Here is a 57,671-nt window from a genome sequence, read left to right as displayed (position 1 = left end):
GCTTTCCCCTGACGCTTTATCGGCGGTAAATGATGAGGCCTTGCGGCGCGCGGGACTATCCGCCTCCAAGGTTGCATATCTCCGCGACCTGTCCGGCAAAGTGCTGGCGGGCGAAATTGTGTTAGAGCGCCTGCACGAAATGAGCGACGACGCAGTCATCCAGGCGCTGACTTCAATTAAAGGCATCGGCAAGTGGACGGCCGAGATGTACCTCATCTTCGGCCTCGGCCGCGAGGACGTCGTATCCGTGGGAGATGCCGGACTGCAGCGGGCCGCCAAGTGGCTCTATGGCCTGGAGGAGCGGGTGGACCGCAAGTATCTGCAGCAGGTCATGGGCTTATGGAGTCCATACGGTTCTGTCGCCTCCCTCTATTTGTGGGAAGCAATCAATATGGGACATGTAGACTCCGGCCAAACGCCTAGCGAGCTTCTCTCCAAATAAAAAATGAATATTTCACTCTAGGATGCTTTATAATTATGGGATATTCTCCCATAATAGATAATATATGAACGTTGCTTATTTAAAACGCCGCAACTTGTTTATATATATATTTGAATAATTTCTAGAGTGGAGTTGAAGCTTTTGTTCGGAATTGGAGAAGTGAGCCGCGGGGCTAGGCTGTATTTAGTCGGCTTAATGGCCTTCGTCGGCATTGTTTCCTGTGTCGTGGTTTTGGCCTATAATGATTATTTTTTTCTTGGTGACCCACTAAAGCCTAACAATGATGACGTCAAATATATTCAGACCTCACGCCTTCTGCTAAATGAAGGCGTGCTTGCCTATAATACGGGAGACAAGCCGTCGGCCTTCATCATGCCCGGACTTCCGCTTATTCTAGCGGGACTCATGGCCCTGTTCGGTCAAGAGGACGGCGGGGTCATCGCTTACCGTCTGTATCAATGCGTCCTGCAAGTGCTGTCGATCTATTTGATCTTCTGGCTGGGCAAGCGCATCTTCAACACGCGCGCTGCCCTCGTTGCCTGTACGATCAGCGCGCTTTATTTGCCGGATTATTTCTCCTCCGGCGTCATTTTATCCGAAACGACCTTCAGAACGATCATTCTGCTCCTGGTATGCATCACGATTATCGCCCTGGAAAAAAATACGGCACGCTATTACCTCCTGCTCGGAGCGCTGACCGCAGCTGCCGCTTATTTCAAGCCCCATGCCTCCCTCTACCCTGCCGTGTTCCTTGTACTCTGGTGGAGGCATAGGCTTCCGTGGCGCCTAATGCTGAAATATACTCTGCTCATGGCCGGGGTGTATTTCTTCCTGCTCACTCCCTGGTGGATCCGGAACTGGCTGACGTTCCATGAATTTATTTTATTCACCAACTCCGGAGGCAGCCCATTCCTGCTCGGGACCCGAATCAATAGCCAGCTGCCGCCGGCGGGGTTCTTCGAGGCGTACCCGCAATACGATCCGAAGACCTTGTTTCAGGGCGCTGACCGCCTGGCCATTCAAAAGGGAAAAGACATTATCAAATACGGGTTTCAGCATGAGCCTTTGAAATACCTCTACTGGTTTACGCTGGGTCGATGGGTTGAGCTGTATTTTCATCCTTTCTACTCCCGCCCGATTTGGCCTGTCACGAGACCGGTCATGAATGTCATTCAAATCATCCTGATGGTCGTCAACATGCTCGGCATTTGCTGGGCTCTGCTTAAGCATCGCTGGGACAAGCTGCTCCCGCTCGTTCTGGCCCTCGGTTATTTCACCGTCATTTATATCCCGTTCGTCGCCTTTAACCGTTACGGCTATCCGAACATGATTCTGTTAATACTATTCGGGTCATATTTCGTAGAACAGCTTCTCGGGTACTTCAGCAAGCTTTATCACAATGGCTTAAGAAAAAGGAGGACGGTGACGCCATGAAGACTCTCATCATCATCCCGGCATATAATGAGGAAGGCAGCATAGCCGCCGTGATCGCGGATATCCGCCGGCATGTGCCGGAAGCAGATATTGTCGTCGTCAACGACGGCTCCACGGACCGGACGGAAGAAATCGCCAAGGCCAGCGGAGCCAGCGTCTTGACGATGCCTTACAACGTAGGGATTGGCGGCGGCATGCAGACGGGATATATATATGCCAGGATGCAGGGCTATGATGTGGCGGTGCAGATGGATGCCGACGGCCAGCACCCGGCGAAGGAGCTGCCTAAATTGATCGAGCAGGCGTCCAGATACGATCTCGTGATCGGCTCCAGATACGTGAAATCCACGTCATACCGCTCGCCGCATATGCGCCGCATCGGCATCATCTTTTTCTCCAAACTGGTCACGCTCATTACGAGGCAGCGGTTCACGGATACGACCAGCGGCTTCCGCGCAGCCGGGCGCAAAGTCATCGACTTGTATGCCAGCTATTATCCGATCGATTACCCGGAGGTGGAATCCCTCGTCTACCTCAAGCGCCATGGCTGCAAAATTACGGAGGTATCTACGGAAATGCAGCGGAGACAAGCAGGACGATCTTCCATCACTCCCGCAAGGTCTGTCTACTATATGATCAAAGTGACTCTCTCTGTCATTATGAGCGCAATGCGATATAATAGAACGGCGGTGATCAAATAGATGTTCATCAACATTCTATCCGTGTCGATAGCGATTGTTTTTCTCGTCATCGTTTTGGAACTCGTGCGAAGACAAAGGCTGAGAGAACAATATTCCCTGCTATGGATATTGTTCAGCATCGTGCTGCTCATCGTTTCATTCAATGTATCCTTGATGGAGTGGATTGCGGGCCAGCTTGGCGTAAAATACGCTCCGGCCGTTCTTTTCCTTTTCGGCCTTCTGTTCTGCTTTTCGCTCATACTTCATCTTACGATCGTCATTACCAAGCTGACGAGCCAGGTGCTCCGTCTGACTCAAGAAGTGGCGATCCTTAAAGCCCGGGAGGCTCTTTATGGAAAAAACAATTAGCTATGTGATGCTCTTCGGAAACATTCTGCTGCTAGTCACGGGGCAGGTACTCTTCAAAACCGGGCTGACGCGGTCAGGCGGGCTCGTATGGAACAAGCTGCTCCTGTCCCCGATGATTCTCGGCGGCATTGCACTTTACGGGCTTGCCACAATTTTGTGGTTTGCCGTCCTGACCCGCTTGCCGCTAAGTGTAGCTTATCCGATGCAAGCCTTCGCCTATGTTCTTGCACTTATTCCTGCTTACTACCTGTTTGGCGAATCCATCTCGGCTACCAAGCTGGCAGGTGTTGCCGTCATCCTGTTCGGCGTATACTTGCTGGCAAAATAACTACATATCCGCAAGCAAAAAAAGACGCCAAATGGCGTCTTTTTCTTCATCTATTCTAAAGTGGCAAGTGCTTTTATCTGCTCGCGGATATCGGCAATTGCCCTCATCAGTTCCTCCCGCTCTTCGGGAGAGTCCGACGCCTCACGCGCCATCAGGACAGCCAGCTCCAGCTCTAGGCGCTCCCGTTCATTCTCGGCCCACTGCCCGGCGGAATCCCGCCGGTTGATCCGATCCTTAGATTCATATTCCTCCACCGTGCCCGGGAACCATTCCGGCTCCTTCCTCTCATCCAGCATCAGCAGCCTGTTGCATACCTTGCGAGCCAAATATCTGTCATGCGTTACGATCATAAGCGCTCCCGGATATGCACACAGTGCTTCCTCAACGACTTCCCTCGTGTCGATGTCCAAATAGTTCGTTGGTTCATCGAGAATCAGGAGATTGGACTGTCCAAAAAACAGCTTTAGAAACGCTACCCGGCATTTCTCGCCCATGCTCAGATCTTCTATTTTCTTATATACCTCATCCCTCGAAAATAAAAAGCAGCCCAGAATCGTTCTTGCATGCGATTCGGTCATATCCGGCAGCACCAGCAGGCTGTCCAGAATGCTCATGCCTTCATCCAGGTTATGCAGCTCCTGCGCAAAATAGCCAACCTGAGCCTGCGGATGCAGAGCAACCGCTCCTGAAGACGGGGCGAGCTGGCCCGTTATCAGCTTCAGCAGCGTAGATTTGCCTGTTCCGTTAGGCCCCAGCACGCCGACCCGCTCCCCGCGTTCCACCTGCAGATTGAAGTGGCGGAACAGCAGGCTCTCATCGTAGCCGAAACCAACGTCGTTCATGCGCAGCAAGGTCGACGCCGCAAACGCACCCTCCTGCAAGTTCATGCGGAGCTTTTTCGCCTCACGGGGCTTCTCTACCCGATCCCGCTCCAGACGCTCCAGCTCCTTCTGCTTCGCATGATACCGCGAAATATTCTTCTTCGCCTTCGCCTTGTAGAAGCTCGCAGTGATGGCTACATCCAAATTATCCGCGCGGGCGGCCCGGTGAGCCTGATGAAACCATTCCTGGTAGCGACGGATCGATTGCTCTAGAGCCTGCTTTGCCTGCTCCTGCTTCTTGTACATCGTCATTTGGGTGCGCCGCTCGATTTCCTTCTGCTGCCGGTAATCGCTGTAGCCACCGGCATAGCGCCGGCATCCGTCTGGCTGCAGTTCCAGAACGGACGTAGCCGTCCGGTCCATGAATGTCCGGTCATGCGATACGTACAGGATCGTCCCTTCATAGGTTCTCACCCACTCTTCCAGGTCGTTCAGCGACTGGGTATCGAGATGGTTCGTCGGCTCATCCAGCAGGATGAACTTCGGCTCGCGAACCATCAGGGCAGCGAGCTGTGCTCTCGTCTTTTGCCCGCCGCTCAACCGGTCAAACGGCAAATTCCACAGCTCCGGCGTTAAGTTCATTTGCCCCAGGCGCTTCTCCGCTTTGACCTCCCAATCATAGCCGCCGAGCTGCATATACCGCTCATAAATCAAGCCGTATCGCTCCACGCTTGCCTCCGAGGCCTGACCCGATCCCATTTCGCCCTGCAATTGCTCCAACTCTTTCTTCACCTCATAAATTTCTCCGGATCTGGACTGCACGTATTCCAGCAGCGTTAATGGTGAATCGAGGTCAACTTGCTGGTCCATCCAGCCCCACTCTTCGAGCGGCAGTACCCTGTGAATACGCCCCTCCTCGAAGCTGATCTTGCCCAGCAGGCTCTGCAGCAAAGTCGTCTTCCCGGAGCCGTTGCGGCCGAACAGTGCCACCCGCTCTCCGCTGCCCACTTCAAACGAGACGTCAGTAAACAAAGCCTCCCCGTTCCATTCCTTCTTCAAGCCCTTAACCGTTAAAACCATCGTCATTTCACATCATCCCCCGTTTCGCGAATTTAAAGCGCAAATAACCGTGGCCAGCGGCACACGGTCGGATACGGTGAAATAGGGGTACGACCGTAAGCGGAAATAAAGCTTAAATACCCCATAGGGGCACGGGCTCAGTTTTCCACATGATCGTATCTGTCTTTTTGAGTACAAAAAAAGAAGACCCTAAGTCGACACACGTATCCCTGACCGGCTCCCGATACCTCGAGAGCGCCGCTTGCCTGCTGACAAGTTGTCTTATGGGAACGTGTTCTTACTCCATCGTCTAAGGGTCCTCCTGAATAGTTAAAATAATGGGTTTCTTCTTACTCTTTTATTATTACCATGAATTCCAATCGAGAGCAAGCTGCCTTTCCGGATTTTCCGGATTTACCCGACTTCGAGATCAAAGCCGCCTTTGGAAAATTGGCTGTTATACAGATCAGCGTAGAATCCGCCTTGCGCCAGCAGCTCTTCGTGGCTGCCCTGCTCGATGACCGATCCGTGATTCATCACCAGAATCAAGTCCGCATCCTTGATCGTCGACAAACGGTGCGCAATGACAAAGCTCGTGCGCCCCTTCATAAGCTCATTCATCGCTTTCTGGATATAAATCTCCGTCCGTGTATCCACGCTGCTCGTCGCTTCATCCAGGATAAGTATCGCCGGATCGGCGAGAACGGCCCGTGCGATCGTCAAGAGCTGTTTTTGACCTTGCGAGATGTTGGAGGCCTCTTCGTTCAGAATCGTATCATACCCGTCCGGCAACGTGCGGATGAAGTGGTCGGCATGCGCCGTCTTCGCCGCCTGGATAATCTCCTCCTCCGTCGCTCCTTCTCGCCCATAGGCGATATTGTCGCGAATCGTACCGTTGAACAGCCAGGTATCCTGAAGCACCATGCCGAATAGACTACGCAGGTTCCCCCGGCTCATCTCCGTAATATCGACCCCATCGACCGTTATCGAGCCGCCGTTCAATTCATAGAAACGCATCAGCAGATTAATCAGCGTCGTTTTCCCGGCGCCTGTAGGGCCGACGATAGCGATCGTCTGTCCTTTTGAGGCATGAATATTCATATCCTCGATGAGCACCGTTTGATCCTGATAACCGAAACGGACGTGATTGAAGGAGACCTCTCCCTTCGGTTCGTCAATTTGAACAGAGTGAATCGGATCTGGAACTTCCTCAACTTCGTCCAGCACCTCGAATACACGCTCTGAGGAAGCGACAGTGGATTGAATGATGTTGGCAATGTTAGCTGTTTGTGAGATCGGCTGGGTCAACTGTCTTGTATACTGGATGAATGCCTGAATGTCACCGATCTTGATCTTTCCCTTCAAGACCAGAATGCCGCCTACCACGGCAACAAGCACATAACCGATATTGCCAATAAAGCTCATGATCGGCATAATCACGCCGGAAATGAATTGCGCCTTCCAGCCCGCCTCATACAGCCGCTCGTTGATCTCATCGAATTGCTGGAGCGATTTCTGCTCGCGGCCGAATACTTTTACCACTTTGTGGCCGGTGTACATTTCCTCTACATGACCGTTCAGCATTCCAAGCTCCTTCTGCTGACGGACAAACTCGCGCTGGGAACGTTTGGCGATTGAAGTAATCGCCACGATGCTCAGCGGTATCGTCAATACCGCGATCAGCGTCATTAACGGGCTGATCGAGAGCATCATCACTATAACCCCGATAATAGTCAAAATCGACGATATCAGCTGTGTCATGCTCTGCTGCAGGGTGGAGCTGATATTGTCCATATCGTTCGTCACCCGGCTCAAAATTTCGCCATGCGTTCTTGCGTCATAATATTTAAGCGGCAGACGCGACAGCTTGTCGTTCACTTGCTTCCGTAAATTGTAGACCGTCTTCTGCGAGACATCCGCCATTAAATACTGCTGGAAGTAACTGAATAAAGCACTCAATAAGTACAATCCAAGCAAAGTAAGAATAATTCTCCCTATGGCATCGAAGTCGATGGCGGCCCCTGGAATCCCCTTCATTTTCCCCATGATTCCTTCGAACAGTATGGTCGTCGCATCCCCCATGACCCTCGGGCTAAGAATGGCGAACACCGTACTGAGGACCGCCATGAGAACCACGGACCCAATTTGCACCCGGAACGGACGCATATAAGTCATGAGGCGTCTAAGCGTGCCTTTGAAATCCTTCGCCTTCTCGGCCGGCATCCCCATTCCGGGCGGGCCGCCATGTCCCCGGCCTCCGCCGGGTCCGCCGAAACCGCCAGGTCTTTTTGCGCTTTGATTTTGGCTCTGGCTCATGCGATCTCCTCCTCTGAAAGCTGGGACAAGACGATTTCCCGGTACACATTGCATGTCTCCATCAATTCCTGATGCTTGCCGATCCCCGCGATTCGGCTCTCGTCCATTACGATGATCTGATCCGCATCCAGTACGGTACTTACCCGCTGGGCAACGATAATTACAGTAGATTCCTGAGTTTCCTGCTTCAGCGCGGCGCGCAGCTTGGAATCCGTCTTGAAATCAAGTGCCGAGAAGCTGTCGTCGAAAATATATATTTCCGCTTGGCGCACCAATGCCCGGGCAATGGAGAGACGCTGCTTCTGTCCGCCGGAGACGTTAGTACCGCCTTGCGCGATTGGGGAATTATACCCTTGCTCCATTTTGGAGATGAAGTCGGCAGCCTGGGCAATCTCCGCTGCATGCCGCACTTCCTCGTCGCTGGCATCCTCTTTGCCGTACCGGATATTGTCGCTGATCGTGCCTGTAAACAGAACGGCTTTCTGCGGAACGAAGCCGATTTTTGAACGCAGCTCGTGCTGGGACATGTCCCTGACATCGGTGCCGTTCACAAGCACGCGTCCTTCCTCCACGTCATAAAATCTCGGAACGAGATTGATTAGCGTGGATTTGCCGGAGCCTGTGCCACCGATGATCGCCGTCACCTCGCCAGGACGGGCCGCGAAGCTGATGTTCTGAATCGCCGGCTTCTCGGCGCCAGGATAGCTGAAGGACACGTTCTGAAACTCGACATGGCCTCTTTGCCCGTTCGCGGGAGCTGGAGCATCCGTATCCTTGATGACCGGAGCCATATCCAACACCTCATTGATCCGAACGGCCGAAGCCGACGCGCGCGGAATCATGACGAACATCATCGATACCATGACGAGCGAGAACATAATTTGCATCGCATACTGCAGGAAGGCCATCAGATCCCCGACCTGCATCATTTCCGCGTTAATACGAAGCCCGCCGAACCAAATGATCGCTACAGATGACAGATTCATCACCAGCATCATGACCGGCATCATGAAAGCCATAATTTTGTTCACTTTAATCGAGGTATCCGTCAAGTCATAGTTCGCTTGGTCAAACCGCATTTTCTCATGCTGGACGCGATTAAAGGAACGGATGACACGAATGCCGGTCAGGTTCTCCCGCATGACGAGATTCAATTTATCGATCTTCTTCTGGATCGCCTTGAACAGCGGAATTCCCTTTCTGGCAATTAGGAAAATAGCCAGCGCCAGCACGGGGAGAACCACCACAAAAATGAGCGACAGCGTCGCATCCTTGGAGACAGCCATAATGATGCCGCCAATGCAGAGCATCGGGGCCATCACCATCATTCGCAAAATCATGATCAGTACCTGCTGAACTTGCGTAATGTCATTCGTTGTACGTGTAATCAATGAAGCCGTCCCGAGCTTGTCGAATTCCTCCAGGGAGAAATTCTCGACATGATTAAATACCTTGGCCCGCAACAGCTTTCCGAATCCTGTCGCCGCCCGGGAAGCAAAATAACTGGCCACGATGGAGCAGAGCATTCCTCCAAGCGCTACCAGCAGCATAAAGGAGCCAACCTTCCATATATATGGTGTATCTCCGTTGACTACGCCAATATCCACGATATCCGCCATCAGCGTCGGCAGGTACAGCTCAGACAGCGATTGAAAAAACACCAGCACGAGCACGGCGAGAATCGGCAGCCGGAACGGCTTCAAAAACCGAAAAAGCTTAGTCATCGTCCATCATCTCCACTTTCCCTATATATATCGCGCTTCTCTTTCAAACCGGCCTCCAAATGCTCATAGACCTGTTCAAGCAGCGAGGCCAGCTGCTCCGTCTTGTCTTTGCCCAAATACTCATACAGCTCCTTGAATCTGCGGGCAACACTCTCCTTGGCCTGCTTCGTTACAGCCTTTCCCTCCTCCGTCAGCTTCACTCTGACAACGCGCCGGTCCTCCTGGTCGTTATACCTGATGACTAACCCCCCGCGCTCTAGATTCTTGATGAGCTGGGTAATGGTCGGCGAGGTAACCTCCATCAAGGAGCTTAGTGAAGAGACGGATGAGCCTCTCTCATCCTGAGTGCACCCATGCTGGATGCAGAACAGCATTTTGATCTCGCTATTGCTCCATCCGCCTATCGCCATCTTGTGCCAATCGGCACGGCGGAATCGGTGAACAGCCTCAATAAGTCGTTGGGCTACCGGATCGTCGCCCATAATCACGCGATCACCCCCTGTAAATTTGTTTATACTATTTAATAATTAGCATCCCTATTTATTAGTACACCTAATTATATTTCCGCCATTTTTCAAAGTCAAATATCCGGGAAGCAGCAAAGTATCCAGCTCGATACCGAGCCTACAAGCTTCCCGGGACACGAGAATGAGGCGGAAGGCAGAGAGTCGAGATGTGCAGCCGGGGTGAAGAGCCGGGGTATCGGGCGGGGCGGAAGAACGAGACGTGCGGCTGAGGCGGAAGGCTGGGGTGGAAGGCCAGACGTAAGGCTTAGGTGCAAGAACGGGGCGGGGTCGGGACATCAGATCGTGGTTCGAGGGGCGGGGCGGAAGAATGGGGCGGAGAGCCAGATGTACAACTGAGGCGTAAGAGCAGACGTAAGACCGGGACGTGCGACTGAGACCAAGAAAAGCTAACGAATCTCACAAGCGCTATTTGTTTAAAAATAGCCCTTGTCAAAATGTAACGAATCCGGAGAACGTTATTTCATTCTTTACTGCTCTAAACAGAAGATAAACGGCAAATAGAGTGGCTGAGATTCGTTAGAGTTAAAATAAGAGGCAGATATGCACAAATAACGTTGATGAGATTCGTTAGACTCCCTCGGGCTAACAGCCAGATGATACCAACCTCCTCCGAAGTGCATGGTGGGTTCGTCCGCACGGCGAGCACCTGGCCCCTTCACTACAGAATTTGCTTAAATAAGTTTCGCAGACAAAATTAGAAGCCAAAAATACAAAAAAACGGCAGCTTTGCCGTTTAGGTTAGATATCCGTAGAGCCCAGGGGGGATATCCCTATCTCTATTCAACATGCTTACGATGTCGACTCGACGAGGGGACAACCTTAACGGTATATTGCAATGCCCTGCCCGTTCACCCTCGCTCCCTGCGCGCGGTCTGCCCCCCCCCGATGTTCGCCTTTCCTCGCCATCAAATCAAAAAACGCCTATCGAGTAACGTAATCTCCAGGCTGCCATCCCCGGGCTGCTTCCACTTGAAAGCTTAAAATTTTATAAATACTCAAAAAAAACCCCGCCACAGGCGAGGCCTTAAACTGTATACTTCTGTTCTGTCCTAAAACGGCAGCTTAATTCCCTCCAACTCAGGGATCGCTCTGAATTCATAGCCTTGCCGCCTTGCTTCGTCGATAATGGCACCCAGCGCCTCCATGTTGTCCTTCGATACCGAGTGCAGCAATATAACAGCTCCTGGATGCAGCTGTCCCACCACTTTATTGTATGCATAGCTGCTTCCCTTCTGATCCTTCGTATCCCAGTCCTTGTAGGCTGCTGACCAAAATACGTTGGTGTAGCCAAGCTCCTTTGTCACCCGCAGCGTCCGTTCATTAAAGATACCCCGCGGAGGACGGAGATATCCCATATCGCTCTGCCCTGTCAAAACTACGATTTCCTTGTTCACCCGTTCAAGCTCTTCCTTGATCTGTGCATCGGAGATGGTCGTCATGTCCGGATGGCTCCATGAGTGGTTCCCGACAATATGTCCTTCGGCAGTCATCCGTTTCACGAGCGCAGGCTGATCTTTTACGAAATGCCCGGTTACAAAAAACATCGCCGGCACTTTCTTCGCTTTAAGCGTATCCAGAATCGGTGTCGTATAACCATTCTCATAGCCGTTATCGAACGTCAGGAATAAATCCTTGCGCGAGGTATCGCCCAGAAAAATTGCGCCATGCTTATCAACGATCGGCTTGAATCCCTCCTCATCGATGGAGGGAAGCTGACCGCCCACACTCCGCTTAAAGCCGAAATGATAAGGCCCGTCTGCCGCGGCCCAGGCCGAAGCTGCCGTCCCGACCGGTAAGATGCCCAGAAGACAGCAAACCGCCATCGCCGTCAACAACGCCATTCTCATCCTTGATTCTCTCCTTTTTTTCATCATAGTAGGTCATTGTATTTTCAGCTGTACGAGTAAAAAATATGCATCCCGCCACAACAAAGAAGGCTATCCCGCGCAGTCTCTTATACAGACTGGCTGAATAGCCATTCAAATATGTCCTTATTTTAAATCCTTAGCTTCGGTGATCCAGGGTAAGCACCTGCCCCTTAGAATGGCTCTCCATAGCCAGCTCGATAATCCGAATCACATCGCGGGCATCCTCGGCCAATACGGGCAACGGCTGCCCGGAGCTGATAGCATCAGCCAGCTTCCGGTAGAACGTTTCATAGCCTCCAAGCAGCGTCTCTACCGTACCGCTGACAGCCAGTCCGCCGATATCCGTGGTCAGCTTGCCGTAATTTGCCTCGTCATCCCTTCCCCAATTCTCGTCGCCAGGGCCTGATCCTTTCCGAAGCTGCGCTTCCTGCGGATCGAACCCGTGCTTGATGAAGCTGCCCCGATCCCCGTGCAGGATGAAGCGCGGGCCCTGTTCCCGCACCAATGATCCGGAGTGAAGGACGACTCGCAGGTTCGAATACCCGAGCACAAGGTGAAAATAATCATTAGTCTTGCCGCCTTTGCGTTCCTTGCGTAAATCTGCCCACACGGTATTCGGTTTCCCGAAAAGCGTCAAAGCCTGGTCAATCAGATGCGGACCGAGATCATAGAGGATACCCGAACCCGGTAAATCCTGTTCGCGCCAGCGTTCGGTCACTTCTGGCCGAAAACGGTCGAAGTGAGCTTCGTAGTACGAAATACTCCCCAGCACGCCCGAATCCAGCAGGCGGCGAATAGTCAGGAAATCATTATCCCAGCGCCGATTATGATAAACCGTAAGCAGCAGCCCCTTATCCCTGGCAAGCGCGATCAATCGGTCTGCTTCCGCAGCACTGTTCGTGAAAGGCTTCTCCACGACCACATGCTTGCCCGCTTCCAGCGCCTGGGCAGCATATCCATAGTGCGTCAAATTCGGGCTCGATACGACCACAAGCTGAATATCCGGATCGTTCAGCAGTGTCTCAACATCACTGTACACCTTAGCTTCGGGATAACTTTCTTTCACTTTAACCGGCTGCGAAGATACAACAGCGGCGAGCTTCATTCCCTCCGTCCGGTCAATCAGCGGAGCGTGAAATACGGAGCCCGATAAGCCGAAGCCAATAAGTCCTACCTGAATTACCATTCCTGTTCCTCCTCTGTCGCAAGTCCCCATTAGTAGTTTGTTCAATTAAATAATGCCCCTATTATACCATCGGACAACTCTACCAGCCCATAAATGCAAAATATCTTTGCCGTACAGCACCTTTCTTGAGTACTATTTTAAAGCACTTTTTGACAGCTCTGATTTAGCAAATGCGATCCACTCCCGGGTAGCGAAGGACATATAGCGGTCATCGCGCCAGATGATGCCGAGCTTCCACGGGATGACGGGTTTTACGAGGGGAATGATCTTAACCCGCTTATTATCGATCTCCCGGCAAATCGTCTCCGGAAGAAGCGTGATGCCAAGCCCCACAGCCACCATCTCGCTAATCAGGTCCCATTGGGAACTTTCATAAATAACATGCGGCTGGAAGCCAAATCTCGCGCACTCGCCAATTATCCGGTCATGCAGCGTGAAGTCCTCCCGAAACAAGACGAAGTCATCCTGGGCCAGCTCAGCCAGCTCAACTTCCTTTCGCTCCGCCAGCGGATGAGAAGGATGCACCACTAAATTCAGCTTCTCTTCCACGAATGGGAAGCTGCTTAATCCGTCCTGGGTCGTCGGCAGGACGACCACGCCGACCTCCAGCGTGCCAGCGGCCACTTCAAGCTCTACCTTCTTCGCCCCATTTTCATAGAGCTGGATCGTAATCTCCGGATATTTCTTATGAAACTGCCCGATCACCTTCGGAAAGAAGCTTGCGCCTACCATCGGAGGGAGCCCAATGCGAATATGACCCTTCTTCAAATTGCGAAGATCATCCAGCTCTGAGGTCAGGTTGTGAAATGAAGCGACGATTTGCTGGGCCTGTCCGGCAATGATCTGACCAGCATCCGTCAGTTCCACCCTTTTGCCTAGACGATCGAATAACACGACGCCAAGTTCGTCCTCCATCGCTTTGATCGCCTTGCTGATCGCCGGCTGCGTGACGTACAGCGCGTCCGCGGCTTTCGTGAAGCTGCCAAGCCGGGCGACCTCGATTAAATATTGAAGCTGCCGAATATCCATAGCTCTATGTAATCTCCTTCGCTTATCGATAACTTTTGGGAATAGTATATATTATTTATATTCATTTTACTCATGAAAGTAATTAATGTAACATTTTCATTACTAACTTAACGAAATGATGAAAGGAACCGGCTTCACATGGATAAATTACGAAATCTTGCCGTGAGCGTGCTGCAAATCATCCTTTTGTTTTTCATTTCGATGGCGATGAATGGGCTGGCTGAGCTGCTCCATTTGCCTATTCCGGGCTCCATCTTGGGCATTATCGTCATCTTTGCACTGCTCAAATCGAATATTATAAAGCTGTCCTGGATCGAACGAGGGGCCAATCTGCTTCTGGCCGAACTGCTCTTGTTCTTCATTCCTTCCGCGGTCGGCATTATGAAATATATTCCGCTGCTGGAGAGCGACGGGGTTCGCATTCTGGTTGTCGTCATTTCCAGCACGTTTATCGTCATGCTGAGCTCGGGGCTGATTGCCTCAAGAATTACCAAACGAGGGGAGGGCAAAGCATCATGATCACCGGTCTATTCTGGCTGGCCCTCACTCTTCTGATCTACGGGTTGTCCAAACGATTATATCAAGCCAAACCCAGCGTCTACCTGTCTCCATTGCTGGTGACACCGATTGTGCTCGTGATCGGCCTGATGTGGGCGCATATTCCTTATGAGTCTTACAACTCCGGCGGCAAATGGCTTAGCGATATGCTGCAGCCTGCGACGATCGCCTTTGCCATACCGCTGTACAAATACTATAACGTGCTTAAGAAGCATGCGGTGGTCATCATCATCAGCGTCCTGTCAGGCTCGATCGTCGCCATTATCTCCTCCGCTATGCTGGCTGAGTGGATGCGCCTAGATCATGAGCTGGTCAGCAGCCTTATTCCCCGCTCCATCACGGCTCCCATCGCGATGAGCGTGTCCCAGGCGATCGGCGGAGTCCCTAGTATGACAGCGATCTTCGCCGTCATTACCGGCCTGCTCGGCAGTATTATTGGGCCGTATGTATTGAAATGGTTCCGCATCGAAAATGAAGTCGCCCGCGGCGTACTGCTCGGTACCGGCGCCCATGGTACGGGGACCTCCAAAGCGTTCGAGCTTAGTTCCTTGACCGGAACAATATCCAGCATTTCTATGATTCTCGCCGCTTTGTTTACGCTGGGCGTGGCTCCTGCACTCATTACGCTTCTATTCTATGGATGATTACAGTTAACTTAACGGTTCCTCCAAAATTCACATATATTTGATTTAGGCTTTGCCAGATGGCGGAGCTTCTTTTTATTAAAACAATAAAAATCTCTTCTCAAGGAAACACGCCAAAAAAGGACCGAGAGACAAGCTCTCGGCCTACACTGTCAGCGCGATTCCAGCTAACTGAAACGGGCTATTTCTATTCTGCCCTATGAAGTTACGGAGCTGTAGCTAGGGCGCTGAATACGATCGGACCGATGACTCTAGCCGTGTTGGTAGCAGCAGCAATTTGTTCTACGGACAAAATGTAGTCATGCACCCCGGGCGCAACATTCGAATCTACTGCTGTTAAGGACGTGAGATTGACGTTTTCGAAATTCGTTTCAACAGCCTGTTCAGCATAGTAGATTACTTGGCCATCACGGAGAATACGGAACAATACGCGGGGAATTCCCGTCAAGCCCTGCAAACCGACTGTTGCCGTCAATTCAACAGTATTTACAGGCGTGTTGGCAGGAATAGAAACGCGTACTAATGCGATACCCTGGCCAGCCGGAGTTTGTGGTACATTAATCGAAGCTCCGTTGGTAATAGGGGTTGGCACATTCGTAACATGTTGAAGAAGTACTGCCATATTTCTATCAACTCCTTTCATGGATTACTTCATATTATGAAAGGCCGATAGAATGCGATCGGGCGACTATTCTAAGGATTTTGCTCATTTTTAAGAGAAAGCTAGACTAGAAACGTCACAGCTCCGGAACGCGCACCGGCTTGCCGCTCAGCGATGATTCAAGTGCTGCACAGGTAACCGCCTGAGTGCAGACAGCATCCGCATAATCCGAACGAATCCGCGAAGCATCTCCCGTTCGAATCGCATGGATAAATGCAGCCGTCTCGGCGGCATATGGATTGTCCATACTGGAATAGCTGGTAGACACGCCATTGTTTTTTACCTCCAGCTTCTCAGGTTCCCACGCGAGGATACCCTGCTCGGTATACAGGCTCAGGCCCACTTCACCAACCGCGCCCGGCAGCACGCAAGTATTCGAGATATTGGCTATTGCCCCGCTAGAGAGCTTTAACGTGACCGTGCCGACATCCGGAACCGTCACGCCATCATGCTGCCCCTTTACGATTCGATCCCCGTAGGCCGCATAGACCTCCTCCACCTCGCCAGCGGTATAGCGCAGCAGGTCGACTAAATGAGTCGTCTGTTCGATAAACTGTCCGCCCGAGCCTTCCTGTTTTCTCCACCAGCCTACACCGGGCATGCTGCCCATCCAGACGCCAAGAGCCATGCCGATCGTTTGTCCCTGAAGGAGCTCTTTGAGCTGCGCAATCGACTGCTTGTAACGGAAATGATAGCCGACCGATGTAATAACAGGATTCTGGCGAAGCTGTTTCAGAACGCTGCGGGGGCCGTCCAAATCGACGCCAAGCGGCTTTTCTACAAGAAAAGGAATCCCCCGGGCAATCAGTTCCGTCTCCATCCCCTCATGCGACATCGGCGGGATGCATAAGTACACGGCATCAAGCCGCTCGCTATCCAGCATGGCCGTTAAGCTGTCATAACCCTTCGCGCCGGAATAGCGGGAAGCAAGCGCATTCGCCTTCTCTGTGCTTGTCCCACAGGCTGCCGCTACACGAACTCCCTCGGTTTCCGCAAGAATATCCCCATGTACCTTACTGAACCAGCCTGTACCGACGATTCCGATATTCAAAGTCATCGCTAATCGCTCCTTTATCTGCTCTAGTTATATACGATATCCGGCTTATTGCCGCATTGAATTTAGCGTAACCGCTCCATCTATAAATCACAAGAATCAAATTTCATGTAGGATACAACGGCTTTTGGCACATCCTTGTCACAATTCCGGTAAACTTTTTCATTAAAACTATGTCATTTTTCATATAATAAAGTAATGAAGTGGTCAGCTAGTACCCCAAAGTTCATCTCAATATGGCATGAAGTTCATCTAAATAAAGTTTTGTTTAGAAATGGATTACATATTACAATTGACTCAGACAAATCGTGAAAGAAAGAACACGTTTAACTTAGTGTGAAAGGTGGGGTAGCCATGGCTATCATGCAACAGCAATCCAGCAGCAACCTTGACGAGGCTAGGCAATACGTCAACGAGGTGTATGAAACGGTCAAGAAGCGGAATCCCGGAGAAACGGAGTTCCATCAAGCAGTCAAAGAAATTTTGGACTCCCTTGTACCCGTCTTCGCAAAACATTCCAAGTATCGGAACAATGCGATTCTCGAAAGAATCGTCGAACCGGAACGGCTGATCACTTTCCGCGTGCCTTGGGTCGATGACAACGGAAAGGTGCAAGTGAACCGCGGCTTCCGCGTTCAATTCAACAGCGCCATCGGGCCTTACAAAGGCGGCATCCGCTTCCATCCTTCCGTAAATGCCAGCATCATCAAATTTCTGGGCTTCGAGCAAATCTTCAAAAACTCCCTGACAGGACAACCGATTGGCGGCGGTAAAGGCGGATCGGACTTCGATCCCAAAGGCAAATCCGATAACGAAATCATGCGCTTTACACAAAGCTTCATGACCGAATTGTCCAGATACGTCGGACCGGATACGGACGTACCTGCTGGCGATATCGGGGTAGGCGCCAGAGAGATCGGCTATATGTTCGGCCAGTACAAGCGTCTTGTCGGCGGCAACGAAGCTGGCGTATTGACCGGTAAAGGCTTGCTGTACGGCGGCAGCCTAGGAAGAACCGAAGCTACGGGATACGGCCTGGTCTACTTTACGAGAGAAATGCTGAAAACGAAAGGCGAGCGCCTGGAAGGCAAAACCGTCGTCGTCTCCGGCTCCGGAAACGTATCCACTTACGCCATTGAGAAAGCACAAGAGTTCGGCGCCAAAGTCGTTGCATGCAGCGACTCCAACGGTTACATTTATGATGAGAACGGCATCGATCTGGCTACGGTGAAACGCATTAAGGAAGTGGAAAGAAAACGGATCAAGGAATATATCAACGAGCACCCTTCCGCAATCTATGTCGAAGGCTGCGAGAACATCTGGAGCATTCCTTGCGATATTGCCCTGCCATGCGCGACGCAAAATGAAATTAATGAAGAATCCGCGAAATTGCTTGTGGCTAACGGCGTGAAGTACGTCGCTGAAGGTGCCAACATGCCTTCTACGCTGGAAGCGATCGAAGTGTATCTGAACAATGGAGTTTACTTCGGTCCAGCCAAAGCAGCCAATGCTGGCGGAGTTGCCGTATCGGCACTGGAAATGGCCCAAAACAGCGCAAGACTGGCCTGGTCGTTCGAGAAAGTGGACAAAAAGCTGAAGGATATCATGAAGAGCATTTACAGAAACAGCGCAAATGCAGCCGAGGAGTATGGACATTCCGGCAACCTTCTGGTAGGCTCGAACATTGCCGGCTTCCTGAAAGTCGCTGATACGATGATCGCTCACGGGGTCGTATAAGATTAAGGAACGACATTTAAGCCGGTACAAAAATATCGGAACAAAAATAAAAGGAGCTGTCCCTGAAGCAGATTGTTCTGCTGGGGCGGCTCCTTTTTTAAACCGTTATATCATTCAGCATCTATGATCCGAAGCTTGGTGCCATCTCCTTCAGGAAGTCATAGAACAGCTTCTCCGTAGGCGGCAGCTCCCGGTTCGCTGGAATGATTACTCCGACATCGCGCGTAACCAGCGGCTCAGTGATCGGCAAAGCCGTTATAGAATCAGGGAGATATTCGCCAAGCGCGATTTCCGGCAGCACCGTAAGACCGAGCCCCGCCGTGACAAGGCCCTTGATCGCATCCAAGTCGTCCCCTTCGAACGTCACCTTCGGTTTGAAGCCGAGATCGCCGCAGGCATTCACGACGATTTCCCGCAGCACAAAACCCTCAGGGAACAGCACGAACAAATCATCCTTCAGATCGCTGAGCTTGACCGAGGACCGACTTGCCAATTTATGCTTGGACGGAAGCAGCGCCTTGAACTTTTCCCGGAACAGCACTTCTACTTTGATTTGCGATTCATGCTTCGGCACAGGGCCCATGATGGCCAAGTTCATATCCCCCTTGATGACCGAATCGACCAACTCGCGGTATGAACCATGCTGCAGTTGAAAATGCACGGCAGGGTAGCGCTCCCGAAAGGCAGACACCACGCCGGGAATCATCTGGGACGCCAAGCTGCTGGGAAACCCGATCCGCACCGTTCCCCGCTCCGGATCCAGAAACTCGCTAATCTCCTGACGCGCGTTATCCAATACTTTGGTCAATTGTTCCATATGGGCAAGAAATAGCTTGCCAATGGGGGTCAGCTTCACCTTCCGCCCTTCATGAATGAACAAATCCACCCCAAGCTCGGACTCCAGTTTGAAAATTTGCCTGCTGACAGCGGACTGCGAGACATGAAGAGCATAAGAGGCTTCCGTCACATGCTCCAGCTTCGCAACCTCGATGAAATACAAAATTTGCCTCAATTCCATTCCGCCGTTTCACCTCCGGGTTCCCTATAAAGTAATGCCCTTATTATATAAGTTTAGCAGGCAGAACAAAAGCAGATGCATGGAGAAGCACTCCCCAATGCATTGAGATTATTCTATTTATTGAATAATTTACAATAATAAGGTAATATTGACCTACCTATTCTATTATCCACACTACTTTTCATAGCAGAATCCGGTGCCTAGTGAAATACAAACAACTACTCTCGATTTGCTTAGGAAAAGGAGGTGTCCCCTCGTTTTAATCCTGGTGTTACCATCATTCCCTTACCACCTTTCGCCTTACCCCATGATTCCGTTTCAGTATCAGACACGATGCTTGACCAATCCGATTCTATCCAATAGTAGGGAGGTTTATTAGGTGGCAAAAACATCTATTTTAAAGCGTTCTCCTCTGACCAAATTCCATCTCGTGCTATTATCCATTCTCATTGCAGGCTCAGCTTTTACGAGTTTAGTAGGAACAGGCCAAGCCCATGCCGCCGCCAGCGAAAGCTACCAGTGGCGTAAAGTGGTTACCGGCGGCGGCGGTGGCTTCGTACCGGGCATTATTTTCAATTCGACCGAGCGCAATCTGATTTACGCCCGAACGGATATCGGCGGCGCCTATCGCTGGAATCCGGCGGACAATAGCTGGATTCAGTTGCTGGACTGGGTAGGCATGGATGAATGGAGCAAGACCGGCGTCGATGCCTTGGCTACAGATCCCGTAGACCCGAACCGCCTGTACCTCGCCGTAGGCACCTATACGAACAGCTGGGATCCGAATAACGGCAGCATTCTGCGCTCGACGGACAAAGGCAACACCTGGCAAGTGTCGAATTTGCCTTTCAAGGTAGGCGGCAACATGCCCGGACGCTCAATGGGCGAACGGCTCGTCATTGACCCGAACAAGAATAACATTCTTTATTTCGGGGCCCGCAGCGGCAACGGATTATGGAAGAGCACCGATTACGGGGCGACCTGGAGCAAGGTAACGAATTTCCCCAACCCTGGCACCTATGTTGAGAATCCCAATTATGAATACCAGAGCGATATCGTCGGACTGGCTTGGATCACCTTCGATCCCTCCAGCGGAACGCCTGGACAAGCTACGAAGACGATCTATGTCGGCGTCGCTGATAAAAATGTAAGCGTATACCGAAGTACAGACGGCGGAGCGACTTGGTCTGCCGTGCCGGGTCAGCCTACCGGCTATCTCCCGCATCACGGCGTTTTGGCCTCCAATGGCCAGCTATACATTTCATACAGCGACGGCGCAGGACCTTACGATGGAACGAAGGGCGACGTCTGGAAATTCAATACGGCCACGGGCGCCTGGACCAACATCAGTCCGCTTCCATCCAGCAGCGAAGACAATTATTTCGGCTACGGCGGATTGGCCGTGGATGCCCAGCACCCGAACACCATTGTCGTCGCTACGCTGAATTCCTGGTGGCCGGACGCCATCTTGTTCCGCAGCACGGACGCCGGGGCCACGTGGAGCCGCATTTGGGATTGGGATGGATATCCGAACCGGACATTCCGGTATACCCAGGATATCTCCGGCGCCCCATGGCTCGACTTCGGGAATAACCCTTCCCCGCCGGAGGTTACGCCGAAGCTCGGCTGGATGATCGGCGATCTGGAGATTGACCCGTTCAATTCCGACCGGATGATGTACGGAACTGGGGCAACGATTTACGGCACTAACAACCTTACCGCTTGGGACAAAGGCGGGAAGGTCAACCTCAGCGTAATGGCCAAAGGCATTGAAGAGACCGCGGTCAGCGCTCTGATCAGCCCGCCGGCAGGCGCTCATCTGATTAGCGGCCTGTTCGATGTCACGGGCTTCAAGCATGATGACCTCACCCAGCCTCCAGCCAAAATGATGACCAACCCGAATAGCACGACAGGCATCGACTATGCCGAGCTTGATCCAAGCTTTATCGTGCGCGTAGGGGAGGCGGACAAATCGGCTAATCCGAATGCCAAATCCATCGGCTTCTCCCGGGATGGCGGATCAAACTGGTATGCCGGAAACGGCGAGCCTTCCGGAACGGCAGGCGGAGGCAAAGTCGCCCTTTCCGCCAATGGCAATGCGATTCTATGGAGCACTCCCGACGCAGGCGTCTTCTACTCCAGTAATGGAGGAAATTCCTGGGCGGCCAGCACTGGCGTGCCGAAGGGAGCGAAAATCGCTTCCGACCGCGTCAACTCCAATAAATTTTACGCTTGGTCGGCGGGGAACTTCTATATAAGCACCAACGGCGGAGCAGCATTCTCAAAGACGGCGGCGACAGGACTTCCTGCCGAGGGAGATCTGCACTTCAAAGCAGTGCCCGGCATAGAGGGCGATATCTGGCTCGCGGGAGGCAGCACGACGGGCGGCAAATACGGCCTGTGGCACTCCACCGACTCCGGCGCCTCCTTTACCAAGCTATCCAACGTTCAGGAGGCTAACGTAATCGGATTCGGCAAGGCTGCGCCGGGCAGCAGCTATATGGCCCTCTACACTAGCGCCAAAATTGACGGCGTACGCGGCATTTTCCGCTCTAATGATGCGGGGGCTACCTGGGTCAGAATCAATGATGACAAGCATCAATATGCTTCCACGAACTCGGCTATTACTGGAGATCCAAGAGTCTATGGCCGTGTATATATTGGTACAAACGGGCTCGGAATCGTCTACGGGGATGCACTGACGAACCCGCCGGAGGAACCGGAGCAGCCGACGCCTGGCTCCACGATCTCGCCTACAACAGCCACCTTCGACAAGAATACCAATAATCAGGCCAATGTGACGGTAACCATGACGCTTAACGGGAATACACTAACCGCTATTCGCAACGGGTCTACGGCATTGACCCAAGGCAGCCACTATACGGTTTCCGGCTCCACCGTCACGATTCTTACAAGCTATTTGGCGTCGCAGCCCCTTGGCCAGCTGAATTTGACGTTTCAGTTCAGCGCTGGAGCAGCTTCGGTTCTGAACATCACGGTTAAAGACTCGACTGTCACGGCTCCTGCCGGTAATATTAAGGTGCAAATGTACAATGGATCGGTAGCGAACGTGACGAACACGCTTAATCCGCGGATTAAGCTGACGAATACCGGCAGCCAGGCCATCAATCTCTCCGACGTCAAGCTGCGTTACTACTACACCATCGATGGAGAGAAGCCGCAGACTCTGTTCTGCGACTGGACGCAGGTAGGCAGTTCCAACGTGACGGGCACCTTCGTCAAGCTGCCGACTGCCGCAAGCGGAGCGGATTACTATGCGGAGATCGGCTTTACGAGCGGAGCGGGCAGTTTGGCGGCTGGCCAAAGCATCGACCTGCAAATTCGCATCTCCAAAAACGACTGGAGCAATTATTCGCAAAGCGACGATTACTCCTTCGATTCTGCTTCGACTTCTTATCAGGATGCCCCGCGAGTCACCGGCTACGTAGCGGGTAGCCTGCAGTGGGGAACTACACCGTAAACCGGCTGGCGAGATTGAGCTGACTTGTGCCGTGATCCGCGCGGGCCTTTTGCTGAACACGTATGAGCGGCGTGCGGTGCAGAAGGCAACCTTACTGAAATGCCCCTATGTTAGGCTGAGTCCTAGCATAGGGGCACTGTCATTCTAGCGAGGTTCTTTCTAGTTGATATTTTTCTACCGTTCAGGATTGATGCAAAAATACATCTTTTGGAGAAAATCATGCCCTTACATGCGTATATTTCTGCAAAAGCGGCTCGGCCCTTTAAATAGAAATCTACCCCAATACCTTTTTATTTCGTAACACTTTATTTGATTAATTTACAGTGCTATATAAAATTCAGAGAGATTCCTTAATTGCAACGCCCAACTTGAAAGTGGAGTGAGACATTCTTTTTAAACTACCATCCCAACTCCCCCACATATCACCGAATAAATCACTCACAAATTGCGAGTTTCACTTTCCAGAAGCTCAACTAACCATTCATGGACCAATTAAAAGCGGAATGTATTTTATACAGTTAGTTAAGCTCTTTGATCAAAAATACATGCGCTAAATGTAAAACATGCAGTTAGTTTGCCCGAATGAAGCTAATTCGTCAAAATAGCTTAAAACTAAATGTAGGTTTTGCAGTTAGTTCCCTCTAAAACGGCCAGAACCGATGAACTAACTGTATGAAATACATCTAGTTACCTAGTTACCTAGTTACCTAATTGGCCTAGTTACCTTGTCCTGACCATCTAGTAGTTTAATTTACTTGGAGATACAGACCCCGGTTCAATTAAGGGGCCTTGTAGAAAGTGCAGCATCGTGCCAACAATATTCGCTTAAAATTAACATTGTGAGAAAACTCCTGCACTTTCGCATCAATTTGTCTCATTTGGCACCTAAAAGGAGAAAAATCCTGCATCTCTGCAGGATTCATCATCAGCGGCAACAGGAGTGTCAATTAAGAGGTGTAGTAAAGTAAAGTAAAGTAAAGTAAAGTAAACTAAGCTATATCCTCCGGGCGGTCCAGCGCATAAAGGCTGCGATATCGCGGCTCCCGCGCCAGCAGCTCCTCATGCGTGCCGCGCATCAGGATCTCGCCGTGCTCCATAAAGACGATCTCGTCCATCATCTCCGCGCCGACCAAATGATGCGTGACCCACACGAGCGTCTTGCCTGCTGTCGACCGGAAGATTGTCGCCAGCAGCTCGCGCTCTGTACGCGGGTCAAGCCCCACGGTCGGCTCGTCAAGGACCAGCACCGGCGCATCCTGCAGCAGGATGCGCGCGAGCGCCACGCGCTGCCGCTCTCCGCCGGAGAAGCGCTGCCCGGTCTCGCGCATCGGCGTGTCCAAGCCCGCCGGCAGCGTGGCGATCAGCGCGTCAAGCTGCGCTTGCTGCACCGCCAGGCGCAGCTCCTCCTCCGCGGCGCTTTGGCGCCCAAGCCGGATATTGTTCGCTACTGTCGTATCGAACAAATGCGGGCTTTGGTTCAAGACGGAGATGACCTTGGAGATGTCATCTCCAAAATGCGCCGCCGGAACGCCGTTGATCTGCACGCTGCCCTCCACCGGCGCGATAGCGCCCTGGATGAGCTTCAGCAGCGTAGATTTGCCCGCTCCGCTGCGGCCGATTACCATAACCCGCTTGCCTTGCGGAAGATCAAGCGATACATCACGAACAGAGTACGCGATGCCCTCAGCAGAAGCTTGCCCCTCCTTCTGATCACGCTCATTCTGCATGATCCGCCCAGCATCATAGGCAAAGGAGACGCCCTGCAGTTCCAAATGCACGTCTCGGGTCCGGGAAGCCTCAAGCACAGCAGCCACCCTCTGCTCGCGCAAAGCCGATTCCGCTTGAGTCCCATCCATAGCGGCGTCCATAGACTTTGCCAATGCAGGCTCCGAAATCCGGTTCAATCGGCGCAGCGATTCCTGATACTGCGGCGTACGCTCGATCGCTTCGGACAGAGGCAGGAACGCATCAGCCAACGGAAACGCGACGAGCACAAATGCCGCAATCAGCACGGGGTCAATCTGCCCAGCCGCCGCTTGGCCGCCCGACCAATAAATCATCGATACGACGGCAATCCCGACAACGAGCTGCCCGATCAGGCTTCTCCATCTCGCCCAGGCGCGCAGCTTGCGCTCCTTGCTCGCTACGGCATCCTCGTCATGCTCATAAGATTCGAGGAACTCCGCAGGCCGGCCGCTGATCACCCAGTCGCCGATACCCATGACCGCATCCGTCAGCTTCTGATATAATCCCCCCCGCTCCCGCTTCACCTCCGCATTCGTGCGTCTGGTCAACATCAGCGAAATATACGGCAGCACGGCAACGAGGATAAAAATATACCCCGCCACCAGCAAGGCGAACAGCCAGTCGAACTGCCCCAAAGCGATGACGGCGATCCCATAGATGATCACAGCAATAAGACTCGGGAAGACCGTACGGATATACACGTTCTGCAGTTGTTCGATGTCGTCAGCCAGCACGCCGAGAATATCCCCTGTGCGGTAGCGGGAGCGGATAAACAGCGCTTGAGGCTCTAATATGTTGTACAAGCGGACCCGCATTTTGGATAAAATCCGCAGTACCGCATCATGTCCGACCAGCCGCTCCACGTAATGAATGACCGCCCGGCCGATCCCGAACGCCCGAATGCCCACGATCGGCACGTATACGAGCAGAATGTTGTACGGCTGCAGAGACGATTTGGAAATCAGAAAACCGGAAGTAAACATAAGCATGCTGGCCGCTAGAATCGTCAGAGTACCGAGGATCAAATACAAGGCGAAGCGCCCGCTGTAGGCACGGAAATACGGAGTAATCCATTGCTCTAGCCCGGCAGAGCTCTTTTCACGATTCCAGTCCATGGCGTCCTCTCTCATGCTCACAATATCCCCTCCCGGTGTGATGTTAACAAGCGATAATATGCGCCCTTTCTTGCGACCAGTTCGTCATGGGTGCCTATCTCAGCGATCCGGCCCTGCTCCATAACGATAATGCGGTCCATGTCCCGCATCCAGTGCAGGCGGTGGGTCGCCAGCAGCACAAGCTTGCCCTCAAACAAAGGCAGCATCGTCGCCTTCAATTCATATTCCGTCTCGATGTCCAAATGTGCTGTCGGCTCATCCAGCAGTAAGATCGGCCGCTCGCTGAGCAAAGCGCGGGCCAGCGCCACGCGCTGCTCCTGACCCCCGCTCAAGGGCCGCCCTCCCCCGCCGATAGGCTCATCATATCCGGCGGGCAGCGAAGCCGCCAATATGCCAAGCCCTGCAGCGGCAGCCGCCTGCTCAATCTCCGCACGGGATGCCCCGGGAGAATAGAAGGCAATGTTCTCCGCCAGCGTGCCGCTGAATATATAAGGATTTTGCGGAATGTACGTAATCTGCTTCCGCCACTCCGAGCTGGCAAGATCCCCAAGCTTCACGCCGTCCAGCTCGATCTCGCCTTCCGTTGGGCGCAGGAAGCCTCCAAGCACATCGATCAGCGTCGATTTGCCGGCCCCGCTCTCGCCGATGATCCCGATTTTGCCCATACCGCTCAGCTCAATCCCGGCGTGATCCAGCGAAGGCAGTGAAGGCTGACCCTCCTCCTCTTCATGCCGCACCGTCAGCGAGGACAGCTTCATAATGCTGTCCTCCCGCCACTCCAGCGACGCCCCTTCGGGGAGCTGCGCCAAGGCAGCCTTCTCCGTATTCCCTTCAGCGATGATCGCATTCATCGCTTCGCCAGCTTCCTTGCCATCCAGGGTCGCATGATAATCCGCTCCGACCATTCGGACAGGCAGGAAGTACTCCGGCGCCAGAATCAGGATCGTCAGTCCCGTCAGAAGCGTCATGTTCCCGTCGATCAGGCGCAGGCCAAGGCTGACTGCCACAGATGCGACCGACAGCATCGTGAAGAAGTCCAGGGCGAATGAGGACAGGAACGCTACACGCAGCGTCCGCATCGTCGCGGAGCGATAGGAATCGCTCACTCTCTCGATTGACTTGCTGTGCCACTTGCTGTGCCCGAGGAATTTCAAAGTCTCCAACCCGCGCAGCGAATCCACGAAATGATTCGACAAGGTACGGTACGATTTCCACTGGCGATCCATCTGCTTGCGCGCAGCCAATCCCACGAGAATCAAAAAGGCGATGAGAATCGGCAAAGTGATGATCAAAATGACGGCCGCCGTAATGTCGAGCGTAAATACGTACAGCAGAATAAGCGCCGGCGTCATCCCGGTAGCCAGCATCCGGGGCAGGAACAGCTCCAGATAGTTGCGGAACTTCGTCACCCCATCCAGGACGAGCGTAACCAGGTTGCCGGTGCCCTCTCTTTTAGCAAAACGGGGGCCCAGCTCGAACAGCTTCTCCATCACTTGCTTGCGCAGCTCCTTGCCCGTCCGCTCCGCGAAGCGGTAAGCCATCCGCTGCTGCAGCAGCGCGGAAATTTGCCGGACGATAAAAGCAAGCAGGAACAAGACGGCCCCGCCGAATTGCTCCTGCAGCTTAGCGCCGGCAAACAGGGCGGAGATAACCTCCGCCAGCCATTTGGCCTGCAATATGATAGCGATGCTCTGAATGAGGGTCAAGACACCGATTCCGGCAAGAACCGGCTTGATCCCTTTGAACTTCATTAAATCGCGTCCCATTAGTACTCTAAATGCTCCTTCTCGTTTATGCGTTTATGAAAGACGAAGTAACTCCAAATTTGGTAGCCAAGTACGAATGGCAGCAAAGTCAGCGCAACGATCGTCATGATCTTTAATGAATATGGACCGGACGCCGCGTTGTGAATCGTCAGCGAGTAAGCTTCGCTGATCGAGCTGACCATGACGCGCGGGAACAAGCCGATAAACACGGAAGCGATGGACAGAGCGATCAACGTGCCCGTCATGCCAAAAGCCCAGCCGTCTCTCTTCTTGCTCATAAACCGTCCGGCTAATAGGAAGGCGCCTACGCCAATCACCGCGATCAGCGCCAGCGGCAAGGCACGAACCTCGAAGACATCCGTTTGGAAGTACGTCATCACTCCAAAGATGACGAGCACTGCCGCCAGTGGAATGAGCAGCTTATGCGCCAGCTTGCGGGCCCGTTCCTGCAAGCTGCCTGTCGTCCGCAAGGTCGTGAACATCAAACCGTGAACGAGACACAGCACGACGACGGTAATTCCGCCCATCAGCGTGTACAGATTAACCATATCGAATAATCCGGCTTTCATCTCCATGTCGCTGTCGATCGGCAGCCCTTTGATCAGGCCGGAGAAGACGACGCCGAGCAGAAACGGAGGCAGCAGGCTTCCCAGGAAAATCGCCAGATCCCAGGTGTTCTTCCAGCGCGTGTTCTCCACCTTGCCCCGGAATTCAAAGGCGACCCCGCGGCCGATCAAGGCCAGCAGCAATACGACAAGCGGTGTATAGTAGCCGCTGAACAGCGTGGCATACCAGTTCGGGAAGGCCGCGAACATTGCACCGCCTGCCGTCAGCAGCCAGACTTCGTTCGCATCCCAGAAGGGACCGATCGAGTTGATCATCACCCTTCTCTCCATATCATTTTTGGCCAGAAACCGAGTACTCATCCCTACCCCGAAGTCAAAACCCTCAAGGAAGAAGAAACCGATAAACAAAACTGCAACGAGGATGAACCAGAGCTCATTAAGAGATAGCATGGTATCCCTCCTTACCATATGGATCTGCCGATTGCTCATCATCGTTCACATTGTCGGCATAAGGGCCTTTCTTAATCACTTTGACGAATAAATAAACCATGACTGCAGCCAATACCGCATAAATAGCGGTGAACGAAATAAGTGAGAACAGAATCTGTCCTGAGGTGACGCTCGGCGATATACTGTCCTCTGTCCGCATATAGCCGAACACCGTCCACGGCTGACGCCCGATTTCCGTCATAATCCAGCCAGCTGAATTCGCAATAAACGGTAGGGAAATCGCCCACAGCATGATACGGTAATACCATTTATTCGGACGATCCAGCTTTTTGCGCCATGCCAGATACGCGCCATACATGCCGAGTACAATCATTAGCGATCCCGCAGCAACCATAATACGGAAGCTCCAGAAGGTGGTTCGTACGGGAGGAATATAATCCCCTGGTCCGTAGGTTTGCTCATATTCAGCCTGAAGCTCGTTCATCCCCTTAACTTCACCAGAGAACTCACTATAGGATAAGAAACTGAGCAGATAAGGAATTTTAATCTCAAATGTGTTTTCACCCGTCTTCGGATCGATATGTGCATAGACCGTCCACGGAGCCGGGTCACCACTTTTGCCCCACAGGCTTTCAGCGGCTGCCATTTTCATTGGCTGGGTTTTCACCAAATATTGTGCCTGCTGGTGACCATACAATGCTGTACCAAACGAGGCAATTAGGCCAAGTATGACTGCGATGGTAAACGACTTTTTAAAGAACTCCACATCTTGACGTTTCAACAGCTTGTAAGCACTAATCCCCGTAACGACGAATGCCCCAGTTGCAAATGCACCCAGCACCGTGTGCGGGAATTCCACCCACAGCTGACCGTTGCTGATCAGCGCGAAGAAGTCGTTCATTTCCGCCCGCCCGTTATTGATCTCAAAGCCGACGGGACGCTGCATAAACGAGTTTGCCGCCAAAATCCAAAAGGCTGATGCAACCGTGCCGAGGGATACGAGCCAAATGCTGAGCAAATGTACTTTTTTGGATAGACGATCCCATCCGAAAATCCACAACCCGATAAACGTCGATTCCATGAAAAAGGCGAATAGCGCTTCGACGGCCAGCGGAGCACCGAAGACGTCGCCTACAAAGCGCGAGTAGTCCGACCAGTTCATGCCGAACTGAAATTCCTGCAGAATCCCGGTTACGACCCCCACGGCGAAGTTGATGAGGAATAATTTGCCCCAGAACTTAGCCATGCGCTTGTAAATTTCTTTCCCCTTGGCCACATACATCGTTTCCATGATCGCGATGAGCAACACCAGACCTATGGACAACGGCACAAAGAAGAAGTGAAAGATTGTTGTTGCCGCAAATTGGATACGCGCAAGCATTACCGGATCCATAAAATACACCCTTCTTTCATCTTTGGTTTCACTATTGTGAATTCTATCACGGATTTATGAAAACAAACGGACAAAAAGTAATCGTTTTGTGACAAGAATCACATGATACTGTGTCCATTGTGTTAACGGAGCTGGGAAACCGCATCATGACAAGGTTTTTTCGATACATTTGCATTTGTGGAGATATTGTGAATGGGCGTTTTAGCAACGACAGCGATTAGTATCTTTTGCCTTTGACCGTAACTTTTCATCCCTATGAAGCGTCTAAACATGAGGTACCGAAAGCTGGAAGTGGCTGCGTACTCATTTATATCATTCGTTCAAATATTTAATAGAAGGAGTCATTATATCACGATGAAATTGAAGAGTATTTCCCTAGCTGCTGCGCTCCTCGTCTCACAGGGCGCATTGGCTGTACCTGCCGTCCTGGCGCAAGCGCCCATTTATGGTTCAGTCGTCCAGGAGGAGAACCTGCCAATTGATCAGGTACATACTTTAACGAATGCAGTAGCCACCGGATCTGCGGATTCGAACGGCGCATCGGGGCAAAGTCCAGCAGGCGCAACTGTGCCGGGCAATACCGAATCCGACAATGCAGAACCTGGCATGATTAACGGAGGATCAACCGAGCCGCAAGCTCCAGAAGCTCCTGGAACTCCACAGAAAACCGATGAAACGACAGGCAACCCAGCGCCGGATGCTTCCGTGCCGGGCAATCCGTCCGACACCTCCGCCGATAATTCGTCTGCTCCGCCAAGCGGAGGAGGCCAGCTTATTCTATATATGAACAGCACGCGCATGGAGCAGGACGGCCAGGAGTACACCTCGTCCCAGCCTATGACCGTGAAGGACGGCGTATCCTATGTCAGCATTCGTTCCCTGGTCGACCGGGTCGGCTATCAAATCGCCTATGACTCGAAGACGAAGGAGACGATTATCAAATACGGGGACGATGAGCTCCGCTTCAAGACCGACAGCAAGACCTACCGCGTGAACGGCAAAGCGATGACGATGAAGGGCGCAAGCTACCAGGACAAAGATGTGTTCATGGTGCCGCTCACCTCCATCACCCAAGCCCTCAACATTTCTTATAAAGTAGAAGGCAAAAAGGTCATTATGCAGCTGTCCACCAAACCCGTTGCTTCCTTCACTGTGCTGAACGACAAGATCATAGCCGGTGAAACGACGGTGCTCTATCAAACAAAGTCCTCCTCTCCTAAAGGCGTGCAAATCGTCGATGAGAGATGGGAAGGACGGCAAGACATCTTTACGTCGGCCGGCACTTACACGGTTTCCTATTCTGTCCAGGATGCCAATGGAGAGTGGAGCGACCCTTACATCCGGACGATCGTCGTTGCCAATCCGAATGTTCCCCCTGTAGCCCAGTTCAAGACGAACAAGGACGAATACAAGATGGGCGAGCCGATTACGATTACCGACCTGAGCTATGACGAAGACGGCGAGATCGTTGACCGGCAATGGATGAACAACTATCCGGCTTTCTTTACGCCGGGACCGGTCACCATCCAATTGATTGTCACGGACAATGACGGGGCCTCCATGAAAATTGAGCATACGATCAATATCACGACGGAGACGCTGTATACGAAGGATGAATTCTCCAAGCTCTTCACCCCGATCGGCAGCAACTTTACGATCAACGGTGGAGAAGCCCTCGGCTACGAACGGCTCTCTTACACTTATTCGACGGAGCCGTATACCCTGTTCAAGGATAATGGCCCTGAGCCTGTATACTCCGAAGGTGTGCTGTACCGGGACACGATTAGCGGCCTTACTCGGGTTATGACACACCATGTCAACAAAACCGAAGAGAAGGGCAAAGTCTATATTATCGCCAAAAATAACAACGAGGTTCCGGCCAAACTGGAAATCATCACCTCAGGCATGGCCGGCCCGGATATTTATGCGGAAATTACCGGAACGAAATCCGTTGCCCGTTATTTCGAAAATTACAAGAACGACAGCAAGAAGCAAACGATCACGCTGGCTCCCGGTGAGAGCAAAATCATCTTCGATGATATGACCAAGTTAGCGATGAAGCCTCAGGAGACGATCTCTTTCCTGGGCGATCTTTACAGCGACTCGCCAATCGAGTACACCAGCGTCTTCGTCAAAGACGGCCAAGACCCACTCGCAGTCGTTGACACGCTGCCGGTGCTCGATCCGATTCAATCGGTCATGCGCGGCACATTTACGGATTCCACGCGGATATTCGAGCATTACGAAACGATCGGCGGCAAGAACTACCGCCTGTCCCTAACGGATAATTCCGCCGATCCTTTCCAAATCGGGGCGGACACGGTGCTGGGCGTATCCAGCGTCAATGCGGGCAACTACGGTGTTATCTATAAAATCAAGCTGCGCGTAGCGCCCCGCACGCTGATCACGTTCAATCCGCGCGGAGGATTGTATATGGGAGCCGCTTTGATCAACGGCAACCTGGTCAGTTTCTCCCATACGGGCAAAGACAATGTTTCCAGTCAGACCAGCGTACTGCATCGTACCGGAGATTCCGAGGAAATCGTAGAAATTTGGACGACGCCGTCCTCAGGAAGCAACTTGCCATTTTCGATTCTGTTCATGCCTCTTCCTGAAATTAAGCACTGATAACTCATATCTATATAATAAAACAGCCACCCCTCGCAGCAGCATTGCTGCATATCGGGGTGGCTGTTCTATTTGACGATCAGTACATCCGAGTCATGCCGGGATGTAGTGCAGCTCGAACCAAACGATTGTTGCGCTACATGTCGACAGACATCTAGCTGCTGCGGCGGGTCCTGCCATCTATGACATGGCGGAAAGCTAGCCAGGGGTGCTTGAACAGCATCCGAGCCCCAGCATAGCGCATGACCCGCTTAATCTCCTCCCGTTCCTGCGGGGCGTAGCAATGGACCGGGCAGTTCGCGCAGGTCGTCTTCGCTTCGCCAAAGCGGCAATAAGTTAGCCGCTTCTGGCTGTATTTATACAAAGTAATGCATTCATCGCATAAGAGTTTCTTTCCCATATCCATTACCGTATGTCGCTTCTCCGCCTTCGGGTGCACACCCTGACAATAAATCAAAATCATATGGGCAGCGGTCTCCTTCTCACGGCGGATTCGCGGCCCGTCCTGCATTGCTGCTTTCGCTTCAGATGTCATGATTTAAGTCCAAGCCTCCTATTTAGCTGCCGATGACTTGAATACTCGGCTCCATGTAACTGCATTTAGTATGAGCAAAATAACCAAATAAATATAGACACCATAACTTACAGAAGCAGCTGCCACATGAATAAAAGCGATCACGGCGAGCAGCAGCATTAGCATGAACATACGTAGGCCTTCGCTTTGTTGAGCAGCCTCGAAGGGCTCGGAGAAAGGCAATGCCTTGGATAGGTAGGCAAAGGAAACGACTGAGAAGAGCATGATGGCAAAGCCAAACGCGATCAGATCCGGAATGATAGCCGGGCCGAACAATAACGCGAAAATGACGCTCTCTAGTACATAAATCGGCAGAACGAGCCGAATCAAGGCCGCTAGGACCGTTCCCCGGTGAATAGCTGACCGCTCGGCGATCGGAACAGTGTGATAAATCCAGGCCGCCTTATGCTTACCGGAATAACGCAGCATCATAATCACCGTCGGGACAAGCAGCGCGCAGGAATAAATGAACAGATACAGCTTCGTTCCAGGCAGCCCCTGAAGTCCAACGTCCCTTAGCTGCGCAAATATGAATATAAACGGAAAGATAAGCGAGAAGCCTAGAGAAGGATATACCTTCAGCTTGAATTCACGCTCATTGCCGATCATCGTCCAGGCAAAACGGAAAAAGGCTTTTTCCTGTGGGCCTACGGGAAGAATGCCTGCGACAAATTTTTTCCAGCCCCCTCCGCCTTTATTGCTTGTCTCCCCTGGATCGGCCAGCTTCTGGAGATTTCTCTCCAGCGAAGGCATCAGTTTGACATAAATGGCAATAGCCAGAACCGGTACGAGAATACCAAGCAGCGTAAAGAAAATAAACAGCGGATCACGATTTCCTTGCAGAAGCACCTCGAACGGAGCGCCAAACCAGACCGGCACGATCACAATCTGCCACCATTTCGGCTGGAACACTACATCAAGATTTACGATGTCAAATAATCGGATAAGCAGCTGATAGCCGATCGTGATCGCAATCGTAAGGCCAATTTGTACATAATTGATCATGTCTTTCAACTTCTCTCCGTCGAAGAAGCGCAGCACCACAACATATAGCATCGCGGTGAGTACGACGACGAGCAGATCCATAAGGATTAAAGCCAGCAGAAATACGATAAAGAACAACACACCATGCTTCACCAGGCCGACAACGAGCGGAATGATTCCGAGAGCCCCGGTCAGAAATACCATGTAGATGAACACATGAACGGTCTTGGCCATCGAAAGCGTCTTGCTGCTGATCGGCTTCGTGCCAAGAATATTCCGGTCCCGAATGTCGAGCAGCACGGAGGAGAAATCAGAAATCAGCGCAGTAAACGTCATAAACATAAAAATACCGAAAAGCAGGCTCATTTGAAAAATATAATTGTTGCCGAGCAGAATGAACGGCGTGCTGAACGCACCGAATATGCCATAAATCCACAAGGAGCCAAGGAAATTATTGCTGTCCTTCGCCGTCTGACCATCAGCGGATTTCTTCCCTTTCCTTTTGTTCATAAAGGAGGGGACTCTACGGGCGTCCATCATCAGCTTGACCTGCAAAATATGCCGCATGACGTCGTAATCCACGCCAGACTTCTCAAACAGGCCCCGAAAGCGATCCAAAACGAGCAATGATTTGTAATTTTTCATCCGCTACACCTCTTGGACGATGTTTACAAACTGTTCGGCGATGGCCCGATGGTCATTAAATCCGGTCAGTTGGTTGAATATTTGCTCCAGCGAGCCTTCCTGGCTTCGTTCCTTGAGATCTTCAAAGGTGCCATCGGCCACAATTCGCCCGCCATCGAGCAGGATGATTCGGCTGCTGATCTTCTCAACGACCTCCATAATATGCGAGGAGTAGAAAATCGTCTTGCCATTGGCAGCCAAGAGCGCCAGCAATTCCTTGACCACCATTACGCTGTTCGCATCCAGGCCGCTTAGCGGCTCGTCCAGAAACAGAATATCCGGGTTGTGCAGCAAGCTCGAAGTGAGCAGTACCTTCTGTTTCATCCCTTTGGAGTACGTCGCGATCCGCGTATCCAGCACATGGCCGAGACCAAGCTGCTCCAGCAGTCTCCGCCCTTTCCTCTCCGCATCGTCCGCCGTCATCCCGTACAGTTCCCCGATGAACGTTAAATATTCCCGGGCCGTCAGTGTGTCGTACATCTCGGCAATTTCAGGCACATAACCGATTCTGCGTTTATATTCCACATCCCCGTCCTTAGGGCTTTGACCCAGGACGAGTACTTCACCATCATAGCCTTCTACCAGGCCAAGCATGATTTTCACCGTTGTGCTCTTGCCTGCCCCGTTGGGTCCGATATATCCGATAATTTGTCCCGGGTAAACCTCCAGATCAATTCCGTTAAGTACATACCTGCCCTCGAATTTCATGCGCAAATCCCGAATCGAAATCAGAGGTTGCCTTGGTTCATTCATTCCCTCAGCCCCTTCTTCAGCAAATGTTCTTAATTCATATTATCCAGGATATGTATGCTTTTCTCAATCATACTCCGAAACAAAAGAGACTGACCCCATGCCACAGCATGGGGTCAGTCTCAATATATTAAGGCAGGAAGAAGGAATTAGGACTCTTTCGGCAGGAAGCCGCTAATATCTACGCCAAGCCCTTGTGCCACACGCATGCCGTATTCCGCATCCGCGCGGAAGAAATTGCAGACGGCACGAAGCTGAGTTTGCTCCGGGGTCTGGCTGAGGTCATTGACCAGATTCTGAATCAGATTGTTCTTCTCCTCGGCGGAGAAGCTGCGATACAATTCACCGGCTTGCGTGAAATCGTCCGTCCTGACGATGCGCTCGCGCCCCGCTTGCCCGGATAGCGGCATTACGCTGTCACGGTAAGCCGGCGCTTCCTTCGGACCATCGTCGAAGCTATTCGGCTCGTAGTTAATCGGTGACGGGTCCTGCTTCACGTTCATAAGGCCGTCTCTTTGATGATTCCGCACCGGAGCATAAGGGCAGTTGACCGGAATTTGCAAATAGTTTGCCCCCAGGCGGTAACGCTGAGTGTCCGGATAGGAGAACAATCTGCCCTGCAGCAGTTTATCTTCAGACGGCTCAATGCCGGAAACGAGTACGCTAGGCGAGAATGCAGACTGCTCCACCTCGGCGAAGAAGTTGTCCGGGTTCCGGTTCAGCGTCATCGTTCCAACCTTCACCAGCGGATAGCTGTCTTCCGGCCATACTTTCGTAGGGTCGAGCGGATCGAACCCCCAGCGGTCCAGGTCCTCTACTGGCATTAGCTGCACATGCAGCTCCCACTGCGGGAATGTGCCCTGCTGGATATTGTCGTACAAGTCACGGGTTGCATGGTTGAAATCCCGGCCTTGCACTTCGCCGACTTCGGCAGCGGAGAAGGTAGCGACGCCCTGCTTCGATTTCCACGTATATTTCACGTAAGTCACTTTACCTGCGGCATTCACCCATTTGAAGGCGTGCACGCCGAAGCCGTCCATTTGGCGATAGTTGGCCGGGGTCCCGTTATCCGAGAAGAGCCAGGTCATCATATGCGTAGATTCCGTAGATAGCGTCATGAAATCCCAATAGCGGGCGGGATCCTGAATGTTCGTATCCGGCGCAGGTTTTAGGGAATGAACCATATCCGGGAATTTGATCGCATCGCGAATGAAGAATACCGGCAAATGGTTGCCCACGAGATCATAGTTTCCTTCCTCAGTATAGAACTTCACCGCAAAGCCCCTTGGGTCGCGCGCCGTCTCCGGCGATCCCTGTCCGTGAATGACCGTCGAGAACCGAACGAATACCGGAGTCTCCCTGCCAGCTTCCTGCAGGAAGTGCGCCCGAGTATATGGGGTCATGCTGCTCTCTGTCACGAACACCCCATGCGCTCCAGCACCCCGGGCGTGAACGACGCGCTCCGGAATGCGCTCGCGGTCGAAATGCGCCAGCTTCTCGAGCAAATGGTAATCCTCCAGCAGCGTAGGCCCGTTCTGCCCCGCCGTTCTTGAGTTCTGGTTGTCTCCTACAGGAGCACCCTGGTTCGTTGTCATCCAATTCGTCATCTATATCATCCTTTCAATTTACTATTATATTTAGACTTAATCTAAGTTCTGTAATAGATATTACCATAATCCAGCGTGCGATTGCATGAAGGTTAAATGAGGGATTCATGAAGTTAGATGGCCGAAAATGAAGTTGAATATAAAAAAACCGTGCTTGAATTATAAAAGCATGGCTCTTTGCTCATTAATAAAGTATGAAACGAAAACAACTGTAGAACTTTAAAATTTCAAGAGGTGGGAGCCCATGCCTGAGTCCTTTATTAACGGATACAAAATGCATTACATTGATCGAGGAACGGGAACGGCCATCGTGTTCATCCATCCCCCGGTATTGACCAGCAAAAATTTCCAATGCCAAATTCAGCATTTGTCGAACCATTTCCGGACCATCGCTTTTGATATTAGAGGCCATGGCCAAAGCCAGCCCTCCGAAGACAACATCACTTATCCACTAATCGTCGAGGATATCAAGAAGTTACTGGATGAGCTGAAAATCGATAAGGCTTGTTTATGCGGCTACTCGACAGGCGGCTCGATTGTGCTCGAATTTCTGTTAACTTATCCTGCACGTGCATTAGGCGGAGTAGTGATCGGCGGTATGTCGGAAGTAAGCGACAGGAAGCTGAGGAACAAAATATTTCTCGCCGCTGCCATCTCCCGTGCCGGCGCGGCTGGTGTGCTCGCCTTATCCATCGCCTGGAGGCAAGCAAGAACAAAGCTGTCCCTAGCGCGGCTATTATATAAAGATGCCAGGAAAGGAAACGCCAAAAGCGCTGTCCAGTATTATCGATACAGCTTGGGTTATAATTGTACGGCACGATTGGGAAATATCAGCCACCCCATTCTGCTGATTTACGGGGAGAAGGACAAACCATTCTATCGGTACGCCCAGATGCTCCAACAACGATTACCGAACAATGAGCTCGTCTTTATTAAAAAAGTCAGCCATCAAATCCCTACAAAAGCAGCGGAAACATTAAACGGGTTAATCCGGCAATTCCTTGACCGCCTTGATCAATAACAATCAGAAAAACCTCGCCTTATGGCGAGGTTCTTCTGTTGGATTTATCAGATTGGGGTTCTTAAAATCCATTTTACGAGCGTTAGCCCTTTAAGCCCGTGGTCGAAATACCCTCCACGAAATATTTCTGAGCAAAGAAGAACAACAGAATGCAAGGCACGATGCTTACAACGGACATCGCCAGCACCTGGTTCCAGGACACGGCCGACGAAGCGTCCAGCGACAACCGGAGCCCCAGCGATACGGTGAACTTCTTCACGCTGCTGATGTAGATGATCGAGTTGAAGAAGTCATTCCACGTCCACATGAACTGGAATATGCCTACCGAGAATATCGCTGGCTTACACAGCGGCAGCAGCACCCGGGTCAGCACGGTAAATGAATTGCAGCCGTCGATGGTCGCTGCTTCGTCCAGATCCCGAGGCAGGCCGCGTAGAAACTGGATCATCATGTAGACGAAGAAGGCGCCTGTGGCGAATGCCGCCGGAATAATAAACGGCATATACGTATCAAGCCAGTTCATATTGTTAAACAAAATATATCGTGGAATCATGATCGAGGCGTTCGGGAGCATCAATGTCGCGATCATAATCGAGAACAGCAATGTTTTTAGCGGAAACTCAAATCTGGCAAACCCGTAGGCAACGACCACGCTGGAGATAATTGTGAATATGACCGTTGGCACAACCAGAATCAAAGTGTTGATAAAGAAATCCTGAAAGCCATACTGCCCCGTTCCCTGCCAGCCCAGAGCGTAGGAATCCCACACGTAGGTCGTCGGCAGCAGCTTGCTGGAGCCGAATATATCGGCATTTGTCTTGAACGAAGAGGCAAACAGCCAAATGAGCGGGTATACCATAATGAAGCCGAGGACAATCAGAAAACTATAATTAAACATGGTGTTTGTCTTGCTGGTTTCTCTCATGATTTATCCTCTCCCGTCCTCGTAATATACCCAGCTATTGGATGTTTTGAAGATAATGGCGGTAACCGTCATAATAATAATGAACAAAATCCAGGATAAAGCCGAGGCGTAGCCCATCTTGAAGAAGCTAAAGGCCTCTTCATAGAGCTTTAAAGCGTACAGGAAGGTCGATTTCATCGGCCCTCCATTCGTAATGACGAAGGCTCCGGTAAATTCCTGAAAGGCATTGACCATCTGCATAACCAGGTTGAACAATACGATCGGCGTTAGCAGCGGCACCGTGATTTTAAAGAACATACGAGCCTTAGACGCTCCATCTATGGAACCAGCCTCATACAAATCATTCGGGATCTGCTGAATCCCCGCCAGAAACAGTACCATCGATGAGCCGAATTGCCAAACCGTCAGCAGCCCCAGCGTATAAAGAGCCACATCCGGGCTTCCGAGCCAGTCGACCGGACCGATATGGAGATAGCCCAGCATATTGTTGATGACCCCTTCCTTCATAAAGAGGAAGCGCCACAGTACGGAAATCGCTACGCTCCCACCCAGAATGGAGGGCAAATAATAGACGGTTCTGAAGAGATTAATCCCTTTCAGCTTAGCGCTGAGCAGCATCGCAATGAAGAGAGCGAAGGCCAGCTTCACCGGCACCGCGAGCAGAACGTAAATCCCCGTAACCTTCAGTGACTGGTAAAAGTCAGGGTCGGCCGTAAATATCTTTTTATAGTTATCCAGACCGATAAATCTAGGCGTGCTGACCATGTTAAAATCCGTAAACGAATAATACAGGGATGACAGAAACGGATAAAACTGAAAGACAAGCAAGCCGATAATCCATGGCGCAATGTATAACAGTCCGATGTACTGATAGTTTTTCTTAGCTTTTACCTTTGATGCAGACATAGCGGACTCTCTCCCTTCCTACCCTTTAAAGCTCTATTTGTTTATTGTCTGGCTTTGACCTCGTCCAACTTGGAGCTCAAGCTGGCAATGAGCTCATCTGCGGCTTGCTCCGGCGTTGCTTTACCGTAGCTGACCTTTTGAATGACGTCCTCAAGTACCTTTTGTACTTCGGAGTTGTTTGCGATGCTGTTATCTACGATACCTGCATGGCTCAACCCGAGCTCGACTGCATTTGTGATGGCCGCATCGATCTTGCCTGCTGCAACGGCAGCCTCTTGTGAAGTCTTCACCGGCGGAACGGAACGCACATCGCCGAGAATCGCAGCAGCCTCCGGATCATTCATGAACCAGTTTAGGAACTTGACCGCTTCATCCTGATGCTTGCTCTTGTTGCTGACAGCGAATAGCTGTGAAGGTCTTACCAGCACGCCCGTATCCTTGGCATCCTTAGCGATGACCGGCAGGCCTGTCACGATTTCAACATCCCCAGGCAGTACGTTCTTGAGCGACAGCAGTGTGCTGCTCATCGAAGGAGCCATCGGAATCTCTTGATTGATCCACTTCGGATTCTGATCAATCTTTCCGAAGAAAAGGTCGCTTTCCCCAATCGGCTGGTAAACGCCTGCTTCCATCGCTCTATGGAGCCATTCGAAGCTGGCTACCGCATCTTCTTTGCTGAAGCCGACCGTGTAATCTTCATTGACCCATTGGCCGCCCGTACGCTGCTTCAGCATCGTGACGATATCCTGACGCAGAGCCGCATGGTCGGCAAGCAGGAGATATTTGGAGCTGTCTTCGGCATGCAGCTTCTTCCCTGCTTCATATATAGTTTCCCAATCCCACTGCGCATCCGTCGGAATGCCCAGCTTGTCCGCAAGCGTCTTGTTGATGATCATGCAGTAAGCATTGACGCCGGTCGGAACAGCCACCAATTTGCCTCCGTATACCCCGAAATTGCTGAGGAAATTCTGGTCGAAACCGGAAGCATCGAAATCAGAATGCTCCTTCAAATCGATAAAGAAATTGCCTTTGCTTGTCAGCTCCTGCAGCCATGGAAGGTCAAGCTGCATAATGTCCGCGGACGTTCCGCCCGCCAATTGGGTTTTGATCTTCTGCTCGTAGCCGTCGAAGCCCTGGTATTCCGCTTCGATCGTTACGTTTGGAGCAATTTGCTTATACGCCTCGATCGCTGCCAGCGTAGCCGCATGGCGATCCTCCCCGCCCCACCAGCTAAAGCGCAAGGTGACTTTTTCATCAGCGGGTGCTTGCTTACCCTCGGAAGTGCTCCCTTTATTTGCGGAATCGCTATCCCCCGAGGCACAGCCGCTTAGCATAGACAAAATGAGTGCAACAGCAATGAATAACGCCCCTACTTTATTTCTCTTCATCATGCATTCTCCTTTTGAGCAATTGATGTAAGCGCTTTTAATTATAGACCTCTCCCCCGGCCTTTTTAAGGTAGCTGATCTTAGAAAAAGGTATCATTAAATGCGTTCTTTTTCGACAAAGGTATCCTGTTGTTGTGAAATGTATCATTTTTACAGGTCATGAACCCCGCCTATTAAATCGCTTCCATCGAGAAGCACCCAATCTGCTATAATTCAATTGAAAGCGATAACAACACAACCTGCGTGCGTGAGGTGGAACATGTATAATCTGTTGATTGTTGACGATGAGGCTGAAACGCGTGAAGCCTTGTCGAGTTATTTTCCATGGGGTGAAGTCGGATTCGAGGTCGTCGGCCAAGTCAATAACGGACAAGAAGCGCTGCAGTTCATCTCGGAAGATGAGCGCATCGACGTCGTTCTTACTGATATCAAAATGCCGGTCATGTCCGGCGTTGAGTTGGCGGAGCAGTTGTACAGCAACCATCGGCACATCAAAATTGTCTTTATTAGCGGCTACCGGGACTTCGAGTACGCCCAGAAGGCGCTGCATTACCGCGTAAAAAACTATGTCCTCAAGCCCGCCAAATACCATGTGCTTACCGAAGTATTTCTCGAAATCAAGGCGGAGCTCGATGCTGAACAAGCAAAGCCGGAGGCCCAGCCGCCCGGGGAACAGCCCAAAAACGATGAAAGCCTGATCATTCATAAAATAAAGTCCTATGTCAAAGAAAACTATAGGGACGCTTCCTTAGAGGAGGTAGCGCGGCTCGTACATATGAACGCCAACTATCTCAGCTTTTTTTTCAAGCAAAAGACAGGGCAGAACTTCTCTGATTATTTAATCAGAACCAAAATGGAGGTCGCGGTTCATTTACTGCAGGACGTCAGCTACAAGACATATGAAATTAGCGAAATGGTCGGCTACAGCAATGCCAAAAACTTCACGCGTACCTTCAAAAGCTATTACGGCAAAACGCCAAGCGAGTATAGAAACGGCCCGGTCGCGCCATGAGGGAGAAGTATTTCATCAAGCATCTAGCAACCTTCCTCATACCGCTGCTAGTTCCTATCGTCATTTTCGGCGCCTTGTCAACAGTGACGTCGCAGCATGACATTAAGGCCGATATCAATCAGAACAGCAGCTTTCTGCTGCAGCAGTCGCAGACCCAGCTGGAGATGATTCTGAATGAGCTGGATACGCTATATTTGGCGCTCTACGATAATAAGGAGATTTTCAACGAGTTGTCCGCCGTGCTGATCAATCCGTACTATACTTACGAGAGCTCGACCTCCAACCGGATCATTTCCAGCTTCTTGAATGCTTTTACCAGCTCTAAGCCTTACATCCAGTCTTTCTATTTGTATGTCGACAACCCGAACCGGCGTTTTCTCTCTTCTGTCGATGGCCTGGTGACGCTGGATCATTACTACGACACGGCTTGGTACGAGCAGTTCATGGCCTATAGCGGACCGCCAACAAAGTGGACAACGCGGAGGAATATCCGCTTCTATGATTTTGAGACGAATCCTACAGCAATTGTGACCTTCTATAACGTACTGGTGCCGCAGAAGATCGGGATTATTCTAAACATCCGCCCGAAATACATCGAGAGCATTCTGGATGACATTACGACTTACGAGGGGCAGCAGCTGCTCGTGCTCGACGAGGAGAACAACGTGATCTTCTCCAACCACCACGGGGATATGTTTCAGGAGAAGGACATCGATTGGATCGCGGGTCAGTCCTCGGCGTTCTTCGATATGAAGACCTCGCAGGGACTGGTTAATATTACCAAAGTTGAGTCGGAGCGCTACAAATGGAAATATGTCTCGGCGATTCCCCATTCCGAGCTGTACAAGACGCCGACGCGCATTTTCAATTACACAGTGCTCTTTGTGGCGATTGCGGTCGTGTGCGGACTGATTCTTACTTATTATGTCGTTAGCCGCAACTACAAGCAGCTTAGAATGATCCGGATGCTGATCAAATCGGCCGAGGATCGCCATGTGCCTTTGAAGCCGCCGGGGAAAGTGAGGGACGAGTACTCTTATATTCTCCATAATATGATCACGCACTTTATTGAGCATCGGTATATCCGAACCCAGCTTCTGGAGAAAAAATACCGGCTGCAGTTCATGGAGCTGCTCGCGCTGCAGTCGCAGATCAACCCGCATTTCCTCTATAACACCCTGCACTCCGTGTATTGGGAGTCGGTCGCCTTGACGGGCAAGCCCAACAAGGCAAGCGAAATGATCGAGGATCTATCCGATATCCTCTCCTACTCCTTCAGCGAACCGACGAAATCGGTCACCTGGAAGGAGGAAATCGCCAATGCCATCAGCTATATCAATATTCAGAAGAAGCGATATAAGGATAAGTTCGATGTCATCTTCGAATATGAGGAGGAGATTACACAGCTGTTTACAATGAAGCTGCTCCTGCAGCCGCTTCTCGAGAACAGCATCTACCACGGCATCAAGGAGAAAGAAGGATCCGGATTGATCAAGGTGAAGTTTGTCCGTCAGGAAGAACAGCTGCGCATCGCTGTTATCGACAACGGCATCGGCATCGAGCCCGAAGCGCTGGCCGAAATCCGAAGCCGGCTCGATTCTGACGAAGAGCGGATGAAGCATGTCGGCATGTTTAATACGAACAAGAGGCTGAAGCTGATGTACAACCATATGTACAGCTTCCGGATTCGCAGCAAGCCGGGCCTCGGCACCATGGTTGAGATGATTTTGCCCGTGCAGAAAGTGCGGCATGATTGATCATGCCGCACTTTGAATTTAATTGGGGCGTCACTTTGCTTTTGACTTTGCATGTACTGTCTAGCGTATATGGGATCGTGTGCCCCCCAGATTACACTTTGTTCTGCTTGCGGTACTGCAGCGGGGAACGCTTGGCAATTTGCTTGAACACCCTGCCGAAATGAGCGATGCTGTCAAAGCCGGTCTGCTCGGCGATGGCGGTTATTTTATCCTCCGTCTCCTTCAGCAGCGTCTGGGCTTCCCGAATTCGCACGTAGTTCAAGTATTCGATGACCGTGAACCCCGTCGTTTGCTTGAAAATACGGCATAAATACGTCTCACTGATGTAAAAGTGCTCTGCGATGCCTTCCAGGGTCAACCTCTCGGCATAATGGGCATTTAAATATTCGAGAATGCGATAAACCCTGCGCTGCTTCTCGCTCGATTCGGGCAGAACGGGCTCCGTGGCCGCCTCTCGCATGCGGCCGATCAGAATGAGCAGTTGAAGCAGCAGCGCCTGCAAATACGGTGTATAGTCAGTGGCAGATTCCCTTTGCTCGCGCAGCATATCATGGAGGATATCGACGATTCGCCCTTGTTCATGTACGTCCGGCCGCAGCAGGAAGCTCTCTCCCTGAAACAGCGGCAGCCCCCGGATGCCCAGCTCCAACAGCGGCTCTAGGAATGAATCCTCAAAGTTGATCAATATCCGTTCATGCGTAGAGCGGCCCTTGCTCGTTGTCCGGTGCAGCTGGTTCTTGTTAATGAACAGCAAGTCGCCGACCTGCAGGGCGTATATCCGGTCATTAACATAGTAATATCGCTCCCCGGCCAGCAAATAATAGATTTCGTAACTTTCATGAAAATGGTCAGAATCCATATTGAAGGTTCCGGTTCGCTTGATCTGCTCGACATCAAAAAAAGGTACGGTAGTCATAGAACATCCCTCGCCGCAAAATGAAGATAATATATGCATAGTTTATAACGAAATGACTAAGAAAAGCTTAGATTTTTGCATTTCATATACTATAAGATAGATTCAAATCAATGTAAATGGAGTGATCACCTTGTCCAAGAAGAAATATGTCATCGTAGGTGTCGGAGGCCGGGCTGAATTTTTCTATAGTGAGCTGATTACTACGTATAAGGAAACCTCGGAGCTGGTGGCGATTTGCGATGTCAACCAAACGAGAATGAACTACACGAACAAGCTATTGAAGGACAAATACAACTACCATGAGGTGCCGACATACAAGGCAGAAAACTTCGACCAGATGATCGAAGAAACGAAGCCGGATTACGTGCTGGTATGCACGATCGACCGCACCCACCATAAATATATCATTCGCGCCATGGAGCTGGGCTGCGACGTCATTTCCGAGAAGCCGATGACCGTGGACGAGGAGAAATGCCAGGAAATATACGACGCCATCGAGCGGACAGGCCGTGATCTGCGCGTAACGTTCAACTATCGCTATGCTCCTCATAATACGAAAATCCGCGAAGTCATCATGGACGGTACGCTGGGCGAAATTCTGTCCGTCAATTTCGAATGGCTGCTGAACACCCAGCACGGGGCCGACTATTTCCGCAGATGGCATCGTGACAAACGGAACAGCGGCGGACTGCTCGTGCATAAATCTACGCACCATTTCGACCTAATGAACTTCTGGCTAGACTCCAAGCCGGATACCGTATTCGCGATGGGCGACCTGCGCTTCTACGGCAAGGAGAATGCCGAGAAACGCGGAGTCACCGAATTCTATCAACGAGCCTATGGCAGCAAAGCTGCTGAGAACGACCCTTTTGCCCTGCATCTCGACCAGAACGAGCATTTGAAGAGCTTGTACCTCGATGCCGAGCATGAGGACGGGTATCAGCGCGATCAAAGCGTGTTCGGGGATAATATCAGCATTGAAGATACGATGAGCGTCATGGTGAAATACAAGAACAAAACCGTCATGAACTACTCGCTGAACGCTTACCTGCCTTGGGAAGGCTTCATCATCGTGTTTAACGGCACGAAGGGGCGTATGGAGGTACGGGTTACCGAGCAATCCTATGTCAATTCAGGCGGCAAGAAAGAAAACGAAGGCGCACTGGAGGGCATGGACATCACGGTCTATCCTCACTTTGCCGAGCCTTACAAAGTTGAGGTAGAGCAGGCATCCGGCGGTCACGGCGGCGGCGACCCGGTCATGCTGCGCGACATCTTCGACAAGAAGCAGGAGGACCGTTTCAACCGTGCCGCCTCCCATATCGACGGCGCCATGTCCATCATGACAGGCATTGCCGCCAACCGCTCGATCCGCACCGGACAGCCGGTAAAAATCGACGAATTGTTCAAGATTTAGAAGGATGAAAAGGCCTTCGCTGCAGAGCACTGCGGCGAGGGCTTTTTGGTATTATTAGGTCACGTTTTTTTAATGCGAACTCCCTGTATGCTGGTGCTAGCCGAAATCACTATTAAATATAGAATCATCCGTCTTTCCCTCCAATAAATTAAACTACTAGAAGGTCAGGATAAGGTAATTAGGCAACTAGGTAACTAGGTAACTAGATGTATTTCCTGCAGTTAGTTCATCGGCCTTGGCTGTATTAGAGGAAACTAACTGTAAAACCTACATTTAGTTTTAAGTTATTTCGACGAATTAGCTCCATTCAGGCAAACTAACTGCATGTTTTGCATTTAGCGCATGTATTTTTGATAAAAGAGCTTAACTAGATGTATAAAATACATTTAGATTTTAAATGGCCTAGTAAAAGGATGGATGGCCGCAGCAACCAGTTTATTAAGCAAGGGGACGCAGCAGCACTGGTACTACGCATGTTAGGGTTGGTTGGCTGAATCTAGCTGTTACGCTCGAAAAAAACGATCAAAGAAAGGTTACTTGAGCTTCAGGAAGGCGACTAGCCTCGTCAAAAAGCAAAAACCCTCCAAACATCTGGAGGGTCCTGCATTATATTCTACTACCGCAAGCATTCAACTTCTGCTTAATTTATTTCCGTTTAATCCTACTCGCTACCTATTAGGTATCTATTCGGTATCCACTCGGTATCCACTCGCTATCTACTTGATGCCTTCTTGGACTTCTTTCGCCATCTCCGGTACAGAGATCAATCCGCCGCCGGATAGGTACCAATAGCTGGCATCAAGATAGATGATTTTGCCGTTTTTGTAGGCATTCGTCTTCTTCACCAAATCATTCTCGACCAGCTTGGAAGCCGGTTCTGCTTGCGTGCCTGCATCGCTGACCACAGAATCACGGTCGACTACGAACAGGTAATCCGGATTTTTCTCCGCTACAAATTCGAAAGAGATGCTCTGTCCGTGCGTAGACACTTCAAGCGTATCGTCTGCAGGCGCAATCCCGAATTCATCGTGAATAATTCCGAAGCGGGAGCCTGGGCCATAAGCACTCACTTTACCGCCGTTTGTCAAAATAACAAGTCCCTTGCCTTCACCTGCAGCAACTTGCTCGTTGATTGCCTTAACGGAATCCTCGATCGCTCCCCATTCCTGATCCACTTCGGCTTCTTTGCCGAAAATTTGTCCCAGAATATCCAGGTTCTCTTTCATGGATTCCAAATACTTCGCATTATCGACGCCCAAGTAAATCGTTGGGGCAATTTGGCTCAATTCATCATAAGCTTCTCCCGTACGCCCGGAAATAAAGATCACTCCCGGCTTCATCGCATTCAGCTTCTCGAAATCCGGCTCTTTCAAAGTACCCACGTTAGTATATTTGGAGTCCTCATATTTCTTCAGGTGAGGCGGCAAATTGGATTGCGGCACCCCTGTCACTTCTACACCCAGCTTATCGAGCGATTCCAGCGTACCGTAGTCAAACACGGCGATATTTCCGGGATTCTTCTTCAGCGTTGTCGTTCCAAGCTGATGCGTAATCGACAGCTCCTCGTTCTCAGCCGGAGCTTCCGCCGCAGGAGCCGATGCTTCAGGCGCATTGCCGGTATTTGCCGTGTTATTACCTTTATCCGCGCCACAAGCCGCCAGGACGAATACGAAAACCAAAGACACAACCAGTAAGGATAATTTCTTGTTCACTTCAAATTCACCTCATCATTATATTCGCGATGGTCGCCCATCTGTTATGTGAAATAGACGCAAATCTTATTGCCCCCGATCGTTTCGATCGGAATGTCCATGTCATATACTTCCCTAAGCACATCTTGATCCATGATTTCGTCGGTCGTCCCCTCTTTGACGATTCTTCCGTCCTTCAGAGCCACGATATAATCCGAATAACAGGATGCAAAGTTGATATCATGGATGACGAGCACCACCGTCTTGCCCAGCTCATCTACGAGCCTGCGCAGCACCTTCATAATCTGCACGGAATGCTTCATATCCAAATTATTGAGCGGTTCGTCCAGCAGAACATACTCGGTATTCTGGGCAATGACCATGGCAATAAACGCCCGCTGCTTCTGGCCGCCGCTGAGCTCATCCAGGTATTTGTCCTTCATCGGTTCAAGATCCATGTAAGCGATAGCCTCATCGACATACTTCAGGTCTTCCTTCGTTAGCTTCCCTTGCGAGTACGGGAATCGCCCGAAGCTGACCAAATCCTTGACCGTAAGCCGAATGTTGATATGGTTCGATTGCTTCAAAATCGAGATTTTCTTCGCCAGCTCGTTGCTTTTCCAGCTGCCGATTTCCTGGCCGTCAATGACAACTTCGCCCTCATCCTTCGTAATTAATCGGCTAATCATCGACATAAGCGTGCTCTTGCCCGCTCCGTTCGGACCGATAAACGAGGTGATTTTCCCTGGGGCGATGTCGACGGATACGTTGTCGACTACCTTTTTGCCGCCGTATTTCTTTGATACTCCCCTGACCTTTACCACGATTTGTTCTCCTTCAGCAGTAGATAGATAAAGTAGACCCCACCGATAAAATTGATGATGACGCTAAGTGAGGTGGAGAAAGTAAACACTCTTTCCACAACCAGTTGCCCGCCGACTAGGGCGATGATGCTGATTAGCGATGCCCCTGCAATCAACTGCTTGTGGCGGTACGTGTTCAGAAATTGATACGCCACGTTGGCCACGAGCAGCCCAAGGAAGGTAATCGGTCCGACCAGCGCCGTCGAGATGGAGATGAGAATCGCCACCACGATTAGCATTCGCTTCACGACATAATCATAGCTGACTCCCAAGTTGACGGCATGATCCCTACCCAAAGCCAGAACGTCCAGATATTTATTGAACCTGGCAAAATAAATTCCAGTCAGGAACACCCCCGCCAAAGCGAGCAGCAAAATGTCCGCATTGACGTTGTTGAAGCTGGCGAACATTTTATCCTTTACAATCAGGAACTCGTTAGGATCGATCAGTTTCTGCATGAACGACGACAAGCTGGAGAAGAACGTGCCAAAGATTAAGCCGATCAGCAGCAAATAATAAATGTTTCGGCCTTCCCCTCGGAAGAGCATCTGGTACAAGAGCAGCGCGAACAACACCATGAACCCTACCGCCATAACGAATTGCAGGTTCTTGCTCATCAACGTCAGCGCCGTTGAACCGAGAACAAACACGATGATGGTCTGTAGGAGCATATACAATGAATCCAAGCCGATGATGCTCGGCGTGAGGATACGATTGTTCGTAATCGTCTGGAACACGACGGTAGAAAATGCAATGGCCGTTCCTGTGAGGAGGATGGCGATCAGCTTCTTGCCTCGTTTAGGGAGGATGTAGTCCCAATGGCCGCCTGCATCGATCGTCATGAACAAGACCGCAAGCACGATCGCGAGAATGGCCAAGACTGCTATTTTTGTTCTAATGCTCATATGTCTTTCTCCTCATTAGCAAGTACAGGAAAATGCCGCTGCCGATAACCCCCACGGTCAGGCCGATGGGCACCTCATACGGGTAAATAATGACCCTTCCCAGAATGTCACAGGCCAGAACGAATACAGCACCTAGCAGCGCCGTATCCGACAGGTTCTTCTTCAGGTTGTCCCCTTGGAAGATCGTCACTAGATTCGGAACGATGAGGCCAATGAAAGGAATCGAGCCGACCGTCAGCACAACGACTGAAGTGACCAGCGCCACAATAAAGAGCCCTATATTGACGACCTGCTTATAATTCAGGCCAAGATTGACGGAGAACTCTTCGCCCATGCCCGCAACCGTAAATTTATTCGCAAAAAAATAAGCCACGGCTACAAGAGGTACGCTTATGTAAAGAAGCTCGTACCGCCCCTGCATGATCATGGAGAAATCGCCGAACAGCCATGCATTCATGCTCTGAATCAAATCATATTTGTACGCAAAAAAAGTCGTCGCTGAGCTTACGATGCCGCCAAACATCAACCCGACCAGCGGAATGAAGATCGAATCCTTGTATTTCACCTTATCGAGTATTTTCATGAAGATAAGAGTGCCAAGCATGGCAAATACGAAGGCGACGGCCATTTTGCCAAGCGGTCCCGCAGAGGAGAACAGAAGCATCGAAACCATGATGCCGAACCCTGCGGAGTCCATCGTTCCCGCTGTCGTAGGCGAGACGAACTTATTGCGCGTCAGCTGCTGCATAATAAGACCGACGATGCTCATGCTTACCCCGGCGATAATAATGCTGATCAGTCTAGGGAACCGGCTAATCCGCATGATTTCCCACTGTTCTGGATCAAGGCGAAGCAAGTCCGCCACTGAAGTCGTCTTGGCTCCGATTAAGAGCGAAACTACGGATAATACGATTAGCGCTGCTATTAGATATGTCTTTTTCATTTCAAGTCCTTAGTCTCGTTCCCCTGGCCAGAGGAACTTAATGTCACTGCCGGCAAGACCATTGCTAATAATGATATTCATTATCAATTAGATTAAATTATACATATTCCTTTCCAGCTCTGTCAACCATTTAAATTTTGAAATTTCCCTAAGTACAAGGCCTGAAGCAGGCTCCTAGCATTCCAGCTGATGAATCTCCCGTCTCTGGAGTTGCCTTCACCCGTCCGGTCCGACTCGAAAAGTTGCATAAAAATACATACCATTCTCAATTGCCTTCTCCATGTGCTAGCAAAATATAAGCAAAAAAATAGCTTGCAGGGTTCATCCTCTGTTTCAAAGGACTACATCTGCAAGCTGCACTTACGATTAAAGGCGGGACCTATATGCCCTTCCTATTTCAAACTGATTCGGCGGTGTTCCCGCGCCGACGCCAACGCCGCTTCGAGGACACGCATGCCTTGAACGGCATCCTCGGGAGTGAAGCGCTGCGGCTGTATTCCGAATACGGCCTTGGCCAGATCATCGACCTCCATGGCGTAAGGATCAGCCTTGTCTTCACGGCCCTCCACCCGGCTCTCGCCGCGGATCGTTACCGTATAGGAGGCATCCTCGTCATCCCCAACTGTAAAAGCATGCGGGATGTCGATGCGACCTTCGCTGCCCACAATTTCCAGCAGCTGGCGATGCTCCGTCCACATGCCGCAATCGAAGGTCAGCGCCACGCCATCGGCGAATTCCAACATCCCCGCCGCCATCATATCCACGTCGTAATGCTTATCGGAGAATTGCGCATGCACGGTTACCGCCTCGGGCTCCTGCCCGAGAATGAAGCGCGCCGCGCTGATGGGATAGCAGCCTACATCGTAGATCGCGCCCCCGCCCCATTCCGGCCGCAGCCGAATATTGTCCAGATCCTCGGCGTTGTTGTAAGTGAACGCGCCGCGGATTAACCGCAGCTGTCCCAGCTCTCCGCTCGCTATGATTTCCTTGATTCGATGCCAGCGTGGATGATGACGGTACATGAACGCCTCGGCTAGAACAACCCCCTCCCGCTTGGCGACAGCCGCCATCTCCGCGGCCTCCGTGCTGTCCATCGCCAACGGCTTCTCGCACAGTACATGCTTGCCCGCCTCCATGGCGCGAATCGCCCACTCTTTATGTAAATGATTAGGGAGCGGGATGTATACGGCCTCAATGCTCTCATCCTCAATCAGTTCCTCATAGCTGCCATAGGCTGTCGTTATGCCGAATTGCTCGGCAACCGACCTGCTCTTCTCCAAATTCCGGCTCGCGATCGCGGCCAGAACGCCGTACTCTGACTTTTGAATCGCTGGCATAACATCTTTTATGGCTATCCCAGCACATCCGAGTATTCCAAAACGAAGCTTTTTATCCATGGTCCGGTTCCCCTTTCTTGTCTACTCTCCCCCATTGTACAACCGTCTATATCCAAGTACAACGAGCAGCCATGCAAAATGCAGCTGGCCCATCATGGGAATCCCCCTATTTGGACATAGTAATGGAGCAGCATGACCTTGCAGCAAAGGAGGCGAAGCCAAGATGGACAGTACGCATGAATTCGTGGAGAAAGTGCATGACAAGCAAGAGAAGGATCGCCGCAACAAGGAGCGCTACGGCAAAGGCAATCCCGCAGGCCAACTGGTCAGCAAGCCGCATAGCACGCAAAAGTAAATTTTCAAAAACCTCAAGGGGCCGCTCCCCGGCATTTGCCGAAGGTAGGGGCCCCTTGGATTAGTCATGCTCTGGCCAGATGCAGCTCAGAAATGAGCTATTGTCGCTTCTCGCTGGCAATATACTCATTCGGAGTATCGCCGCCATGTGTGTCATGGTTCTTGAACTGGCTCAGACGGCCGTTGCCGCCCTCTCCGTGGTTGCCCAAGGTCTGGTTCTGCCCGTTGCTGCTGCCATTCCCTTTGGGCTTATGAATATGCAAGTTGGGATCCGCCATAATCAAACGCCTCCTATTCGAAATGTCCTAACCTACTGAAGACTGAAGATTAGAAACTAAAATCAGCTGTCTCCGTTAAGGTTCGACATTGAGGCGTGTTTTATACGGCCGAACGTTCGTTATTCCTTGATCGTCACCTTCACCGGTGAATACTCGCCAATCACGGTCTGTCCATGCACGGACACGCTGCCTTCCGGCGTTAGATCCTTCTCCGTCATAATACCGAGCGCAATCGTAAATTTATTGAATTTGACCGGAACACCCGTTTCCCGGCGGACTTCATTCCCGTTTAGATAGAAGATAACCTCGTCATCGGCACGGTTATAAGTAATTTTGTAGTTATTGAACTCCCGTGCCTTGAAGTCAGTGTCCTCCTTAAATACGCAGAAGAACCGCGTCTTATCGCTTGGCGGCACCTCGACTCCCGGGAAAGGAAGCACCGCATACACGGTAGCGTACTTATCGTTGCCAGCAAAGAAATCCAGCGCTGCCCCGGTCGTAAAATCCAGAAGGTTCAAGGACACGTAGCCGTCATAAAGGTCGCCCGGCACCGTATTTTGCGTCCGCGCCCGGATATCCAGCTCAAAGCTGATTTCCCCGTTCTCCGGCACTGCAATTTCCTCTACAGAGTAATACATATGCTTAGCATTATCCAATATTTGCACGTGGTCATGCTTCCGGCTGAGCGGGGCGCGTACATACAGTATGCCGTTGCGTACGATAACTACCGCGTCCGGCTCGCGGTATTCCCAGAACGTGCCGTCCGGCAAGGGGAAGCCGCCGATTTTCCACACCTGTCCTTCATTCAGTATCGTATGAAAGTCGCCAATCACCCGTTGCTTGTCCATTTGTATCGTCTCGCTTTCTTCATGTTCTTATTATCGCAAAATCCCCTGAATCAAAAGCGCCGCTATCATCACGAGCCCGCAGCGCACGGAAGCCTGCAAAGAAGCCCCCATCAGCGGCAAATAGGCTGCCGGAGCGTTGTGCTCCTTCAACCTTCCGTAGACCCGGTAGAGCGGAATCGCCGTCAGCAGCCCAACCAGCGCATATACCGGCAGTATGCCCGTTGCGATGCAAAGCAATAAAAAAGCATACGCCAATATCAGCAGCAGCTTGGAAAAGCCCAACGCCCGCTGCTCGCCCCACACGACGACCAGCGTATTTTTACCCGCCTGCTTGTCCGCCTGCCAGTGCAGAAAGTGATGATTGAACAAAACCAGCGTAGTCAACAGCCCGATCGGCATCGACAATAGCGCGGAACGCAAGCTCAAATCCCCAGTCTGCACATAATAAGAGCCCATAATGGGCAGGACGCCGAAGGATAATAGAATCGCTACCTCGCTCAACCCTTTGCCGCGGTAACCGAACTGAATCGGAGGCGCCACATAGAAATAAGCGATCAACCCGCCAAGACCACCGAATACAAGCACTGGCCAACCGCTGTACAGGCTGAGTACGACGCCGCACAGCACGCCGAGGCCTAATAAAGACCAGGTCAGCCGCGCAAAGGTCTTCTCGGACATAATACCTCCAGCCAGAAAGCCGGAATTGGTGGAAATCACCTCCGGTGTATTTTTTGCCGTAGTATCCGCGCCGCTCCGGTAATCCCACAGATCATTAATCATGTTCGAGAACAGATGCGCCGCTCCCGCCCCGATCAGTGTGATGATGAAGAGTACCGGATGAAATTCCCCTTTCCATACAAAAGCGCCCAGCGCTCCAAGAAAAACAGGAATAAGCATGACGGGAATGACCTGAAACCGGGATGCCTTTCTGAACAATGTCCATTTATTCATCCTCCGCCTCACGCTCCTCCAGATAAAATGATAAACCAAAACCGTACATATTAATTATACATGAACTATTTTGCTAGACCAAAGTCCAGTTTTTTTCTTCCCCAGAGACCGAAGATGGCGTTAAATTAATGTAGTATGCTAAACGTAATTCAATACATATGCAAAGGAGATTCAATATGAATCGAATGTCTTGGCTTGGACCGTTAATGATCTTAGCGGGCGTTTACTTGTTTTTCTTCCAAAAAGAAGCGATATCGATGGGCAGCCTGTTCGGCAATTTCTGGCCTACCCTGTTCGTCATTCCGCTAGGCCTTTTCTTCCACTGGATGTACTTCTCCATGACCGCTCGCCGCGGCGTCGGCCTGCTCATTCCCGGGGGCATTCTATTCACGGTCGGCATCGTCTGCCAGCTCTCTACTCTGTTTGACAGCTGGGGATATTTATGGCCTGGTTTCATCCTCGCTCCTGCCGTTGGCCTATTTGAATTCTACTGGTTCGGAAACCGGAATAAATGGCTGCTGATTCCAATCAACATTCTAGGGGTGATGTCCTTGCTCTTCTTCGTAATGATCTCTTTCAGTGCGCTGTACAACCGCATGGTATTCGGACAACCGGTACTCGCGATTGCCTTGATCGCCATCGGCGCGGGAATCATGTTTGCCCCAAAAAGGAAAAAATTTTAAAACCGTTTGACAATAGGTTAGTCTCCTTTATATAATCATTTCTAATATATCCAACGTTGGATATTTTACTTCATCTCTAGATCACAAAGGATGATGATAAAGTGACTAACCTGATTTTGCTCGCTCTTCTGCGGGAACGGCCAATGCACGGCTACGAACTCCAGCAGCTCATCCAGACGAGCCGTATGGATACCTGGACGAATCTGCTGTCAGGCTCCATTTACTACGCCCTCAACAAAATGGAGCAGGACGGTCTACTGCGTACGGAAGCGGAGGAACGGACCGGCGCGCGCTTGCGCAAAATATATGCGATCACTGAAGCCGGAGAGGAAATGTTCCAACAGATGCTGCGGCAATCGCTGACCATAACCCCACACTCCGTCAAATCGGATTTTTCCCTCGGCTTGTTATGGCTCGAGCATCTGCCGGCAGAGGAAGCCCTCGACCTGCTGCAGCAGAATTTACACCAGTTGGAAGAGACGCTCCAGCTTTGGCGCGTCGGCAGGGAAATTAAAGGGCAATACGGCCTTTCGCCTTTTTCCGAGGCCTCCTTTGACAACGCCATGGCGCTGCTGGAGCTGGATATCCAATACGTGAACCGCATTATCCAGCTTGTAGAACAAGGGCAGGCAGCCGATACCTAGGCTGCGGCTGCAACAGCAAGAAGCCTGCACACGGCACAACAAGTGTCCATGAATGCAGGCGATTTTTCACCTAAATACCCAACATTGGATATATAACATTGACTAAGAGGAGTGAGCATGAATATGAGCTTTTTAATTCAGGCAAACGGATTGGCTAAAGCCTATAAGAAACGGGGAGTCGTGAAAGACATTAGCCTGACCATTTATCCCGGTGAAGTCGTTGGGATCAAAGCTTCCCGCTGCTGTTCACTAGCGAAGCCTTCTACAGCCTGCAGCATGCCCCGGAATGGATTAAGCGTTGAATCTCGCCTTCGATCCAGCAGGTTCGTTACCGGGTTACAGCATGTCCATACTTCTCCTGGCCATCTTCACCGTCATCAGCCTCGGAGCTGCTGTTCTGACCTTCCGCTGGGACAACGAAGCGCCGACACGCCGAGGCCCGGTTGCAAAATTCTCAGGCAGCAATCCATCCTAGCTGCCGCCGGCCGGCATTGAACAGCATGTTGAACCAACGCCGCCCCGATACCGGCGCCGCTCCATTACAGCATCATGACCGCGGCGAGACCGAGGGCGACGATGCGGGCGGCATTGGTCAGCATAAAGTTCTGCACTGACAGGCCGAAGGTAAACTGCTTGGTCGGCTGGTCGGCGAACCGTTTCATATTTTTACGAACCGGAAGGAGCGTCAAAAGCACAAGTACAACAATGACTGGATGAACGCGAAGCGCACACAGCACGATCAGATCCAAATAAGCGGCGTAATAGAGCATTTTAAACAGGATAATAGCATTTGAACGTCCGATATAGACGGGAAGTGTGTATCGCTTATTCTCGATATCTTCCTCCATATCGCAAATATTGTTCGCCAGCATAATGTTGGCGATGCCGAGAATTGCCGGAATAGACACTAAGAAGACCAATATAACCTCTACAAGCTGAACCTCCAGCACAAGGGCCCCTCCAGCAAGCGTTAAGGAAGCAAAGCGTTCTCCGACATGAATGTAAGCCGAGATATAGATAATGACAAACCCCATGAACAGCCCCGAGAAAATTTCCCCGAGCGGCATGCGCGAGATTGGAATCGGTCCAAAGGAATACAGAATCCCTACGGCAAACGACAATCCCCCGAGCAAAAGCAGCAGTAATCCGACCTTCAGGAATAAAGCGATGCCAGCGCCTACAGCCAGTGTCAGCAGAGTCGCGATGACCGCCACCACGGCGGACGGCTTGATGTCGTACTGTACGATCGCATTATGAACTTCATAGCCGTAGCCATGCTTCTTGACCGCTTTCCGGTAATCGTAATAATTATTGTTCGCCGTAGTCGCCATATCGAAGCTAAGCAGTGAAACTAGCATCAATACGAAATGATAGGCATTGAACTGCTGAAACCGGAACAAAGCATATACCGTGCCGAACAAGAAAGGAATCATGCTGGCGACTTTCGTCTGAATTTCCACCAGTTTCAGAAATTTATGGATCGACATACGTACCACCACCCTTTTAGACCATCTCTAGTTTGGTTTCCGAATCAATCTGGTCCTTAAAAAGATGATATCTCACATTTTAAATATTTACTGTTTCATAAGTCATTGACACGCTTCCATTTTCATTCCATAGTCCTAATATCCTA

50 protein-coding genes (1 of these 50 only partly in view) are annotated in these 57,671 nt (G+C 51.2%); 19 read left to right on the top strand and 31 right to left on the bottom strand.

The genetic code is table 11. From position 1 onward, the window contains the following. From ACYUJT_RS16445 to ACYUJT_RS16425, 5 genes are all read left to right on the top strand, one after another. A protein-coding gene (locus tag ACYUJT_RS16445) for a DNA-3-methyladenine glycosylase family protein (protein ID WP_460324101.1) crosses the window boundary here: on the top strand, positions 1-442 show its 3' portion. Its footprint begins 221 nt before the window's first position; 442 of the gene's 663 nt are visible here — the last part of the coding sequence; its start codon lies off the left edge, out of view; its stop codon occupies positions 440-442. 126 nt (positions 443-568) lie between these two features. Then, the gene (locus tag ACYUJT_RS16440) at positions 569-1,876 is read left to right on the top strand and encodes a glycosyltransferase family 39 protein (RefSeq protein WP_460324099.1); all 1,308 of its coding nucleotides are present in this window, start codon (positions 569-571) and stop codon (positions 1,874-1,876) included. Beyond that, entirely contained in the window at positions 1,873-2,577 is a 705-nt protein-coding gene (locus tag ACYUJT_RS16435) for a glycosyltransferase family 2 protein (RefSeq protein ID WP_460324097.1), read from the top strand. Before ACYUJT_RS16440 ends, ACYUJT_RS16435 begins: the two co-directional genes overlap by 4 nt. Further along, complete coding sequence (locus tag ACYUJT_RS16430; RefSeq protein ID WP_460324095.1) at positions 2,578-2,925, top strand: DUF2304 domain-containing protein; 348 nt, start codon at positions 2,578-2,580, stop codon at positions 2,923-2,925. After that, positions 2,909-3,253, top strand: a complete 345-nt coding sequence (locus ACYUJT_RS16425) for an EamA family transporter (protein ID WP_460324093.1) — start codon at positions 2,909-2,911, stop codon at positions 3,251-3,253. Before ACYUJT_RS16430 ends, ACYUJT_RS16425 begins: the two co-directional genes overlap by 17 nt. Before the next feature lie 50 nt (positions 3,254-3,303). Here ACYUJT_RS16425 and abc-f read toward each other — a convergent pair whose 3' ends face one another. The 4 genes from abc-f to ACYUJT_RS16405 form a co-directional block, all read right to left on the bottom strand. Next, positions 3,304-5,160 carry a ribosomal protection-like ABC-F family protein gene (gene abc-f, locus ACYUJT_RS16420; RefSeq protein WP_460324091.1) on the bottom strand — a complete coding sequence of 619 codons (1,857 nt, stop codon included), beginning with the start codon at positions 5,158-5,160 and terminating at the stop codon, positions 3,304-3,306. A gap of 387 nt (positions 5,161-5,547) precedes the next feature. After that, on the bottom strand, positions 5,548-7,449 hold the full coding sequence (locus ACYUJT_RS16415; protein WP_460324089.1) for an ABC transporter ATP-binding protein: 1,902 nt from the start codon (positions 7,447-7,449) through the stop codon (positions 5,548-5,550). Continuing rightward, complete coding sequence (locus tag ACYUJT_RS16410; protein WP_460324087.1) at positions 7,446-9,173, bottom strand: ABC transporter ATP-binding protein; 1,728 nt, start codon at positions 9,171-9,173, stop codon at positions 7,446-7,448. Before ACYUJT_RS16410 ends, ACYUJT_RS16415 begins: the two co-directional genes overlap by 4 nt. Beyond that, positions 9,170-9,655, bottom strand: a complete 486-nt coding sequence (locus tag ACYUJT_RS16405) for a MarR family winged helix-turn-helix transcriptional regulator (RefSeq protein WP_460324207.1) — start codon at positions 9,653-9,655, stop codon at positions 9,170-9,172. The genes ACYUJT_RS16410 and ACYUJT_RS16405 overlap by 4 nt, the downstream gene beginning before the upstream one ends. 204 nt (positions 9,656-9,859) lie before the next feature. Between ACYUJT_RS16405 and ACYUJT_RS16400 the strand changes: the two genes are divergently transcribed. Further along, the gene (locus tag ACYUJT_RS16400) at positions 9,860-10,036 is read left to right on the top strand and encodes a hypothetical protein (RefSeq protein ID WP_460324085.1); all 177 of its coding nucleotides are present in this window, start codon (positions 9,860-9,862) and stop codon (positions 10,034-10,036) included. 713 nt (positions 10,037-10,749) lie between these two features. On the opposite strand, the gene pdaA is transcribed toward ACYUJT_RS16400, so the two are convergent. The 3 genes from pdaA to cidR form a co-directional block, all read right to left on the bottom strand. Beyond that, on the bottom strand, positions 10,750-11,547 hold the full coding sequence (gene pdaA, locus ACYUJT_RS16395) for a delta-lactam-biosynthetic de-N-acetylase (protein WP_460324083.1): 798 nt from the start codon (positions 11,545-11,547) through the stop codon (positions 10,750-10,752). 157 nt (positions 11,548-11,704) lie between these two features. Beyond that, positions 11,705-12,754, bottom strand: a complete 1,050-nt coding sequence (locus ACYUJT_RS16390) for an oxidoreductase (RefSeq protein ID WP_460324081.1) — start codon at positions 12,752-12,754, stop codon at positions 11,705-11,707. 132 nt (positions 12,755-12,886) lie between these two features. Continuing rightward, complete coding sequence (cidR, locus tag ACYUJT_RS16385; RefSeq protein WP_460324079.1) at positions 12,887-13,783, bottom strand: cidABC operon transcriptional activator CidR; 897 nt, start codon at positions 13,781-13,783, stop codon at positions 12,887-12,889. A 138-nt stretch (positions 13,784-13,921) separates the two neighbouring features. Between cidR and ACYUJT_RS16380 the strand changes: the two genes are divergently transcribed. Then, on the top strand, positions 13,922-14,302 hold the full coding sequence (locus tag ACYUJT_RS16380) for a CidA/LrgA family protein (protein WP_460324077.1): 381 nt from the start codon (positions 13,922-13,924) through the stop codon (positions 14,300-14,302). Then, on the top strand, positions 14,302-14,985 hold the full coding sequence (locus ACYUJT_RS16375) for a CidB/LrgB family autolysis modulator (protein ID WP_460324205.1): 684 nt from the start codon (positions 14,302-14,304) through the stop codon (positions 14,983-14,985). Before ACYUJT_RS16380 ends, ACYUJT_RS16375 begins: the two co-directional genes overlap by 1 nt. A 205-nt stretch (positions 14,986-15,190) precedes the next feature. Here the strand turns inward: ACYUJT_RS16375 and ACYUJT_RS16370 are convergent, their stop codons facing one another. Together ACYUJT_RS16370 and ACYUJT_RS16365 are read right to left on the bottom strand one after the other, a co-directional pair. Then, complete coding sequence (locus tag ACYUJT_RS16370) at positions 15,191-15,607, bottom strand: exosporium protein C (protein WP_460324075.1); 417 nt, start codon at positions 15,605-15,607, stop codon at positions 15,191-15,193. Positions 15,608-15,722: 115 nt separating this feature from the next. After that, the gene (locus tag ACYUJT_RS16365) at positions 15,723-16,703 is read right to left on the bottom strand and encodes a Gfo/Idh/MocA family protein (RefSeq protein ID WP_460324073.1); all 981 of its coding nucleotides are present in this window, start codon (positions 16,701-16,703) and stop codon (positions 15,723-15,725) included. A 351-nt stretch (positions 16,704-17,054) separates the two neighbouring features. Between ACYUJT_RS16365 and gdhA the strand changes: the two genes are divergently transcribed. After that, positions 17,055-18,437 carry an NADP-specific glutamate dehydrogenase gene (gene gdhA, locus ACYUJT_RS16360; protein WP_460324071.1) on the top strand — a complete coding sequence of 461 codons (1,383 nt, stop codon included), beginning with the start codon at positions 17,055-17,057 and terminating at the stop codon, positions 18,435-18,437. A gap of 121 nt (positions 18,438-18,558) precedes the next feature. On the opposite strand, the gene ACYUJT_RS16355 is transcribed toward gdhA, so the two are convergent. Further along, on the bottom strand, positions 18,559-19,455 hold the full coding sequence (locus tag ACYUJT_RS16355; protein WP_460324069.1) for a LysR family transcriptional regulator: 897 nt from the start codon (positions 19,453-19,455) through the stop codon (positions 18,559-18,561). A gap of 379 nt (positions 19,456-19,834) precedes the next feature. On the opposite strand from ACYUJT_RS16355, the gene ACYUJT_RS16350 reads away from it, so the two are divergent. Then, positions 19,835-22,936: a X2-like carbohydrate binding domain-containing protein gene (locus ACYUJT_RS16350; RefSeq protein WP_460324067.1), complete on the top strand. Its 3,102-nt coding sequence runs from the start codon at positions 19,835-19,837 to the stop codon at positions 22,934-22,936. Positions 22,937-23,925: 989 nt separating this feature from the next. Here ACYUJT_RS16350 and cydC read toward each other — a convergent pair. The 4 genes from cydC to ACYUJT_RS16330 are packed head-to-tail and all read right to left on the bottom strand — an operon-like array spanning position 23,926 to position 29,972. After that, positions 23,926-25,812 (bottom strand): thiol reductant ABC exporter subunit CydC, encoded by a 1,887-nt coding sequence (cydC, locus tag ACYUJT_RS16345; RefSeq protein WP_460324203.1) that lies wholly within the window; start codon positions 25,810-25,812, stop codon positions 23,926-23,928. Positions 25,813-25,814: 2 nt separating this feature from the next. Then, on the bottom strand, positions 25,815-27,563 hold the full coding sequence (gene cydD, locus ACYUJT_RS16340; protein WP_460324065.1) for a thiol reductant ABC exporter subunit CydD: 1,749 nt from the start codon (positions 27,561-27,563) through the stop codon (positions 25,815-25,817). After that, complete coding sequence (gene cydB, locus ACYUJT_RS16335; RefSeq protein ID WP_460324063.1) at positions 27,563-28,579, bottom strand: cytochrome d ubiquinol oxidase subunit II; 1,017 nt, start codon at positions 28,577-28,579, stop codon at positions 27,563-27,565. Before cydB ends, cydD begins: the two co-directional genes overlap by 1 nt. Beyond that, on the bottom strand, positions 28,566-29,972 hold the full coding sequence (locus ACYUJT_RS16330) for a cytochrome ubiquinol oxidase subunit I (RefSeq protein WP_460324061.1): 1,407 nt from the start codon (positions 29,970-29,972) through the stop codon (positions 28,566-28,568). The genes cydB and ACYUJT_RS16330 overlap by 14 nt, the downstream gene beginning before the upstream one ends. 354 nt (positions 29,973-30,326) lie before the next feature. Here ACYUJT_RS16330 and ACYUJT_RS16325 point away from each other — a divergent pair, with 354 nt between their 5' ends. Next, positions 30,327-32,600: a copper amine oxidase N-terminal domain-containing protein gene (locus tag ACYUJT_RS16325; protein WP_460324059.1), complete on the top strand. Its 2,274-nt coding sequence runs from the start codon at positions 30,327-30,329 to the stop codon at positions 32,598-32,600. A gap of 154 nt (positions 32,601-32,754) precedes the next feature. Here ACYUJT_RS16325 and ACYUJT_RS16320 read toward each other — a convergent pair whose 3' ends face one another. From ACYUJT_RS16320 to ACYUJT_RS16305, 4 genes are all read right to left on the bottom strand, one after another. Beyond that, on the bottom strand, positions 32,755-33,135 hold the full coding sequence (locus ACYUJT_RS16320; RefSeq protein WP_460324057.1) for a nitrous oxide-stimulated promoter family protein: 381 nt from the start codon (positions 33,133-33,135) through the stop codon (positions 32,755-32,757). 18 nt (positions 33,136-33,153) lie between these two features. Next, the gene (locus tag ACYUJT_RS16315; protein ID WP_460324055.1) at positions 33,154-34,803 is read right to left on the bottom strand and encodes a hypothetical protein; all 1,650 of its coding nucleotides are present in this window, start codon (positions 34,801-34,803) and stop codon (positions 33,154-33,156) included. 3 nt (positions 34,804-34,806) lie between these two features. Further along, positions 34,807-35,595, bottom strand: coding sequence for an ABC transporter ATP-binding protein (locus ACYUJT_RS16310; RefSeq protein WP_460324053.1), 789 nt, complete (start codon positions 35,593-35,595; stop codon positions 34,807-34,809). Between the two features lie 146 nt (positions 35,596-35,741). Further along, positions 35,742-37,199 (bottom strand): catalase, encoded by a 1,458-nt coding sequence (locus tag ACYUJT_RS16305; protein WP_460324051.1) that lies wholly within the window; start codon positions 37,197-37,199, stop codon positions 35,742-35,744. A 244-nt stretch (positions 37,200-37,443) separates the two neighbouring features. On the opposite strand from ACYUJT_RS16305, the gene ACYUJT_RS16300 reads away from it, so the two are divergent. Beyond that, entirely contained in the window at positions 37,444-38,220 is a 777-nt protein-coding gene (locus ACYUJT_RS16300; protein ID WP_460324049.1) for an alpha/beta fold hydrolase, read from the top strand. A gap of 82 nt (positions 38,221-38,302) precedes the next feature. Here ACYUJT_RS16300 and ACYUJT_RS16295 read toward each other — a convergent pair whose 3' ends face one another. Genes ACYUJT_RS16295 through ACYUJT_RS16285 form a run of 3 tightly spaced genes read right to left on the bottom strand, consistent with a single transcriptional unit; the run spans position 38,303 to position 41,439 of the window. Further along, entirely contained in the window at positions 38,303-39,145 is an 843-nt protein-coding gene (locus tag ACYUJT_RS16295) for a carbohydrate ABC transporter permease (RefSeq protein ID WP_460324047.1), read from the bottom strand. A gap of 3 nt (positions 39,146-39,148) precedes the next feature. After that, a complete protein-coding gene (locus ACYUJT_RS16290) occupies positions 39,149-40,051 on the bottom strand; it encodes a carbohydrate ABC transporter permease (protein ID WP_460324045.1) in 903 nt (300 codons plus the stop codon). A 41-nt stretch (positions 40,052-40,092) separates the two neighbouring features. Further along, positions 40,093-41,439: an ABC transporter substrate-binding protein gene (locus ACYUJT_RS16285; RefSeq protein WP_460324043.1), complete on the bottom strand. Its 1,347-nt coding sequence runs from the start codon at positions 41,437-41,439 to the stop codon at positions 40,093-40,095. Positions 41,440-41,698: 259 nt separating this feature from the next. Between ACYUJT_RS16285 and ACYUJT_RS16280 the strand changes: the two genes are divergently transcribed. Together ACYUJT_RS16280 and ACYUJT_RS16275 are read left to right on the top strand one after the other, a co-directional pair. Then, the gene (locus ACYUJT_RS16280; RefSeq protein WP_460324041.1) at positions 41,699-42,451 is read left to right on the top strand and encodes a response regulator transcription factor; all 753 of its coding nucleotides are present in this window, start codon (positions 41,699-41,701) and stop codon (positions 42,449-42,451) included. Beyond that, complete coding sequence (locus ACYUJT_RS16275; RefSeq protein WP_460324039.1) at positions 42,448-44,208, top strand: cache domain-containing sensor histidine kinase; 1,761 nt, start codon at positions 42,448-42,450, stop codon at positions 44,206-44,208. Before ACYUJT_RS16280 ends, ACYUJT_RS16275 begins: the two co-directional genes overlap by 4 nt. 91 nt (positions 44,209-44,299) lie before the next feature. Here ACYUJT_RS16275 and ACYUJT_RS16270 read toward each other — a convergent pair whose 3' ends face one another. Continuing rightward, positions 44,300-45,124: a helix-turn-helix transcriptional regulator gene (locus ACYUJT_RS16270; RefSeq protein WP_460324037.1), complete on the bottom strand. Its 825-nt coding sequence runs from the start codon at positions 45,122-45,124 to the stop codon at positions 44,300-44,302. A gap of 130 nt (positions 45,125-45,254) precedes the next feature. Between ACYUJT_RS16270 and ACYUJT_RS16265 the strand changes: the two genes are divergently transcribed. Further along, positions 45,255-46,541, top strand: coding sequence for a Gfo/Idh/MocA family protein (locus ACYUJT_RS16265; RefSeq protein WP_460324035.1), 1,287 nt, complete (start codon positions 45,255-45,257; stop codon positions 46,539-46,541). Positions 46,542-47,257: 716 nt separating this feature from the next. Here ACYUJT_RS16265 and ACYUJT_RS16260 read toward each other — a convergent pair. From ACYUJT_RS16260 to ACYUJT_RS16240, 5 genes are all read right to left on the bottom strand, one after another. Next, positions 47,258-48,253 carry a siderophore ABC transporter substrate-binding protein gene (locus ACYUJT_RS16260; protein ID WP_460324033.1) on the bottom strand — a complete coding sequence of 332 codons (996 nt, stop codon included), beginning with the start codon at positions 48,251-48,253 and terminating at the stop codon, positions 47,258-47,260. Positions 48,254-48,297: 44 nt separating this feature from the next. Beyond that, positions 48,298-49,056 (bottom strand): iron ABC transporter ATP-binding protein, encoded by a 759-nt coding sequence (locus ACYUJT_RS16255; RefSeq protein WP_460324031.1) that lies wholly within the window; start codon positions 49,054-49,056, stop codon positions 48,298-48,300. Continuing rightward, positions 49,050-50,000 (bottom strand): iron chelate uptake ABC transporter family permease subunit, encoded by a 951-nt coding sequence (locus tag ACYUJT_RS16250; protein ID WP_460324029.1) that lies wholly within the window; start codon positions 49,998-50,000, stop codon positions 49,050-49,052. Before ACYUJT_RS16250 ends, ACYUJT_RS16255 begins: the two co-directional genes overlap by 7 nt. Beyond that, a complete protein-coding gene (locus ACYUJT_RS16245) occupies positions 49,990-50,943 on the bottom strand; it encodes an ABC transporter permease (protein WP_460324027.1) in 954 nt (317 codons plus the stop codon). The genes ACYUJT_RS16250 and ACYUJT_RS16245 overlap by 11 nt, the downstream gene beginning before the upstream one ends. 392 nt (positions 50,944-51,335) lie before the next feature. Beyond that, complete coding sequence (locus ACYUJT_RS16240) at positions 51,336-52,340, bottom strand: Gfo/Idh/MocA family protein (protein WP_460324025.1); 1,005 nt, start codon at positions 52,338-52,340, stop codon at positions 51,336-51,338. A 163-nt stretch (positions 52,341-52,503) separates the two neighbouring features. On the opposite strand from ACYUJT_RS16240, the gene ACYUJT_RS16235 reads away from it, so the two are divergent. Next, positions 52,504-52,635: a DUF4023 domain-containing protein gene (locus tag ACYUJT_RS16235; RefSeq protein WP_460324023.1), complete on the top strand. Its 132-nt coding sequence runs from the start codon at positions 52,504-52,506 to the stop codon at positions 52,633-52,635. A gap of 97 nt (positions 52,636-52,732) precedes the next feature. On the opposite strand, the gene ACYUJT_RS16230 is transcribed toward ACYUJT_RS16235, so the two are convergent. From ACYUJT_RS16230 to ACYUJT_RS16220, 3 genes are all read right to left on the bottom strand, one after another. Further along, complete coding sequence (locus tag ACYUJT_RS16230) at positions 52,733-52,912, bottom strand: hypothetical protein (protein ID WP_460324021.1); 180 nt, start codon at positions 52,910-52,912, stop codon at positions 52,733-52,735. A gap of 119 nt (positions 52,913-53,031) precedes the next feature. After that, positions 53,032-53,760, bottom strand: a complete 729-nt coding sequence (locus ACYUJT_RS16225) for a DUF6081 family protein (protein ID WP_460324019.1) — start codon at positions 53,758-53,760, stop codon at positions 53,032-53,034. Between the two features lie 30 nt (positions 53,761-53,790). Continuing rightward, entirely contained in the window at positions 53,791-54,711 is a 921-nt protein-coding gene (locus tag ACYUJT_RS16220) for a UbiA family prenyltransferase (RefSeq protein ID WP_460324017.1), read from the bottom strand. A gap of 176 nt (positions 54,712-54,887) precedes the next feature. On the opposite strand from ACYUJT_RS16220, the gene ACYUJT_RS16215 reads away from it, so the two are divergent. The 3 genes from ACYUJT_RS16215 to ACYUJT_RS16205 all read left to right on the top strand — a co-directional run bounded on the left by ACYUJT_RS16215 (position 54,888) and on the right by ACYUJT_RS16205 (position 56,533). Beyond that, positions 54,888-55,394: a hypothetical protein gene (locus tag ACYUJT_RS16215; protein WP_460324015.1), complete on the top strand. Its 507-nt coding sequence runs from the start codon at positions 54,888-54,890 to the stop codon at positions 55,392-55,394. A 101-nt stretch (positions 55,395-55,495) separates the two neighbouring features. Then, a complete protein-coding gene (locus ACYUJT_RS16210; RefSeq protein ID WP_460324013.1) occupies positions 55,496-56,038 on the top strand; it encodes a helix-turn-helix transcriptional regulator in 543 nt (180 codons plus the stop codon). A 123-nt stretch (positions 56,039-56,161) separates the two neighbouring features. After that, complete coding sequence (locus ACYUJT_RS16205; protein WP_460324011.1) at positions 56,162-56,533, top strand: hypothetical protein; 372 nt, start codon at positions 56,162-56,164, stop codon at positions 56,531-56,533. 44 nt (positions 56,534-56,577) lie between these two features. Here ACYUJT_RS16205 and menA read toward each other — a convergent pair whose 3' ends face one another. Further along, positions 56,578-57,525 (bottom strand): 1,4-dihydroxy-2-naphthoate polyprenyltransferase, encoded by a 948-nt coding sequence (menA, locus tag ACYUJT_RS16200; protein WP_460324009.1) that lies wholly within the window; start codon positions 57,523-57,525, stop codon positions 56,578-56,580. Positions 57,526-57,671 lie beyond the last annotated feature (146 nt).

This window comes from Paenibacillus sp. YSY-4.3 (assembly GCF_054767475.1).
Note: the sequence above shows the minus strand (reverse complement) of the source record. Positions and strands in the feature narration are given on the sequence as shown.

Excerpts from the sequence above, each read along its gene's own strand:
- ACYUJT_RS16295 (WP_460324047.1), bottom strand. The coding sequence starts at position 39,145 with ATGAGAGAAACCAGCAAGACAAACACCATGTTTAATTATAGTTTTCTG.
- ACYUJT_RS16390 (WP_460324081.1), bottom strand. The coding sequence starts at position 12,754 with ATGGTAATTCAGGTAGGACTTATTGGCTTCGGCTTATCGGGCTCCGTA.
- abc-f (WP_460324091.1), bottom strand. The coding sequence starts at position 5,160 with ATGACGATGGTTTTAACGGTTAAGGGCTTGAAGAAGGAATGGAACGGG.
- ACYUJT_RS16365 (WP_460324073.1), bottom strand. The coding sequence starts at position 16,703 with ATGACTTTGAATATCGGAATCGTCGGTACAGGCTGGTTCAGTAAGGTA.
- ACYUJT_RS16220 (WP_460324017.1), bottom strand. The coding sequence starts at position 54,711 with ATGAATAAATGGACATTGTTCAGAAAGGCATCCCGGTTTCAGGTCATT.
- ACYUJT_RS16355 (WP_460324069.1), bottom strand. The coding sequence starts at position 19,455 with ATGGAATTGAGGCAAATTTTGTATTTCATCGAGGTTGCGAAGCTGGAG.
- ACYUJT_RS16415 (WP_460324089.1), bottom strand. The coding sequence starts at position 7,449 with ATGAGCCAGAGCCAAAATCAAAGCGCAAAAAGACCTGGCGGTTTCGGC.
- ACYUJT_RS16430 (WP_460324095.1), top strand. The coding sequence starts at position 2,578 with ATGTTCATCAACATTCTATCCGTGTCGATAGCGATTGTTTTTCTCGTC.
- ACYUJT_RS16270 (WP_460324037.1), bottom strand. The coding sequence starts at position 45,124 with ATGACTACCGTACCTTTTTTTGATGTCGAGCAGATCAAGCGAACCGGA.
- ACYUJT_RS16305 (WP_460324051.1), bottom strand. The coding sequence starts at position 37,199 with ATGACGAATTGGATGACAACGAACCAGGGTGCTCCTGTAGGAGACAAC.
- ACYUJT_RS16225 (WP_460324019.1), bottom strand. The coding sequence starts at position 53,760 with ATGGACAAGCAACGGGTGATTGGCGACTTTCATACGATACTGAATGAA.
- gdhA (WP_460324071.1), top strand. The coding sequence starts at position 17,055 with ATGGCTATCATGCAACAGCAATCCAGCAGCAACCTTGACGAGGCTAGG.
- ACYUJT_RS16230 (WP_460324021.1), bottom strand. The coding sequence starts at position 52,912 with ATGGCGGATCCCAACTTGCATATTCATAAGCCCAAAGGGAATGGCAGC.
- ACYUJT_RS16320 (WP_460324057.1), bottom strand. The coding sequence starts at position 33,135 with ATGACATCTGAAGCGAAAGCAGCAATGCAGGACGGGCCGCGAATCCGC.
- ACYUJT_RS16205 (WP_460324011.1), top strand. The coding sequence starts at position 56,162 with ATGAGCTTTTTAATTCAGGCAAACGGATTGGCTAAAGCCTATAAGAAA.
- ACYUJT_RS16300 (WP_460324049.1), top strand. The coding sequence starts at position 37,444 with ATGCCTGAGTCCTTTATTAACGGATACAAAATGCATTACATTGATCGA.
- cydC (WP_460324203.1), bottom strand. The coding sequence starts at position 25,812 with ATGAGAGAGGACGCCATGGACTGGAATCGTGAAAAGAGCTCTGCCGGG.
- ACYUJT_RS16280 (WP_460324041.1), top strand. The coding sequence starts at position 41,699 with ATGTATAATCTGTTGATTGTTGACGATGAGGCTGAAACGCGTGAAGCC.
- ACYUJT_RS16240 (WP_460324025.1), bottom strand. The coding sequence starts at position 52,340 with ATGGATAAAAAGCTTCGTTTTGGAATACTCGGATGTGCTGGGATAGCC.
- ACYUJT_RS16290 (WP_460324045.1), bottom strand. The coding sequence starts at position 40,051 with ATGTCTGCATCAAAGGTAAAAGCTAAGAAAAACTATCAGTACATCGGA.
- ACYUJT_RS16235 (WP_460324023.1), top strand. The coding sequence starts at position 52,504 with ATGGACAGTACGCATGAATTCGTGGAGAAAGTGCATGACAAGCAAGAG.
- ACYUJT_RS16330 (WP_460324061.1), bottom strand. The coding sequence starts at position 29,972 with ATGGATCCGGTAATGCTTGCGCGTATCCAATTTGCGGCAACAACAATC.
- ACYUJT_RS16275 (WP_460324039.1), top strand. The coding sequence starts at position 42,448 with ATGAGGGAGAAGTATTTCATCAAGCATCTAGCAACCTTCCTCATACCG.
- ACYUJT_RS16435 (WP_460324097.1), top strand. The coding sequence starts at position 1,873 with ATGAAGACTCTCATCATCATCCCGGCATATAATGAGGAAGGCAGCATA.
- ACYUJT_RS16380 (WP_460324077.1), top strand. The coding sequence starts at position 13,922 with ATGGATAAATTACGAAATCTTGCCGTGAGCGTGCTGCAAATCATCCTT.
- pdaA (WP_460324083.1), bottom strand. The coding sequence starts at position 11,547 with ATGAGAATGGCGTTGTTGACGGCGATGGCGGTTTGCTGTCTTCTGGGC.
- ACYUJT_RS16325 (WP_460324059.1), top strand. The coding sequence starts at position 30,327 with ATGAAATTGAAGAGTATTTCCCTAGCTGCTGCGCTCCTCGTCTCACAG.
- ACYUJT_RS16310 (WP_460324053.1), bottom strand. The coding sequence starts at position 35,595 with ATGAATGAACCAAGGCAACCTCTGATTTCGATTCGGGATTTGCGCATG.
- ACYUJT_RS16285 (WP_460324043.1), bottom strand. The coding sequence starts at position 41,439 with ATGAAGAGAAATAAAGTAGGGGCGTTATTCATTGCTGTTGCACTCATT.
- ACYUJT_RS16315 (WP_460324055.1), bottom strand. The coding sequence starts at position 34,803 with ATGAAAAATTACAAATCATTGCTCGTTTTGGATCGCTTTCGGGGCCTG.
- ACYUJT_RS16410 (WP_460324087.1), bottom strand. The coding sequence starts at position 9,173 with ATGACTAAGCTTTTTCGGTTTTTGAAGCCGTTCCGGCTGCCGATTCTC.
- ACYUJT_RS16245 (WP_460324027.1), bottom strand. The coding sequence starts at position 50,943 with ATGAAAAAGACATATCTAATAGCAGCGCTAATCGTATTATCCGTAGTT.
- ACYUJT_RS16405 (WP_460324207.1), bottom strand. The coding sequence starts at position 9,655 with ATGGGCGACGATCCGGTAGCCCAACGACTTATTGAGGCTGTTCACCGA.
- ACYUJT_RS16425 (WP_460324093.1), top strand. The coding sequence starts at position 2,909 with ATGGAAAAAACAATTAGCTATGTGATGCTCTTCGGAAACATTCTGCTG.
- ACYUJT_RS16250 (WP_460324029.1), bottom strand. The coding sequence starts at position 50,000 with ATGAGCATTAGAACAAAAATAGCAGTCTTGGCCATTCTCGCGATCGTG.
- menA (WP_460324009.1), bottom strand. The coding sequence starts at position 57,525 with ATGTCGATCCATAAATTTCTGAAACTGGTGGAAATTCAGACGAAAGTC.
- cydD (WP_460324065.1), bottom strand. The coding sequence starts at position 27,563 with ATGGGACGCGATTTAATGAAGTTCAAAGGGATCAAGCCGGTTCTTGCC.
- cydB (WP_460324063.1), bottom strand. The coding sequence starts at position 28,579 with ATGCTATCTCTTAATGAGCTCTGGTTCATCCTCGTTGCAGTTTTGTTT.
- ACYUJT_RS16370 (WP_460324075.1), bottom strand. The coding sequence starts at position 15,607 with ATGGCAGTACTTCTTCAACATGTTACGAATGTGCCAACCCCTATTACC.
- ACYUJT_RS16215 (WP_460324015.1), top strand. The coding sequence starts at position 54,888 with ATGAATCGAATGTCTTGGCTTGGACCGTTAATGATCTTAGCGGGCGTT.
- cidR (WP_460324079.1), bottom strand. The coding sequence starts at position 13,783 with ATGGATATTCGGCAGCTTCAATATTTAATCGAGGTCGCCCGGCTTGGC.